Annotated in this window: 55 protein-coding genes (2 of these 55 only partly in view); 28 read left to right on the top strand and 27 right to left on the bottom strand. The window is 66.5% G+C overall.

Going from position 1 to position 56,469, the window contains the following annotated elements:
• The 3 genes in view from xerC to JF515_RS09125 are tightly spaced (at most 5 nt apart) and all read left to right on the top strand, a layout consistent with a single transcriptional unit that may run on beyond the window.
• Positions 1–678 carry the 3' portion of a tyrosine recombinase XerC gene (gene xerC / locus JF515_RS09115; protein WP_203103419.1) on the top strand. 231 nt of this gene lie to the left of the window's left edge, so the window shows 678 of its 909 coding nt (coding positions 232–909); its start codon lies beyond the left edge, outside the window; it ends in the stop codon at positions 676–678.
• 1 nt (position 679) lies between these two features.
• On the top strand, positions 680–1,384 hold the full coding sequence (locus JF515_RS09120; RefSeq protein ID WP_203103421.1) for an HAD family hydrolase: 705 nt from the start codon (positions 680–682) through the stop codon (positions 1,382–1,384).
• A 5-nt stretch (positions 1,385–1,389) separates the two neighbouring features.
• On the top strand, positions 1,390–1,707 hold the full coding sequence (locus JF515_RS09125) for a YqcC family protein (RefSeq protein WP_203103423.1): 318 nt from the start codon (positions 1,390–1,392) through the stop codon (positions 1,705–1,707).
• A gap of 77 nt (positions 1,708–1,784) precedes the next feature.
• Here JF515_RS09125 and JF515_RS09130 read toward each other — a convergent pair whose 3' ends face one another.
• Both JF515_RS09130 and JF515_RS09135 read right to left on the bottom strand, forming a co-directional pair.
• Positions 1,785–2,771: a hypothetical protein gene (locus JF515_RS09130; RefSeq protein WP_338015193.1), complete on the bottom strand. Its 987-nt coding sequence runs from the start codon at positions 2,769–2,771 to the stop codon at positions 1,785–1,787.
• A 75-nt stretch (positions 2,772–2,846) separates the two neighbouring features.
• Positions 2,847–3,050: a hemin uptake protein HemP gene (locus tag JF515_RS09135; protein WP_203103425.1), complete on the bottom strand. Its 204-nt coding sequence runs from the start codon at positions 3,048–3,050 to the stop codon at positions 2,847–2,849.
• 172 nt (positions 3,051–3,222) lie between these two features.
• On the opposite strand from JF515_RS09135, the gene JF515_RS09140 reads away from it, so the two are divergent.
• Positions 3,223–3,741, top strand: a complete 519-nt coding sequence (locus JF515_RS09140; RefSeq protein ID WP_203103427.1) for a DUF6231 family protein — start codon at positions 3,223–3,225, stop codon at positions 3,739–3,741.
• 86 nt (positions 3,742–3,827) lie between these two features.
• The gene (locus tag JF515_RS09145; protein ID WP_203103429.1) at positions 3,828–4,520 is read left to right on the top strand and encodes a hypothetical protein; all 693 of its coding nucleotides are present in this window, start codon (positions 3,828–3,830) and stop codon (positions 4,518–4,520) included.
• 17 nt (positions 4,521–4,537) lie between these two features.
• Here the strand turns inward: JF515_RS09145 and JF515_RS09150 are convergent, their stop codons facing one another.
• Entirely contained in the window at positions 4,538–6,190 is a 1,653-nt protein-coding gene (locus tag JF515_RS09150) for a site-specific DNA-methyltransferase (protein ID WP_203103431.1), read from the bottom strand.
• A 162-nt stretch (positions 6,191–6,352) separates the two neighbouring features.
• Here JF515_RS09150 and JF515_RS09155 point away from each other — a divergent pair, with 162 nt between their 5' ends.
• Positions 6,353–6,694 carry a helix-turn-helix domain-containing protein gene (locus JF515_RS09155; protein ID WP_203103433.1) on the top strand — a complete coding sequence of 114 codons (342 nt, stop codon included), beginning with the start codon at positions 6,353–6,355 and terminating at the stop codon, positions 6,692–6,694.
• 126 nt (positions 6,695–6,820) lie between these two features.
• Positions 6,821–7,174 (top strand): helix-turn-helix domain-containing protein, encoded by a 354-nt coding sequence (locus JF515_RS09160; protein ID WP_203103435.1) that lies wholly within the window; start codon positions 6,821–6,823, stop codon positions 7,172–7,174.
• Between the two features lie 13 nt (positions 7,175–7,187).
• Here the strand turns inward: JF515_RS09160 and JF515_RS09165 are convergent, their stop codons facing one another.
• From JF515_RS09165 to JF515_RS09180, 4 genes are read right to left on the bottom strand one after another with little or no spacing between them, the layout of a single operon-like run.
• The gene (locus JF515_RS09165; protein ID WP_203103437.1) at positions 7,188–7,697 is read right to left on the bottom strand and encodes a dihydrofolate reductase; all 510 of its coding nucleotides are present in this window, start codon (positions 7,695–7,697) and stop codon (positions 7,188–7,190) included.
• 25 nt (positions 7,698–7,722) lie between these two features.
• Positions 7,723–8,556, bottom strand: coding sequence for a thymidylate synthase (locus tag JF515_RS09170; RefSeq protein ID WP_203103439.1), 834 nt, complete (start codon positions 8,554–8,556; stop codon positions 7,723–7,725).
• A 4-nt stretch (positions 8,557–8,560) separates the two neighbouring features.
• Positions 8,561–9,364, bottom strand: coding sequence for a prolipoprotein diacylglyceryl transferase (gene lgt, locus JF515_RS09175; protein WP_203103441.1), 804 nt, complete (start codon positions 9,362–9,364; stop codon positions 8,561–8,563).
• A 29-nt stretch (positions 9,365–9,393) separates the two neighbouring features.
• The gene (locus JF515_RS09180; protein ID WP_203103443.1) at positions 9,394–10,197 is read right to left on the bottom strand and encodes a sulfite exporter TauE/SafE family protein; all 804 of its coding nucleotides are present in this window, start codon (positions 10,195–10,197) and stop codon (positions 9,394–9,396) included.
• 74 nt (positions 10,198–10,271) lie between these two features.
• Here JF515_RS09180 and JF515_RS09185 point away from each other — a divergent pair, with 74 nt between their 5' ends.
• On the top strand, positions 10,272–11,027 hold the full coding sequence (locus tag JF515_RS09185; RefSeq protein ID WP_203103445.1) for an NRDE family protein: 756 nt from the start codon (positions 10,272–10,274) through the stop codon (positions 11,025–11,027).
• 22 nt (positions 11,028–11,049) lie between these two features.
• Here JF515_RS09185 and ptsP read toward each other — a convergent pair whose 3' ends face one another.
• Both ptsP and JF515_RS09195 read right to left on the bottom strand, forming a co-directional pair.
• Complete coding sequence (gene ptsP, locus JF515_RS09190; RefSeq protein WP_203103447.1) at positions 11,050–13,320, bottom strand: phosphoenolpyruvate--protein phosphotransferase; 2,271 nt, start codon at positions 13,318–13,320, stop codon at positions 11,050–11,052.
• A 33-nt stretch (positions 13,321–13,353) separates the two neighbouring features.
• Complete coding sequence (locus tag JF515_RS09195; RefSeq protein WP_238400948.1) at positions 13,354–13,848, bottom strand: RNA pyrophosphohydrolase; 495 nt, start codon at positions 13,846–13,848, stop codon at positions 13,354–13,356.
• Between the two features lie 172 nt (positions 13,849–14,020).
• On the opposite strand from JF515_RS09195, the gene JF515_RS09200 reads away from it, so the two are divergent.
• Together JF515_RS09200 and JF515_RS09205 are read left to right on the top strand one after the other, a co-directional pair.
• A complete protein-coding gene (locus JF515_RS09200; protein WP_203103449.1) occupies positions 14,021–14,701 on the top strand; it encodes an HAD family hydrolase in 681 nt (226 codons plus the stop codon).
• The gene (locus tag JF515_RS09205; protein ID WP_203103451.1) at positions 14,698–15,759 is read left to right on the top strand and encodes a hypothetical protein; all 1,062 of its coding nucleotides are present in this window, start codon (positions 14,698–14,700) and stop codon (positions 15,757–15,759) included. The genes JF515_RS09200 and JF515_RS09205 overlap by 4 nt, the downstream gene beginning before the upstream one ends.
• A gap of 16 nt (positions 15,760–15,775) precedes the next feature.
• On the opposite strand, the gene hldE is transcribed toward JF515_RS09205, so the two are convergent.
• The gene (gene hldE, locus JF515_RS09210) at positions 15,776–17,203 is read right to left on the bottom strand and encodes a bifunctional D-glycero-beta-D-manno-heptose-7-phosphate kinase/D-glycero-beta-D-manno-heptose 1-phosphate adenylyltransferase HldE (RefSeq protein WP_203103453.1); all 1,428 of its coding nucleotides are present in this window, start codon (positions 17,201–17,203) and stop codon (positions 15,776–15,778) included.
• A 144-nt stretch (positions 17,204–17,347) separates the two neighbouring features.
• Between hldE and JF515_RS09215 the strand changes: the two genes are divergently transcribed.
• The 4 genes from JF515_RS09215 to JF515_RS09230 all read left to right on the top strand — a co-directional run bounded on the left by JF515_RS09215 (position 17,348) and on the right by JF515_RS09230 (position 21,899).
• Positions 17,348–18,514, top strand: a complete 1,167-nt coding sequence (locus JF515_RS09215) for a hypothetical protein (RefSeq protein WP_203103455.1) — start codon at positions 17,348–17,350, stop codon at positions 18,512–18,514.
• A gap of 3 nt (positions 18,515–18,517) precedes the next feature.
• The gene (lpxL, locus tag JF515_RS09220) at positions 18,518–19,435 is read left to right on the top strand and encodes an LpxL/LpxP family Kdo(2)-lipid IV(A) lauroyl/palmitoleoyl acyltransferase (protein WP_203103457.1); all 918 of its coding nucleotides are present in this window, start codon (positions 18,518–18,520) and stop codon (positions 19,433–19,435) included.
• Between the two features lie 64 nt (positions 19,436–19,499).
• The gene (locus tag JF515_RS09225) at positions 19,500–20,693 is read left to right on the top strand and encodes an O-antigen ligase family protein (protein ID WP_203103459.1); all 1,194 of its coding nucleotides are present in this window, start codon (positions 19,500–19,502) and stop codon (positions 20,691–20,693) included.
• 27 nt (positions 20,694–20,720) lie between these two features.
• Positions 20,721–21,899: a hypothetical protein gene (locus JF515_RS09230; protein ID WP_203103461.1), complete on the top strand. Its 1,179-nt coding sequence runs from the start codon at positions 20,721–20,723 to the stop codon at positions 21,897–21,899.
• Between the two features lie 6 nt (positions 21,900–21,905).
• Here JF515_RS09230 and JF515_RS09235 read toward each other — a convergent pair whose 3' ends face one another.
• The 9 genes from JF515_RS09235 to JF515_RS09275 form a co-directional block, all read right to left on the bottom strand.
• Complete coding sequence (locus JF515_RS09235) at positions 21,906–23,252, bottom strand: phosphotransferase (RefSeq protein WP_203103463.1); 1,347 nt, start codon at positions 23,250–23,252, stop codon at positions 21,906–21,908.
• Complete coding sequence (locus tag JF515_RS09240; protein ID WP_203103465.1) at positions 23,249–24,166, bottom strand: glycosyltransferase family 2 protein; 918 nt, start codon at positions 24,164–24,166, stop codon at positions 23,249–23,251. Before JF515_RS09240 ends, JF515_RS09235 begins: the two co-directional genes overlap by 4 nt.
• Positions 24,163–25,008 carry a lipopolysaccharide core heptose(I) kinase RfaP gene (gene rfaP / locus JF515_RS09245; RefSeq protein ID WP_203103467.1) on the bottom strand — a complete coding sequence of 282 codons (846 nt, stop codon included), beginning with the start codon at positions 25,006–25,008 and terminating at the stop codon, positions 24,163–24,165. The genes JF515_RS09240 and rfaP overlap by 4 nt, the downstream gene beginning before the upstream one ends.
• Positions 25,005–26,105, bottom strand: coding sequence for a glycosyltransferase family 4 protein (locus JF515_RS09250; RefSeq protein WP_203103469.1), 1,101 nt, complete (start codon positions 26,103–26,105; stop codon positions 25,005–25,007). Before JF515_RS09250 ends, rfaP begins: the two co-directional genes overlap by 4 nt.
• Positions 26,102–27,133, bottom strand: a complete 1,032-nt coding sequence (gene waaC, locus JF515_RS09255) for a lipopolysaccharide heptosyltransferase I (protein ID WP_203103471.1) — start codon at positions 27,131–27,133, stop codon at positions 26,102–26,104. The genes JF515_RS09250 and waaC overlap by 4 nt, the downstream gene beginning before the upstream one ends.
• A 16-nt stretch (positions 27,134–27,149) precedes the next feature.
• A complete protein-coding gene (gene waaF / locus JF515_RS09260; protein WP_203103473.1) occupies positions 27,150–28,196 on the bottom strand; it encodes a lipopolysaccharide heptosyltransferase II in 1,047 nt (348 codons plus the stop codon).
• A gap of 5 nt (positions 28,197–28,201) precedes the next feature.
• Positions 28,202–29,125: a branched-chain amino acid transaminase gene (locus JF515_RS09265; RefSeq protein ID WP_203103475.1), complete on the bottom strand. Its 924-nt coding sequence runs from the start codon at positions 29,123–29,125 to the stop codon at positions 28,202–28,204.
• 28 nt (positions 29,126–29,153) lie between these two features.
• On the bottom strand, positions 29,154–32,018 hold the full coding sequence (gene glnE, locus JF515_RS09270) for a bifunctional [glutamate--ammonia ligase]-adenylyl-L-tyrosine phosphorylase/[glutamate--ammonia-ligase] adenylyltransferase (RefSeq protein ID WP_203103477.1): 2,865 nt from the start codon (positions 32,016–32,018) through the stop codon (positions 29,154–29,156).
• Positions 32,019–32,089: 71 nt separating this feature from the next.
• On the bottom strand, positions 32,090–33,823 hold the full coding sequence (locus tag JF515_RS09275; protein ID WP_203104527.1) for a GspE/PulE family protein: 1,734 nt from the start codon (positions 33,821–33,823) through the stop codon (positions 32,090–32,092).
• Between the two features lie 247 nt (positions 33,824–34,070).
• On the opposite strand from JF515_RS09275, the gene JF515_RS09280 reads away from it, so the two are divergent.
• From JF515_RS09280 to JF515_RS09300, 5 genes are all read left to right on the top strand, one after another.
• Entirely contained in the window at positions 34,071–34,751 is a 681-nt protein-coding gene (locus JF515_RS09280; protein WP_203103479.1) for a TIGR00153 family protein, read from the top strand.
• 33 nt (positions 34,752–34,784) lie between these two features.
• On the top strand, positions 34,785–36,053 hold the full coding sequence (locus tag JF515_RS09285; protein WP_203103481.1) for an inorganic phosphate transporter: 1,269 nt from the start codon (positions 34,785–34,787) through the stop codon (positions 36,051–36,053).
• A 166-nt stretch (positions 36,054–36,219) separates the two neighbouring features.
• Positions 36,220–37,560, top strand: coding sequence for an amino-acid N-acetyltransferase (argA, locus tag JF515_RS09290; protein WP_203103483.1), 1,341 nt, complete (start codon positions 36,220–36,222; stop codon positions 37,558–37,560).
• A gap of 95 nt (positions 37,561–37,655) precedes the next feature.
• Entirely contained in the window at positions 37,656–38,438 is a 783-nt protein-coding gene (locus JF515_RS09295) for a phage Gp37/Gp68 family protein (protein WP_203103485.1), read from the top strand.
• A gap of 15 nt (positions 38,439–38,453) precedes the next feature.
• Complete coding sequence (locus JF515_RS09300) at positions 38,454–39,689, top strand: three-Cys-motif partner protein TcmP (protein ID WP_203103486.1); 1,236 nt, start codon at positions 38,454–38,456, stop codon at positions 39,687–39,689.
• Between the two features lie 46 nt (positions 39,690–39,735).
• Here JF515_RS09300 and vapC read toward each other — a convergent pair whose 3' ends face one another.
• A complete protein-coding gene (gene vapC / locus JF515_RS09305) occupies positions 39,736–40,143 on the bottom strand; it encodes a type II toxin-antitoxin system tRNA(fMet)-specific endonuclease VapC (protein ID WP_203103487.1) in 408 nt (135 codons plus the stop codon).
• Complete coding sequence (gene vapB, locus JF515_RS09310; RefSeq protein WP_425305601.1) at positions 40,143–40,409, bottom strand: type II toxin-antitoxin system VapB family antitoxin; 267 nt, start codon at positions 40,407–40,409, stop codon at positions 40,143–40,145. Before vapB ends, vapC begins: the two co-directional genes overlap by 1 nt.
• 243 nt (positions 40,410–40,652) lie before the next feature.
• Here vapB and ilvD point away from each other — a divergent pair, with 243 nt between their 5' ends.
• From ilvD to JF515_RS09350, 8 genes are all read left to right on the top strand, one after another.
• A complete protein-coding gene (gene ilvD, locus JF515_RS09315) occupies positions 40,653–42,500 on the top strand; it encodes a dihydroxy-acid dehydratase (RefSeq protein ID WP_203103488.1) in 1,848 nt (615 codons plus the stop codon).
• A gap of 17 nt (positions 42,501–42,517) precedes the next feature.
• Positions 42,518–43,819, top strand: coding sequence for a DsbA family protein (locus tag JF515_RS09320; RefSeq protein ID WP_203103489.1), 1,302 nt, complete (start codon positions 42,518–42,520; stop codon positions 43,817–43,819).
• Positions 43,820–43,912: 93 nt separating this feature from the next.
• Positions 43,913–44,299, top strand: coding sequence for an MAPEG family protein (locus tag JF515_RS09325; protein ID WP_203103490.1), 387 nt, complete (start codon positions 43,913–43,915; stop codon positions 44,297–44,299).
• A 2-nt stretch (positions 44,300–44,301) separates the two neighbouring features.
• A complete protein-coding gene (locus JF515_RS09330; RefSeq protein WP_203103491.1) occupies positions 44,302–45,009 on the top strand; it encodes a class I SAM-dependent methyltransferase in 708 nt (235 codons plus the stop codon).
• An 8-nt stretch (positions 45,010–45,017) separates the two neighbouring features.
• A complete protein-coding gene (locus JF515_RS09335) occupies positions 45,018–46,028 on the top strand; it encodes a 2Fe-2S iron-sulfur cluster-binding protein (protein WP_203103492.1) in 1,011 nt (336 codons plus the stop codon).
• 231 nt (positions 46,029–46,259) lie between these two features.
• Positions 46,260–47,582 (top strand): paraquat-inducible protein A, encoded by a 1,323-nt coding sequence (locus JF515_RS09340; RefSeq protein WP_203103494.1) that lies wholly within the window; start codon positions 46,260–46,262, stop codon positions 47,580–47,582.
• Complete coding sequence (gene pqiB / locus JF515_RS09345; RefSeq protein ID WP_203103496.1) at positions 47,551–49,194, top strand: intermembrane transport protein PqiB; 1,644 nt, start codon at positions 47,551–47,553, stop codon at positions 49,192–49,194. Before JF515_RS09340 ends, pqiB begins: the two co-directional genes overlap by 32 nt.
• A gap of 84 nt (positions 49,195–49,278) precedes the next feature.
• On the top strand, positions 49,279–49,836 hold the full coding sequence (locus JF515_RS09350; protein ID WP_203103498.1) for a PqiC family protein: 558 nt from the start codon (positions 49,279–49,281) through the stop codon (positions 49,834–49,836).
• A 4-nt stretch (positions 49,837–49,840) separates the two neighbouring features.
• Here JF515_RS09350 and JF515_RS09355 read toward each other — a convergent pair whose 3' ends face one another.
• The 6 genes from JF515_RS09355 to JF515_RS09380 all read right to left on the bottom strand — a co-directional run bounded on the left by JF515_RS09355 (position 49,841) and on the right by JF515_RS09380 (position 55,644).
• The gene (locus JF515_RS09355) at positions 49,841–51,079 is read right to left on the bottom strand and encodes a heme biosynthesis HemY N-terminal domain-containing protein (protein ID WP_203103500.1); all 1,239 of its coding nucleotides are present in this window, start codon (positions 51,077–51,079) and stop codon (positions 49,841–49,843) included.
• Positions 51,076–52,053, bottom strand: a complete 978-nt coding sequence (locus JF515_RS09360; RefSeq protein ID WP_203103502.1) for a uroporphyrinogen-III C-methyltransferase — start codon at positions 52,051–52,053, stop codon at positions 51,076–51,078. Before JF515_RS09360 ends, JF515_RS09355 begins: the two co-directional genes overlap by 4 nt.
• Positions 52,054–52,124: 71 nt before the next feature.
• A complete protein-coding gene (locus tag JF515_RS09365) occupies positions 52,125–52,823 on the bottom strand; it encodes a uroporphyrinogen-III synthase (protein WP_203103504.1) in 699 nt (232 codons plus the stop codon).
• Positions 52,820–53,755: a hydroxymethylbilane synthase gene (hemC, locus tag JF515_RS09370; protein ID WP_203103506.1), complete on the bottom strand. Its 936-nt coding sequence runs from the start codon at positions 53,753–53,755 to the stop codon at positions 52,820–52,822. Before hemC ends, JF515_RS09365 begins: the two co-directional genes overlap by 4 nt.
• 72 nt (positions 53,756–53,827) lie before the next feature.
• Positions 53,828–54,589, bottom strand: coding sequence for a LytR/AlgR family response regulator transcription factor (locus JF515_RS09375; RefSeq protein ID WP_425305602.1), 762 nt, complete (start codon positions 54,587–54,589; stop codon positions 53,828–53,830).
• A gap of 11 nt (positions 54,590–54,600) precedes the next feature.
• Positions 54,601–55,644, bottom strand: coding sequence for a sensor histidine kinase (locus JF515_RS09380; RefSeq protein WP_203103508.1), 1,044 nt, complete (start codon positions 55,642–55,644; stop codon positions 54,601–54,603).
• Between the two features lie 93 nt (positions 55,645–55,737).
• Between JF515_RS09380 and argH the strand changes: the two genes are divergently transcribed.
• Positions 55,738–56,469, top strand: partial view of an argininosuccinate lyase gene (argH, locus tag JF515_RS09385; RefSeq protein WP_203103510.1) — the 5' portion only. Its footprint extends 660 nt past the window's final position; the window shows 732 of its 1,392 coding nt (coding positions 1–732); it begins with the start codon at positions 55,738–55,740; its stop codon lies off the right edge, out of view.

The raw sequence follows: 56,469 nt of genomic DNA on the forward strand, positions 1-56,469 counted from the left end.
ACCTTCTACACCTGGCTGATCCGCGAACGGCGCGCCACCGATAATCCCGCTTTGGACGTGCGCGCCCCGAAAAGCGGACGCCGCCTGCCCAAGGCCCTGGACGCCGACCAGACCCGCGCCCTGCTCGACCACCCGGACGGCGACGGCCCCCTGGCGCGCCGCGACCAGGCCATGCTGGAGCTGCTGTATGGCTGTGGCCTGCGGCTGGCGGAATTGCTCAGCCTGGACCTGGACAGCGTTTCCGCCGGGTCGGCGGAGCTGGTGGTCACCGGCAAGGGCAACAAGACCCGGGTACTGCCGGTGGGCAAGCCGGCCCTGGCGGCCCTGCGCGCCTGGCTCCAGGCGCGCCCCAGCCTGGCCCACGACCCGGAGGAGCGCGCCCTGTTCGTCAGCCAGCGCGGTCGCCGCCTGTCGCCCTCCGCCGTGCAGCAGCGACTGCGCCGCGCCGCCCGTGCCCGTGGTCTGGGCGATCATCTGCACCCACACAAGCTGCGTCATTCGTTCGCCACCCACGTGCTGGAGAATTCCGGTGACCTGCGCGCCGTCCAGGAATTGCTTGGCCACGCCAACCTGAGCACCACCCAGGTCTATACCCACCTGGACTTCCAGCACCTGGCCAAGGTGTACGACGGCGCCCACCCACGGGCACAACGCAAGAACGAAAAAGAGGATTCCTGACATGGCGCTGCGACTGATCACCTTCGACCTGGACAACACCCTGTGGCCGGTGGACGAGGTGATCCGGCAGGCGGAGCGCGCCACCAGCGAATGGATCGCCGAGTGCCACCCGGACGCCGCCGAGGCGCTCACCGCCGGCCGCATCCGCGCGGTACGCGACCGCCTGGTGCGTGAACACCCGGATTACCTGAACAACCTCACCCGGCTACGCCGCGACGCCATGGCCGAGGCCTTCATCGCCGCCGGCTTCGCCGACCGGGAAGCCCGCCATATCGCCGCCGATGCTTTCCAGGTTTTCCACCAGGCGCGCAACCAGGTGACCTTCTTCCCCGGCGCCCTGGAGGTACTCGAGACCCTGGCGGACAGCTACGCCCTGGGGGCACTCAGCAACGGCAATTCGGATCTGAAGCGAGTCGGCATCGACGACTTGTTCGCCTTCCATCATTCCGCGGAAAGCGTGGGCCGGCGCAAGCCGGAGCCGGACATGTTCCATGCCGCCCTGCGCAGCGCCGGAGTATCAGCGGACCAGGCCCTGCATGTGGGCGACCATCCGCTGGAGGATGTGGATGCGGCCCGCCGGCACGGTTTTCAGGCGGTGTGGGCCAACCTGATCGATCTGGACTGGCCGGCGGACCTGGACCGGCCGGCCCATCACATTCATCATCTGCGGGAACTCACCGACCTGCTGCCGCTACTGGACAACTGATCGCCATGACCGACACCCGCCTCGCCCTGAACGGCCTGCTCGACGACCTGCAGACGGAAATGGAAAGCCTGAACCTTTGGGAAGGCCTGCCGCCGGAGCCGGCGGCGTTCGAAAGCGCCACCCCCTTCTTCGCCGACACCATGGCCTTTACCCAATGGCTGCAATGGGTGTTCATCGCCCGCTTCCGGGCGATCCTGGCCGAGAACCACCCGCTGCCGGCGCAATGCGACGTGGCGCCACTGGCCGAGGAAACCCTGCGCGACCTGCCCGAGGAAACCGACCGGCTGGTGGACCTGCTCCGCGAGTTCGACGACCACTTCTAACCGTGAGATCGCGACTGAAGTCGCTCCTACAGCACGATCCAGACCGCGGTAGGAGCGACTTCAGTCGCGATCACGCCCTACGCCATGCGGCGGCCAGGCGCCCCCTCCTGAATCAGGCTGTCGCCCAACAAAGCCAACCAGCCGTTCTCATCCTCACCACCGGACAGAGTCCACAGCCAGCGGCCCTGGGCATCCAGCCCTTCAAGAGCGGTGACCACCCGGCCGGCGCCGGGCCGGCGCAACCGCCAGACACTGGCCACCCGGCCCATGTCCAGGGACACCAACACGCCGTTATGGGCCAGATGGCAATGCCCCTTTTGCCAGCGTGGCGCCGACCAGGGCGCGGTCATGCACAACCGCACGCCGCTGTTGCCGGTGCACACCGTGAAGCCGTGCTCCCGGCGGCTGGCCAGCGCCAGCAGGGAGGGCACGGTCTCCGCCCGCACCGGGCAGGCGAACTTGTCGCGCACCGCCTGGTACAACACCTGGCGGCGGTCGCCGACCCGCGCCAACAACTCATTGAAGCCGTCGTCGTCGCCGTGGGACCACTGCCGCTCCAGCTCGGCCACCGAGGGCACCGCCGCCGGCGGCACCGGCAGACGTGGCGGCGGCGCGCCCAGTTGGCGCTGATCGGGGTGCAGCATGGCGCACACCAGCTCCTCGAAGGCCAGGCCGCCGGTTTCCGGCGCCACCGCCATTTGCTGCACCGGTTCGCCGAAGCGGTCGAAGAACAGCAGGCTGCGGGCGGGCAGATCCGCCACCGGCGCCAGCACCGCCATCACCGAACGCCACAGGGGCAGGTTCAGGTGCTGGTTGAGGCGGCACTGGCTGCCCCTGGATTCCAGCCCGTCCTCGCCGTTAAGCAGGGCCGGATAGCGCATCGATTGGGATACCCGGCCACCGTCGGCGAAGGTGGTGACCACCAGGGCCCCCAGCCGATAGAGCCCCTTGAGGATGGCCAGGGGCTCGTCCTGGAGCCGCAGTACCCGGTCACCGAGGGCGGCTCGGCAATGATGAAAAGTGGTGGATGCCTGGGTCTTGGGCATCAGGGTTGTCACCGTCACGGCGGGCCTCCTTGCGAAATCAGGGAGTGGGCAGCTGGCGACGGCTGGCTTTCCACAGTCAGGGAGAACTCGGTTTTATTTGGTCAGGATCAGCCGGTCGTTGGCGGTGCGCCGCAGCAGGTAGCGCTCGCCACCGTGCTCGATCCACAGCTTGCCGTCCTGGTTAAGCAGTGCCCGGCTGGCCACGCTGCTGTCGTCGGCGATGGCGATGCGACGACCGGCGGGCCGGCGGCTGGCCAGGGCGGGATTGTGCGCGCGGGTCAGGGTGCCTTGGGACATGACATTTCTCCTTAAATGTATTTGAGAATCATTATCATTAGTTAAATCGATACCGTCAACGCCCTTGTGACCCTCGTGGCAAACAATTTTTAACAGCGTCACAGCCAAAAGGCGGCCTATTCCCGATGGCCGGGCCTGGAGGTCCTTCCTTAACCGCCCTAGACTGAAAGCCATGAATACAGCCATTGCTTCCAACGCCATTGAAACGCCGCAGGAAAAGCTGGCGGCCATTCTCGACAGCCACCAGCCGAAAAGCCTGCTGACCCTCAGCCTCAATCCGGTGCCGGTGGCCGAACACTGGGCCCGGGACCACGATTGCGAACTCATCCATATTCAGGAGTTGAATCCGTTCGACGAACTGGAACGCATCCAGCGGGTGGACATGGCCGTGGTCGCCGATCAGCTTGAGTACATGAGCCGCCGCGATGGCGAGGCCCTGCTGGGCCTGCTGCGCAACCTGCACACCGATTCCATCGTCGCGGTGTATCAGCCGCGTCTGGCGCCGGAGAAACTGCGCTGGGCACACAACGGCTTCCTCGCCCTGGGCTGCCGGGAGGAAGGCCACTTCGCCCAGGAAGGCCGCGAACTGGATATCTACAGCTACGACCTGGACAGCTACAACTTCCGGCGTTCCTGGAACAACCCTCGCTTCTGGGCGAACCCGGAAAACTGGGGCAAGTACTGGTGGTGACCGGGCGGGCCAGCGTCGCGCCGCGGCGCTGGTCAAGGCCCGGCGGCTGACGTATGGTGTCGGCGGTTCGCGCAAGGTACCCCGCCATGATCCTGCAACGTCTCAAGGAATCCCTCTATTTCTGGCGCCGCCATCTGGCCGCCCTGTTTCTGGTCAGTGCCCCGTTCACGCTGCTCGGTGAAGCCCTGCAATGGCTGCTGGGGCCGGTGATCGTCAACGGCGCCGACGGCAAGGTGGTGGGGTTCAACGCGCTGAGCATGGCGTTGCTGCTGCTGATCCGTCCGCTCGCCGAAGGCGCCCTGATCGTGCAACTGGCCAGCATTCAGCATGGCCGCCCGCGCGGGCTGCTCGCCTGTGTGCTACCGGCGCTGGCGCGATTCCCGTTCCTGCTGGCCACCTACTTCATGATGGCCCTGGCGGTATCGGTGGGGTGGATGCTGCTGTTCTTCCCGGCGTTGTGGATCTATGCCCGCCTCTGCTTCTCGCCTTTCCGGCTGTTGCTGCGTAACGAAGGGCCGCTGCAATCCTTGCAGTCAGCCTTCGAGCGGTCATCGGCCTGCCAGTGGCCACTGCTGCTGAACCTGGTACTGTCCGGCCTGCTGGTGTTCGCGCTGGCGGCGGTGGTCAACAGCCTGGTGATCGGGCTGCTCGGCGAAAACGCCGGCACCTTGCTGGTCACCGGCCTGATCACGGGCCTGCTGGCGACCCTGGTGAACGTGGTGGCCTTCCGCTTCTGGACCCTGGCGGACGAGCCGCCGGCGGCGCCGGCCCGGGACTGAGCCGGCGCGCTACCCGCTCAGGCGGGCACGGTCTTGAGCTCCGGACGGCGGGTCTCGGGAAACGCCTCCAGGCGGCGCCGGAAGTCCACCGCCGCCGTCAGCGCCCGCCGCGACAGCACCAGCACGTCCATGTCCCGCGCCAGCAGCGCGTCCTGCTCCGCTTCCTCCAGTGCCTCCGAGGCAACCAACAGCCAGCGCCGGCCCTCATGTTCCAGGGCGTGGGCGGTGATCGCGCCCAGTGGCACCGCGCGCAACCGCGTATCCAGGGGCAGCCCCAGTTCCGGCAACCAGTGCCAGGGGTCCGGACGAGCCGGTCGCGTCGGGGCATGCCGCCAGACTCGAAAGCCCTCCTCGCTACCCAGCGCCACGGCGGCCCGGCGCAGCCGCTCCCGGGTCAGATCGGCGATGGTCGGCCAACGCGAATCACCGGTGGGCTCCGGTAGCTGCACCAGCAGGCAACGACGGCGGCCACCGTCCTCCAGGTTCTGCGCCAGCACCGCCTGCCCGGTGGCGCCACTGCCGGCGAAGAAATCCAGCACCAGATCATCCGGCCCGGTGGCCAGCCGCAACAGGAAACGCAACAACGCCGTGGGCTTGGGATAGGCGAACGGCACCTCGCCGTCGAACAGCGCCTGCAGTTCCCGGGTGCCTCCGGTGGCGGTGCCGAAGGTGACACCATCCAGCCAGGTGGCGGCCACCTCGCCGAAAGCGCGCTTTTCCTCCAGGAACACTTTCAGTTGCGGGCGGGCCCGGCCACTGCGCCCGAACACGATGCGCCCGTCCGCGCGTAATGCTTCAAAGCGCTCGGGCCCGGTGCGCCAGCAGCGGCCCGGAGGTGGCCAGAACTCCTCGCCGGTGTGCGGATTGCGGATCGGGTAGGTCAGCCGTGGCCGGCGATTGGGGGCATCGAAGGGGTCCGCTTTCCAGGGGCCACGCGGGTCGTTGTCCGGGTTGCGGTAGCGATCGCTTTTCACCGGCTCGGGGTAGGCGGCGAAACCCGGCTCACGATACCAGAGGGCCTGGTTATCCGGTTTCAGGCGACGCAGCCGGGCACGGCGCCGGCGGGCATAGGCGAGCACGTATTCGTGCTGCACGCACAGATCGGTATCGTTCTGTCGGGAAGTGCGCGACTGCCAGGGGAACATGGCCACGAAGTTACGCGAACCGAACAGCTCGTCGAGCACCAGACGCAGCACATGGACCTCGTGGTCGTCGATGCTGACGAACAGCACACCGTCCTCGCTCAGCAGCTCCCGGGCCAGGGCCAGGCGCGGGTACATCATGCTCAGCCAGCGCCCGTGGTAACGCCCGTCCGGGTGGGCGCCGGCGCCATCGCGGTAGTTATCCGGGTAGAGAAAATCACGGCCGGTGTTGTAGGGCGGATCGATGTAGATCATCTTCACCCGGCCCTGATAGGCGGCGCGCAGGCTCCTCAGCACCACCAGGTTATCGCCCTCGATCACCGAGTGGGGCGCATCCTCGAAGCGCAGGGAATGCTCCGGCAGCGCGCGCAGCACGCCCCGTGCCGGCGCCCGGATCCCGGCCCGGGCCGCCGCCTTGCCCGGCCAGATGAAGGCGTAATCGCCCTCGTCGTGATCACCGCCCGGGTCCGCCAGCGCCAAAGGCTCCAGCCCCTCCCCCGGGACCGGCCAGAATGTCCGTTCATCCATGGTTTTGTCATTTTCCATTTGCATTGCAAAAATCAAATCATACAATTTGGCACAATAGCAATGGAAAATTCTTGCTATTTTGCAGCCGGAAGACTACAAAAACCCAGAGCGCAGACCGGATTTCCGGTCTCGCCCCTCACCACTCAAGGAAAGGACATAACCATGACCAAGGATCTCGACATCGGCGGCCTTCTGCGCGAACGCCGTCTTCAACAAGGCAAGACCCTCAAACAGGTCGCCTCCCGGGCACACACCGATCCGGGCAATTTGTCACGCATCGAACGCAACGAGCAGCAGCTCAGCGTGCCCCGCATGCTCGCTCTGTGCGATGCCCTGAACTGGAAGCCGGAAGAGTTCGTGCGCCGCCTGGAGCGCCGCCGGGGCCACCATGTCGGCGATGTGGCGGCGGACTACAACGGCGCCTCCGGCGGCGGGCTGGAACTGACCTCCGGCGACCGTCTGCAGGTGTCGTTCACCGCGCGCCTGGCGCCCGGCAAGGAGTAACGGGCGTCCGCCCTTGCACGATTTCAAGGGGCGGCCACGTCATATTGCCTATAAGCACAAACCGTGATTTGCACGGTTGCAATTAACACATTGAGGGCGCCAGAGCGGCTACCGACACTTATCAGCATGGATATAGGTGGCATTCTCAAGGAACGGCGCCAGCGCCGGGAAGAAACCCTCGAAGAGGTGGCGTACCGGGCCGGTACGGACGCGGGCAATCTGTCGCGCATCGAACGCAACCGTCAGGACGTGTCCGTGCAGCGTCTGGGGCGCCTGTGCGCGGCCCTGGAGATGTCGCTCACCGAGCTGTTCGAGGAACTGGAGGGGCGTTCCAGAACGCCCCATCTCCGCGACCCGGCCAGCGCCTTCGACAAGGAAACCCGCGAGCTGATCAGCATCGTTTCCGCGCTGACGCCGTCGCGGCGGCGATTGCTTATGCGCATTGCCGAGGACATTCGCGACAGCAAGGGATTGTCGTGAACGGGCGCGCCGTTCAGGCGCGCTGGTAAATCACGAAGGAATAATCGTAGGGGTTGGGCCCTTCGGCCTGGAAATCATCCCGACCGATTTCCCGCCATTGCGCCGCGTCCAGCACCGGAAAATAGGTGTCGCCGGGCACCTCGGCGTGCACTTCGGTGAGGTAGAGCCGATCCGCCCGGGGCAGCGCCAGGGCGTAAATCTGCGCACCACCGATCACCACTACTTCATCCTGGCCATCGATGTGGGCAACGTGCCCGGCCAGCTCCAACGCCTGGTCCAGAGTCTCCACCACCTTCGCGCCTTCCGCCTGGTAGTCCGGCTGGCGGCTGATCACGATATTGGTACGCCCCGGCAGAGGCCGTTTCAGCGATTCCCAGGTGTTGCGGCCCATGACGATGGGTTTTCCCAGGGTGACCTGCTTGAAGTACTTGAGGTCGTTGGGCAGGTACCAGGGCAGTTTGTTGTCGCGGCCGATGACGTTATTGCTGGCCTTGGCGGCCATCATCGCCAGACGAATGCTCATTGGGTCTCCTCGTGGCCGACAGCGGTCAGACCGCGACCGGCGCCTTGATGTGCGAGTGTGGATCGTAGCCTTCCAGGGTGAAATCCTCATAGCGGAACGCATACAGGTCCTTCACCGCCGGGTTGAGCTTCATGCGTGGCAACGGCCGGGGTTCGCGGGCCAGTTGCCGATCCGCCTGCTCCAGGTGATTGCTGTAGAGATGGGCGTCCCCCAGGGTATGCACGAAATCACCGGGCCGCAGATCGCAAACCTGGGCGATCATCAGCGTCAGCAGTGCGTAGGAGGCGATATTGAAGGGCACGCCGAGAAAGATGTCGCCACTGCGCTGGTAAAGCTGACAACTGAGCTTGCCGTCGGCCACATAGAATTGGAACAGACAGTGACACGGTGGCAGCGCCTGCCGCCCCATGGCCGCGTTCTCCCTGGGCGACAGGCGCGGGTCCGGCAGCACCGCCGGGTTCCAGGCGCTCACCACCAGGCGGCGGGAATCCGGGTTGCGGCGAATCTCGGCGAGTACCTCATCGATCTGGTCGATGACGGCGCCATCGGCGGTGGGCCAGCAACGCCACTGCTCACCGTACACCGGCCCCAGATCACCGTCCTCGGTGGCCCATTCATCCCAGATGCTGACGCCGTTTTCCTTCAGGTAGCCGATATTGGTGTCACCGGACAGGAACCACAGCAGCTCATGGATGATGGATTTCAGATGCACTTTCTTGGTGGTCACCAGCGGGAAACCGTGGGCCAGATTGAAACGCATCTGGTGGCCGAACAGGGCACGGGTGCCGGTGCCGGTGCGATCGCCCTTGATCACGCCCTCATAACGGGCGGTGCGGAGCAGGTCCAGGTATTGCTTCATGCCATTACTTCCTTGCCGGGGCCGCCCGGTCATCGTGCCGGTAGGCCCAGAACATCAGGGCGGCGCCGAGGATGATCATCGGGATGCTGAGCAGCATGCCCATGGTCAGCCAGCCGCCGGCCAGGTAGCCGATGTGCGCGTCGGGCTCGCGGAAAAACTCCACGAAGGTGCGGGCCAGCCCATAGCCCAGGCCAAACAGCCCGGTGACGGCGCCCGCCGCGCGCGGGCGGGCGGAATAGAACCACAGCACCAGGAACAGCACCACACCCTCGAGCAGGAATTCATAGAGCTGCGAAGGGTGGCGCGGCACGCCCATGGGATCGGCGGGAAAGACCATGGCCCAGGGTACATCCGCCGGGTGGCCCCACAACTCGCCGTTGATAAAGTTACCCAGGCGACCGGCGCCCAAACCGATCGGGACCACCGGCACGGCGTAGTCGGCGACGCTGAAATAACGCTTGCCGAATTTGCGCGCCAGCAGCCAGAACGCCACCAGCACGCCCAGGGCGCCGCCGTGGAAACTCATGCCGCCGGTCCAGATCTCGAACAGCCACAGCGGGTCGTCCAGGAACTTGCCGAAATTATAGAACAGCACATAGCCGACCCGACCGCCGAGGATCACCCCCAGCGCCACGTAGAACACCAGGTCGCTGACCTGCTCCCGGGTCCAGCCGCTGTCCGGGCGACCGGCGCGATGGCGCAGCAGCCACCAGCCCCCCACGAAACCCACCAGGTACATCAGGCCATACCAGTGAATCTGCAGGGGGCCGATGGCCAGCGCCACCGGATCGATACGGGGAAACTCCATGCCTTTACTCCGTCAGGGCCGGCGGCCACTCACAATAGCAGCTCCAGACCGATGGCGATCAGGAACAGCGCGAAGATACGTCGCAACAGGGCCGAGGGCAGGCGGTGGCTGAGCCGCGCGCCCACCTTGGCCATCGGAAAACTGGTCACCACGATGGCCAGGGCGGCCGGCAAGTACACATATCCCAGGCTCCAGGGCGGCAATTCCGACCGCCCCCAGCCAGTGATCACGAATCCCAGACTGCCGGCCAGGGCGATGGGCAGCCCGCAGGCGGCGGAGATCGCCACCGCGTTCTGCATCGGCAGGCGGCACCAGGACAAAAACGGCACCGTCAGCGAACCGCCGCCAATGCCGAACAGGCTGGAAATACCACCGATCAGCCCACCGGCGGCGGCCAGCCCGCCGGTGCCGGGCAGCCGTTCCGGCAGGTCCTCGCCCACCGGGGTCGCCGCCGGACGGCGCAGCAGCATCTGCAGCGCGATGACGATGGCGAAAAAGCCGAACAGCCGGGTCAGGGCCACGCCGGACAGGCGGTCGGCGACCACCGCGCCGATCAGTGCCCCTACCACGATGCCCCCGGCCAGCCGCCCGGCCACCGGCCAGCGCACATAGCCGGCTTTATGGTGAGCGCGCACGGAGCTGAGCGCGGTAACGATGATGGTCGCCAGGGAGGTGCCCACCGCCATTTGCGCCACGATCGCCTCGTCGAAGCCACGACCATGGAACAGGTAAATCAGCGGCGGCACGATCACCACGCCGCCGCCCAGGCCCAGGGCGCCGCCCATCAGGCCGGCGGCGAGCCCGATCAGGGCGCAGATCAGCACTAGCGTCATGGATGTCCCCTGCCGGAAATGGCGGTTATGCTAGCAGGCCGTTTTGATCCTGTCCTATCCAGCGAAGTCTCCTTATGTGCATCGTGCTGTTCGAGTGGCGCCCCGGCGCCGACACGCCCCTTACCGTGGCCGCCAACCGGGATGAATTCCACGCCCGTCCCACGGAGCCGGCGCGCTGGCGCGGCCAGGTCTTCCATGGCCTGGACCGCCGGGCCGGCGGCACCTGGCTGGGCATCCACCGGGCCGGGCGTTTCGCGGTGATCACCAATTTCCGGGAGCCGGTGGCCGAGCGTGGCGACGGCGAGCTGTCCCGGGGCCTGCTGCCCAGCGCCTTCCTGGAAAGCGAGGACACCCCGGAAGCGTTCTGCCGGGCCCTGACTGAACACCAGCACCATTACGCCGGCTTCAACCTGCTGGTGGGGGACCGCCAGGCGCTCTGGTATCTGAGCAACCGGGGCGCGCCGCCCCGGGCGGTGGCGCCGGGCGTGCACGGGCTGTCCAACGGTCTGCTGGACGACCCCTGGCCCAAGGTGGAGCGCGGCAAGGCACGGCTGACGGCGGCCATCGCCGGGGGCGCCGACCTGGGTGCGCTGCTCGAGGTGGTGAACGATCGCCACCAGCCGCCGGATTCAGCGTTGCCGGATACCGGCGTGAACCTGGCCCTGGAGCGCCTGGTGGCGCCGGTGTTCATTCAATCCCCGGAGTACGGCACCCGCGCCAGCTCGGCGGTGAAACTGCACGCCCACGGCGAGCCGGAAATGGCGGAACAAAGCTGGCGCCCGGACGGCAATCCCGACGGCCCGCCACGCTACAGCGCCGGTTCTCCGTAGGAGCGGCCGGGCGGCGGTTCTTTCAGGCGGCCTTGCGGTGGCGGATCAGGTCGCCCAGGCCCACCTTGGTGAGCTGCAGGTCCAGGTAGGAAGCGATCACCTCGCCGTTGTCCATGGCCAGCACCTCGTTGAGCAACTGGCGCAGGAAGCCCATGTTCACCTGACGCACCGCCGCCTTCACCCGCAGCAGGTTGGAGGCGTTCATGGACAGGGTGTCGTAGCCCATGGCCAGCAACAGCAGGGCGGTACTCGGGTCGCCGGCCATTTCGCCACACACCGACACCGGCTTGCCCTCCTCGTGGGCCTGCTCGACCACATGCAGCAGGGCGTGCAGCACCGCCGGATGGCAGGAGTTGTAGAGGTCGGACACCTGCCGGTTATTACGATCCACCGCCAGCAGATACTGGGTCAGGTCGTTGGTGCCCACGGACAGAAAATCGACCCGCTGGGCCAGGGCCCGGGCCTGGTACACCGAGGCGGGCACCTCGATCATCACGCCCACCGGGGGCATCGCCACGTCCACCCCTTCCTCGCGCACTTCCAGCCAGGCCCGGTGGATCAGGTGCTGGGCTTCCTCGGCCTCGATCACGCTGGTGATCATGGGCAGCATGATGCGCAGGTTATCCAGCCCCTCGGCGGCCTTGAGCATGGCGCGCACCTGCACGATGAAGATTTCCGGGTGGTCCAGGGTCAGGCGGATGCCGCGCCAGCCGAGGAACGGGTTTTCCTCCTCGATGGGGAAGTAACTGAGCGCCTTGTCGCCGCCCACGTCCAGGGTGCGCATGGTCACCGGGTGCGGGGCGAAGGCGGACAGCTGCTCGCGGTAAATCAAACGCTGCTCTTCCTCCGAAGGAAAGCGGTCGCGCACCATGAAGGGAATCTCGGTGCGGTACAGGCCGACGCCTTCCGCGCCACGCTCGATGGAGCGGTTGATGTCCGTCATCAGACCGGTGTTCACCTGCAAACGAATGCGCTCGCCGTCCTCGGTTTGCGCCGGCAGGTCGCGGAGTTTTTCCAGGCCCGCCTGCAGGTGGCGTTCCTCGGCGATGATTTCCTGGAACTGCTCCTTGAGTTCCGCCGAGGCGTTGGCGATCACGCGGCCGCGAAAGCCATCGACGATCAGTTCCTTGCCATCCAGCTTCTTGAGCGGCAGATTCTGCGCGCCCACCACGGTGGGAATGCCCATGGCCCGCGCCACGATGGCCATGTGCGAGTTGCGCGAGCCGCGCGTGGTGGCGATGCCGACGATGTTCTCCTGGGGCAGCTCCATGAGCATCGGCGCGGACACGTCGTCACCCAGCAGGATGCAGTGCTCCGGGAAGGTGATACGGCGCCGGCTGCGGCTTTGCAGCTGCCCCAGGACCCGCCGCCCCAGGTCGCGCACATCGGCGGCCCGCTCCCGCAGGTAGGGATCGTCCATCATCTCGAAGTTGTGCACATGGGCGTCCACCACCGTGCGCAGGGCGCCCTGGGCCCACTGGCCCTCGCGAATCCTGGCCACCACCTCGGCGGGCAGGGCATGGCGGTCGAGCATGCGCAGGTACACATCGAACAGAGCCTGCTCCTCGGCGCCCAGGGTGGTTTTGGCCCGCTCCGCCAGGTCGCGGATTTCCTGGCGCACCCGCACCAGGGCTTCGTCGAGCAGGGCGATCTCGGCGCTGATGTCCTCCGGTTCCCGGTCCGGCACCGCGGACAGATCCGCCTCCGGAAACAACAGCACGCCGGTGCCGATGGCCGCGCCGGAAGCGCCGGGCTGGCCATCATGGAAACTGGGCAGGTCCTCGTGGGCATCGAGCTGTTCGAACAGTACGCCGGAGGCATGGGCATGGGCGATCACCGCCGACAACTGGGCGGAAATGGTGATCAGGAAAGCTTCCTCGCTCTGGTCGAAGCGGCGGGCGTCGCGCTGCTGCACCACCAGGATGCCCAGCACCTTGCCATGGTGCATCACCGGCACGCCCAGGAAGGCATGGAACGGGTCCTCGCCGGTCTCCGCCAGATAATGGAACTTGGGGTGGGCAAAGGCGTCTTCCAGGTTGATCGGCTCCTCACGCAGCCCTACCTGCCCCACCAGACCTTCGGAAAAACCCAGGCTGACCCGCCCCACCGCCTCGCGCTTGAGGCCTTCGGAGGCCATCAGCACGTAACGCTCCTCGGTGTTGTCACGCAAATAAATGGAACACACCTCGGTGCCCATGGCATCGCGCACCCGCTGGGCCATCAGGTCCAGGGCGGAGCGGATGTCCGGCGCGTTGTTCACTTCCTGCACGATGCGCCGCAGGGTGTCGAGCATGGGCGATATTCTCCTTTGTGATCGGGATGGCCGCTAGCGGCGGCCACGTAAGGCCGGTGCCAACTCGCGCAGCGCCCGGGCATAGACGCCACGCTTGAAGTGCACCACCTTGCGGATCGGGTACCAGTAGTTTACCCACCGCCAGTCCTGAAATTCCGGCGCCGGTGAACGAGCCAGATCAATGGCTTCATCGGCGGCGTCGAGCCGCAACAAAAACCACTTCTGGCGCTGTCCGATGCACACCGGGCGGTTACGCGGCGGGCGCAGGAAGCGGCGCGGCAAACGGTAGGTGAGCCAGCCCTCGGTGGTGGCGAGCACACTGACGTGCTCGCGCAACAGGCCGGTTTCCTCTTCCAGTTCCCTGAACAGGGTGTCCTCGGGGCTTTCGCCGGGCATCATGCCGCCCTGGGGAAACTGCCAGGCATCCCGGTTGCCGATGCGGCGGCCCCAGAACACCCGGCCATCCGGGCCGGCGATCACGATGCCAACGTTAAGCCGATATCCTTTCTCGTCGATGATGCCTGTCATTGCCTTCAATCCCATGGCGCGGCACGGGGCGGGCGAGAAATCGCCAAGCCCAGCCGTACAGGCGCGCAATGCTCCCATTAAACCTTGTCGGCCCGGCGCCGATCAATCGACTGCCAACCACGGGCCGCTCTGGTAAGCTACGGCGCGCACGCGAATACCGGGAGTTGCTGCGATGACACTGGCCATTTTTGACCTCGACAATACGCTGATCGCCGGCGATTCCGACCACCAGTGGGGGGATTTTCTGGTCCGCCGCGGCGAGGTGGACGCCGAGCGCTACCAGGCGGCCAACGACCGCTTCTATCAGGACTACCTGGACGGCAGTCTGGACATCCTGGCCTATCAGGAGTTCGTGCTCTCGGAACTCAAGAAGCGCCCGCTGGAAGAGCTGGATGCTCTGCGCCAGGCCTTCATGGAGGAGGTTATCGACGCCCTCTGGCTGCCTCGCGCCGAAGCGCTGGTGGCCGACCATCGCGAACGCGGTCACACCCTGATGATCATCACCGCCACCAATGATTTCATCACCGCGCCAATCGCCGAGCGCCTGGGCGTGCCACACCTGATCGCCACCCGGGCGGAGCGGGACGGCGACGGCCTCTACACCGGCCGGGTGGCCGGCGTGCCCAGCTACCGCGAAGGCAAGGTGGAGCGCCTCGGCCACTGGCTCGACGCCCACGGCGAAAGCCTGGCGGGCAGCTGGTTCTACAGTGACTCGCACAACGATCTGCCCCTGCTCGGCAAAGTGGACCACCCGGTGGCGGTGGACCCGGACCCGACCCTGGCGCGGGCCGCCCGGGAACGCGGCTGGCCGATTCTGTCGCTGCGCGACGAAACCGCCGGAGCCCTGTCGTGAAACGGTGGCTGGGCCTGACCCTGGCGCTGGCCCTGGCGGCCTGCGACGCCCCGCAGCAGGAACCGGCGGCACCGGACACCCCGGACCAGGGTAGCCGCCAGGACCTCGCCGCGCCGGCCACCGCCACCCTGAGTGACGCGACCGGCGCCCGCGCCCTGGACGAACAGCACCAGGCCTGGCGGGAGGCCCTGGCCGCCCTGCTGGAACAACCGGACGAGGACACCCTGGCCACCGCCCAGGGCGCCTGGGAGGGCCTGTACCGCGCCTTCAACCGCCACTGGCTGATGCTGGCCGCCGGTGCCTGCCAGCACGGCGAGCTGGACCGTCTGAACCGCCTCGATGCCTGGCCTTTCTACCCGGCCTACGTGGACGGCCTGCCCGCCTGGCCGGATTCCGGCATCGTCAACGACCCGGCCCTGGAACTGACCGCCGCCAGCCTGCGCCGGCAGCAGGGCGCCACCGCCGACGGCGAGGTGGCGCTGGGCTTTCAGCCGCTGCGCTTGCTGCTGGCCGGGGTGCCCGACGCGCCGCGTCAGGCGATGGACTTCCAGGCCGGCGCCGCCACCCCGACACCCACCACGGACGGAGGCGAAAGCGTCCCGGCGGTGGACGCCCCGGCACGCCGGCGTGACTACCTGCGGCTGGCCGGCGCGCAGCTTTCAAGGGATCTGAACGCGCTGGCCAAGGACGCACCGGTGGGGGCGGTCGCGCTGCGCTGCGCCCTGGGCCGGCTGGACCAACGCCTGGCGGCGCTGCAAGAGCAGCATGGCGCCACCGACCCGGAAGCGGGCCTCTATCTGCCGGCGCGCAGCATCGAGATTATCGACGCCGCCCAACCCGACGCGGCGCTGGCACAACTGGCCGCCGAGGCCAACGGTCCGCTCCGCCAGGCCCTGGAGGCCAGCCGGCCCGGTTTCCAGGCCGCCCTTGGGAAGGCCGTGGAACAGGGGGACTGGGCCCCGATGCACGCCTGGCTCAGCCAGGACGGCGACCAGGGTGGGAACGGCGAGGAAGAAGCGGGCGGCGGCATCAGCCCCGCCGCCGCGGTTCGCGGCTAGCCCACGACGCGAGCGGTCACTCGCCCCGGATGCGCTGCACGATGTGGGTGGTGGAGATATTCTCGGCGAAATCGAGCACCTCGACGCGCCCGCCGTAGGCCTGCACGATGGGCGCGCCCACCACCTGGTCCACGGTGTAATCGCCGCCTTTGACCAGCACGTCCGGCTTGATCTTCTCCAGCAGCGGCTCCGGGGTGTCGGTATCGAACGCCACCACGTAGTCCACCGCTTCAAGCGCCGCCAGCACCGCCATGCGGCGGTCCAGGGGATTAATCGGCCGGCCCGGCCCTTTCAGCCGCTTCACCGACTCGTCGCTGTTGACCGCCAGCACCAGCCGGTCGCCCAGGCGGCGGGCGGAATCCAGGTAGCCCACATGGCCAGCGTGGATGATGTCGAAGCAGCCGTTGGTGAACACGATGGTCTCGCCCTGGGCGCGGGCGTCCTCGATGGCCAGCAGCAACTGCTCCTCGGTCATCGCGCCGCGACCCGGGCCACCGGCCTGGTGCACCGCCCGGCGCAGTTCCGGGGCGCTGACCACGGCGGTGCCCAGCTTGCCGACCACGATGCCGGCGGCGATGTTGGCCAGAGCCACGGCGTCCTCCAGGGGCGCGCCGGCGGCCAGGGCCACCGCCAGGGTGGAGATCACCGTATCGCCGGCGCCGGTGACGTCGAACACCTCGCGGGCGTGGGTGGGCAGATGGCGCTCCGGCTGGCCAGCGCGCAGCAACGTCATGCCGCGCTCACTGCGGGTCACCAGCAGCGCCTCCAGGTCCAGCTCCGCCATCAGCGCCTGGCCTTTCTCCGCCAGGGTCTTCTCATCGGGAACCGGGCCCACCACCGCCTCGAACTCGGATAGATTCGGGGTCAGCAGGGTGGCGCCGCGATAGCGCTCGAAATCGCTGCCCTTGGGGTCCACCAGCACCGGCACGCCGGCCTCCCGGGCCAGCCGGATCAGCCCCGGGCAATCACGCAGGGCGCCCTTGGCGTAATCGGAAAGCACCAGGGCGCCGCAGCCGGCCAACCGGGCGTGCACCTTGTCCGCGAACGGCGCCGGGTCCTGGTCCAGGAAGGATTCCTCGAAGTCCAGACGCAGCAGTTGCTGCTGGCGGCTCACCACCCTTAATTTGGTGATGGTGGGCAGCCCGGGCACTTTCTGGAAATCGCAGGTGACGTCGGCGGCGGCCAGGCGCTCCCGCAGGATGCCGGCGGCCTCGTCGTCGCCGGTGATGCCCACCAACTCGGCGCGGGCGCCCAGGGCCGCCATGTTCAGGGCCACGTTGGCGGCGCCGCCGGGGCGATCCTCCAGCTCGGTGACACGTACCACCGGCACCGGTGCTTCCGGTGAGATGCGACCGGTGGGGCCGTGCCAGTAGCGGTCGAGCATGACGTCACCGGCCACCAGGACCCGGGCCTGGCCGAACGGAGGGATCTCCAGGTTGGGCATCGCCCTACTCCATCTAGGCTCATGATAGCCGCGAAGTGTAGCATAGCGGTGGATGCGGGCAGCCGGGCTGAGTACACTTTCCCGCTCGCCGCCGCGGGCACGCCGCGCCGGCCGGTTGTTGCATATCGAACGGGACGGAACTCTATGACGGCATTGCGCCACAACGCGCAGCAGGGCAGATGGTTAAGACTGTGGCTGACGGTCTCCTTCGCGGTGATGTTCACCGGCCCCTTTCTGTTCCACTCCCGGGTGGCTCTGCTCAACGTCGTCGATGTGCTGTTCTTCGTGCCTTCCCTGACGCTGCTCACCCGCGCCCTGGTGAGCGGCGACCGTAAGCTGCTGCTCGACCCCTGGCTGGTGCCTTTATACGCCTTCCTGGGCTGGACCATGCTGAGCATGCTGTGGGCCGAGGACGTGAATGCCTCGCGCACGGTGCGCGCGGTGGTCCAGGTGGTGATCCTGGTGGGCATGCTGCGCTGGCTGCATCTGTATTACCGCAACACCCTGAAGCTGTCCCTGGCCAACGGCGCCATGACCGCCATGGTGGTACTGGCGGTGATCATGGTCAGCTATTACACCATCCAGCCCCTGGATAGCCCCCTGTTCAGCGAGCCGGCCAGCCTGATCTTCAATCTGCCCCAGCCCGGCCCGCTGATCAGCACCATGGGCCTGGTGGCGCCCTCGTTCATCCTGCTCGCCCAGGCCCTGGATGAAGGCCTGACTCCCAAGGGCGCGCGCCGTGGCGCCGGCGCTCTGGTGGGCTTCACCTTCCTGGTGGCGGTGCAGGCCCACACCGGCATCATGCTGCTGGTGATGGCCCTGGGCTGGATACTGCTGCGTTACGGCCAGCGGGTACTGGCCGCCCTGGCCGGCGCCGTGGCGCTGTACCTGGCACTGGACTTCGAGGTGCTGCGCCAGGCGCAAATGTATTTCAGCCACCCGATTTTCGGCAACGGCTTTAGCCAGGAGGGCGGTGATTCGCTGCTCGAGGGCATCCCCGATGGCCTGCGCGTGCTGCCGCACCCCAACAACATTCTGCTGGCGGTGATCCACAGCACCGGCCTGATCGGTCTGGTGCTGTTCCTGGCGGCCTGGGCGGTGCCCGCCTGGAACCTGCCCGACAGCGACCAGAAGCACCGCGAAGGCGCCGTGTTTCTGGTCAGCCTGCTGCCCGGCCTGCTGACCATGCTCAGCGCCGGTGCCTACCTGCTGGTGCCCTTCCATCCCAGTTGGATGTGCCTGTGGCTGCCCCTGGGTCTGATGCTGGCCAGCCTCAGCCACCGCGACTCCCGGCTTCCGCCGCTCCGCTAACGCATGGGTAAGCGCCGCCAACGCCCCGCGCATCCCGCCGACCCGCGCCTGTGGCCCACACGCCTGGGGCTGGCTCTGTTCTGGCTGATCGGGCAGTTGCCCTGGGATCTGCTGCTGGCCACCGGACGCGGCGTGGGCCGGCTGGCCTGGTATCTGGCCCGGGACCGTCGCCGGGTCGCCCTGATCAACCTGAAGCTGTGCTTCCCGGAACTGTCCGAGGCGGAACGCGAGCGCCTGGCGCGCCAGGTGATGGTCAGCACCGGCGAGGCGATCCTGGAGATGGCGGGCAGCTTCCACAACCGGCGCATCGACCTGGGCGAGCGCCTGAACGTCACCGGCCTGGAGCACCTGGAAGCGGCCCGCGCGGAAGGTCGTGGCGTGCTGCTGCTGGGCATGCACTTCAACTCGATTGACGTGGGCAGCCGCCTGCTGGGGAAATTCTTTCGCTTCAGCGTGGTCTATCGTCCCAACGACAACCCCCTGCTGGATAAGCTGATCTCCGAGGGACGGGGCGCCTGGGTGAACCATTCCGTGGACCGCAACGACCTGCGCCAGACAGTGCGACTGCTGCGCCAGGGCGAAGTGGTCTGGTATGCGCCGGACCAGGACTACGGCACCCGGCACGCGGTGTTCGTGCCCTTTTTCGGCGTGCCGGCGGCCACCATCACCGCCACCAGCCGCATCGCCAGAATGGGCAAGGCGGTGGTCATCCCGTGCGCTCATTACCGGCTGCCCGGGGGACGCTACGAAATCGAGTTCGGCGCGCCCCTGGAGGATTTCCCGGGCGGCGACGACGAGGCGGATACCGCGCGCATCAACCGCACCATCGAACACTATGTGCGCAAGCACCCGGAGCAGTACCTGTGGGTGCACAAGCGCTTCAAGCACCAACCGGACGGGCGCTCACCGTATCGTCCCTGACAACAAGAGTGCGGCCGTGACGAGCGCTTTCCCGAACGAGCTCCCCACCCCATGGAGTGCCTGAATGACTAGAAAAGAAAAGCTGCTGCTGGTGTGGATGACGGTGTCATTCTGCCTGTTTTTCGGCGGTCTGCTGATGTTCGACCGCCGCCCGCGGCTGCTTAACGTACTCGATGTGTTGTTTTTCGTGCCCGCCTTCGTGTACGCCGTCCGGGTGCATCTGAGCGATGTGCGCGGCTTCCTGAAGCAGAACCTGTGGTTGCTGGTGTTCCTGGTGTTCGCCACCGCCTCCACCTTCTTCGCCGAACAACCCAACGTGACCCGCTTCACCCGCGCCTTCTTCCAGATTTTCACCCTGTTCGCCTTTACCCAGGCGATTCTGCGCACCCATGCCACCCTGTTCTGGCGCGCCCTGCTGGGCGGCATTCTGTTCGGCGCCCTGGTGGCGATGGTGGATTTCTACTGCTACTACTTCGTCGTCGGGCGGCCGTTCTCGGATCAGTTGTACGGCAATTTCGAAGTGTTCCATATCAACCGCTTCATCACCCTCTCCACCAACCAACTGCATGCCAGCATGTACTTCGTGACGCTGCCGTTCTTCGCCTTCCTGGCCGCGTCCCGGTTACCCCAGAGCCTGATGGTGCGGCTCGCCCCTTACGCCGCCACCCTGATGATCGTGGTCTATCTGATCGCCAACCAGCGACGCTCGACCCTGGTGGCGCTGGTGGCGGGCTGCCTGATCCTGCCGCTGGTGACGCTGAAGAAGAAACTGATCGTGCCGTTACTTCTGGTCGGCGTGATCATCGGTTCGATCTTCGTGATCAAACCGGACATCATCGTCGAGCGCGGCGCCAGCAACCGCTTCGCGATCTGGACCGAAACCTGGAACGCCATCTCCGAGCGGCCCCTGTTTGGCCACGCCATGGCCGGCCAGATGCCGGACCTTCACATCATCCGGCCGGATAACGGCAGGCCGGATGTGTACAGCCACCCGCATAATTATTACCTGTCGGTGCTTTATTATCTGGGGTTCGTGGGGCTGGCGCTGTGGATCATGATCTGGCTGCCCTCGGCGTGGCGCTCTCTGTACCCCGGGTATAAAGCCCATCTCGCCCTGGCGGCCCTGGCCACCGGGCTGACCGCGGTACTGTTCGACGGCGTCCATCCGTACACACCCTTTATGTACAATTGGCCCAGCGTATGGATTCCCATGGCGCTGCTGGCGGCCTGCACGCAACGCCAGCGGCGGCCCGCCTGACCGACACTCCCGGGGGACCGGCTACGGATGCGCGACGACCCGCACTTCAAGGCACTGCAACGCCATCTGACCGCCCACCGCCCAGCGCCGGACCGGGCGATCTGGTGGCTACGCGAGAGCCTGCGCGGCCTGTGGGCACGCGGGCTTTCACGCAACCCGCCGGTGACGCCCCATGCTTGCGATGTGCTGTTGGTCCACCCCTCGGAAAAATCCCGCCGCCTGGGCCGCAAAGCAGCCCTGCTGGACGCACTGCGCCAAGCCGGTCTGAGCGTCGCGGAAACCGTGGCTGGCGACGATCGCCGGGCGCTGCGCCCACCTCCCCGGCCGGTCCCGGCGCCGCTATACGCCGCCGCCGCCCATGCCTGCGATTTGCTGGCGCGCCACCGGGCCCGGGTGATTCTTACCGAGCGCAACGGTTCGCCAGTAAGCACCTTCCTGCGCGCCTTCCGGCCACCGCAAACGCGGATTCTCCATCTCGCCCACGGCATCCTTAGCGATCAGTCCAGCAAGCTGCGCTTCCACGACTTCGATTACTACGCGGTGTTCGGCAACAGCTCACTGGAATACCTGCGCCAGGGCGAGCCCGGGTTTGGCGACACCCAAGTACTTTTCGCGGGGCCCTATTTTCCGCTGCCCGCGCCGCGCGACCCGGCCACCGCGCCTTCAAAGGCGCTGCTGTTTCTCGGCGCCGGCCCCGATGAGGAAGACGGTGACGCCTACCGGCAGAGCTGTGAGTTGGCCCGCCAGTGGCTGGCGGCGCATCCGGACTGGACCCTGTGGGTGCGCCCGCACCCGCGTGGCAGCGGCCGTCCCTGGCGCGACTGGGCCGGCAGCGACCTGGCGATCCGCATGCGCCCGGAAGGGGAAACCCTGGAACAGGCGATGGCCGCGATCACGGCGGTGTGGAGCGGCTATACCAACGCCATCATCGACTGCGCCATCGCCGGCGTGCCGGTGATGGTGCTGGGCCAGCACCCGGATTATTTCCAATGCGAACGGTTCGGACTGCCCCGGGTAACGACCCCGCAAGGGCTGGAACAGGCCATGGCCAGCCTGAACGGGGACGGGCGGGACTGGGCAGCGCGCCTGGATGCCTTCGCCCGCCATCACATCGAACACCGGGAGCGCCCCGTGGCCAGCCTGGCGGACACCATCGTGGCGCTGGCCCGGGGCAAGGCGCCAACCCCGGTCGCCAGCCTGCCCTGAGCAACCTTACTGCTCGGAGAACTGCGACCAGTTCGCCTCGAAGCGCCGGTTTTCCCGGGCGCCCTTACCCATGGCACGGTGCCGCCAGGGGCTGAAACCGGCGCCGTCCAGATCGATGAAAGACGGGTTGTCGGCATCATCCACCAGCATATTCTGAGCCTTGGTGTCGCCGTGCCAGAAGCCAGTGCGGTGCAACCGGTCCAGCCAGGACAAAACGGTGGGCGCCACCCGCAGCGCCCGTTCGCGCTGCTCTTCCATCAGCCGGCTGAGCGGCTCGCCGGGCAGGCGAGGGAAAGCGATCACCGCCTGGCCGTCCGGGCAGCGGCGCAGCATCACCGGGCGCGGCGTGGGCACGCCGAGCAGCGCCCAGGTCCAACCCATCACCCAGGACACGTCACCACGCCCCCGGAACAAACGGCGCCGCAGGCGCGCCTTCCAGCCGGTTTCCCGGTAATGCTTGATGATCCAGCGGTCGTCGCCGTACACGCTGATACGGCTGCCCTGCTTGATGCTCGGCAACGACGCCGGCTCGCGGAGCGCGTCGGCCAGGGCATCGCGCTCGTCGTCGGCCAGTGCGCGGCGGTACAACCAGTCCTCGTCGTTTTCGCTCCACACACCGATGGCGGAGGATTCACGGCGCCACTTTCTCATCGCGCTGCTCAGCCGGCGGTTGCTGCGCCGCCGCACCATGGCGGCCAGCGGCGCCGGGCTGATGCCGGTGCGGCGCAGGCGCTCGACGACCTTCTCCATCAGAGCGTCGCGAAGATCCAGGGGCAGTTGGGCACAGAACAGCGCCAGGTTGTCGAGGATCGCCGGCTCGGCGCGCAGGCCGCCGGGCAGGGGCGCCATCTCGCCAGCGTCGATGACCAGGAAGCGTTCTCCATCGTACAGGAAGTTGTCCAGGTGCAGATCGAGCTGGCGCAGACCGGCCTGGTAAAGGCTGAACAAACTGTCCAGCAGGTCCTCGCCGAGCGCCACACCCTGCTCGCCGCGCAGGGCCGCCTGACCGGACTGGCCGGCTACCCAGTCGGTGACCAGCACCGCCCCATGGCTGTCAAAGCCTTCATAGAGCAGTGCCGGCACCGCCAGACCGGCCTCGATCAGTTCCCGGTGACGAGCCACTTCCCGGCGCGCTTCGTCCTGGTGGCCAGCAAAGAAAAGTTTGGCGAACACGGTCTCGCCGCGCCATTGGGCGCGCACCGCCAGGCGCCGCCCGGGCAGGTGGCGCAGGATCGCCTCGGCGCGCAGCGGCCGGCTGCCCACGGAAACCGTGAACAGACCGGCGCTGCGCCAGTCGCGACGGGCCAGATCGTGCCAATCGTCGTAGGTGGGAGTGCTGTCGTCGCCGCTCAAGTCCGGTCCCCGGTCCCTCGGATCAAGCTGGCAAGATAGCGGCGCAGATAGCGTGGATGCAATGCCTGGCGCCAGTCGGCGCGCAACGCGATGCGGAAAAAGCGCCGCACCAGCTCCGGGCGCCGATGACGGTCCGCCAGCTTGAGCAGGGAGATCGCCCGGCGGGCACGGTAACGGCGCCGGTCCCCGGCGGCCCATTCCGGCAGGCCATTGTTGTCGAAGATTATCGCCTCCAGGTCCATGCCCACCGCCAGGGCGGCATCCAGATCATGGCGCATACTGTCCGAGTGCTTATGGATCACGGCCACCGGCTCCGGACAAACCGCCACCGGGTAATTCGCCAGCACATGGGCGAACACCGGCAGGTCCTCCGTGTGACGCAGGGCCGGATCGTAGGCAGTGCGCGTGAACAGCTCCCGGTGCATGGCGCAAGCGCCGTTGGACAGCGTCAGGGTCTTGTCCAGGTAGGCCTGGAAGTTACCGCGCGGATCGTCGCTCACCGGCGGCGGCGTGATGCGGTCCCGGCGCCGGCCATCGTCGGCCAGGTGACCACCGATAATCATGCGCGCAGCCGGCCTGGCGATGATGGTGTCCGCCAGCCGGCGGAGGGCACCGGCGCACAATTCATCGTCGGCGTCCAGAAACAGCAGCCAGTCGTGGCCGGCCTCGCGAACGCCCCGGTTACGCACCGCCGCCAGGCCGGCGTTGTCCTGGTCGATGACACGGAACGGCACGGGCAGCCGCCGGGCCAGCTCCGCCAGCACCTCGGCGGTGTCATCGGTGGAGCCGTCGTTGATCACCATCACCTCGAAGGGCGCGTACTCCTGCGCCACGGCGGAGGCCAGCGCCCGCTCGATGACGTGGGCGTAGTTGTAGGCCGGAATGACGATCGAGAAACCGGGAGCGCCGCTCATATATCCTTGCCCGGGTGTTCGCTGAATGGCAGCGGGAAACCCGGCTCCTTCTCGAAGTAGCGACGATAGATGCGTTCACCTTCATGGCGGCTGGCCGCCAGCAAACGAGCCTTGTCCGGCAGGGCATCGCGCAGCGGCATGTCGGTGTAGGCGCGCACGAAGCGCAGCAGGTCACGGCGGGTCAGCCCGAGCCGGGCGGTGGAAAAATACAGGCCACCGATGTCCTTGACCCGCCACCGGCGCGGCACCCGGCCACGGACCTGGGAGCGGTGCAGGTCGATCAGATGGAGCGGCGCGCTGGCGTCGTGGCGTTCCACCGCCGAGCGCGCGATCAGAAAATGCCCCAGGTAGAAATCCCGGTGATTGACGCCGGCGTCGTGCATCGCCTTGGCGATCTCGCCGACCCGGTGTATCAGGGCCCACTTGAACGGCGCCGGGCCCGGGTCGGTGCGCCAGCGTTCGCCGAGCTCTTCCAGGCTGATGGTGTGCATCAGTTCGTCGGTGACCAGGAACGACCGGCGCCGCGCCGGGTTGCCGCCACGCTGGCCGTAACCGGCGATGCTCAAGGTGGCCACGCCGGCGTTTTCCAGGGCGCGAATGGCGCGCACCTCGGACAGGGCCCCCAGAATCGGCAGCTTGGCCTGGCTCAGATTCTTGAAGATTTCCTTCCAGCCGATGCCGGCGTGGTACTTGAGGAAATAGTGCCGGCCGCCGGCCTCGAAGCGCAGGGTGCGCCGCCCTTCGCGGGCGCGGAACACATCGCCGCGCTGGCGCGCCGCCTGCTCGAAGGGGTCCTGGCCGTCCCAGGCCCGGGCCAGGTCGTCGCGCAGGTAAAGGGTCATCGCGGTTCCTTTTGTTCAGTGGCGTCCTGTTCGATGGCGTCCACGGCGCGCTCCACCAGGCCGTATATGTCGGCGTCGGCGGCGAAGCGCCGGCCCTGTTCCCGCCAGTAATCCCGGGGGCGCGCCAGCAGGTCGGTGGCGGCCGCGGCCAGTTCCTCGCCGTCCGGGTCGCCCAGCACCCGGCCCAGGCCGCCGTCACGGATATAGCCGGCGTAGCCGCAGGCGCGGGTGGTCAGCACCGGCAGGCCGGCCACGGCGGCTTCCAGCAGCACCGTACCGGTATTCTCGGCGTAGGCCGGGTGGATCAGCAAATCCGCCGACCACAGCCACTCGGGCACGTTGTCCTGACCGCCCATGAAGCGTACCCGGCTGTCCACGTTCAGGCGCCGGGCCAGGCGCCGGTAGGGTCCGGCGTTGTCGTCACCCACCACGAACAGGCGGGTTTCCTCCGGCAGCCGGGCCAGGGCGCGGATCGCCCGGTCCAGCCCCTTGGTGCGGAACCCGGAGCCCACGAACAACAGTATCGGCGTGGTTTCACCAATGCCCAGCTCGGTGCGCAGGCGGGCGCGGCGCAGGGCGTAATCTTCCGGCAGGGCGCGATCGTGGCGGATGCCCGGCGGCAGGTCCACGAAACGGGCGTCCGGGGTGCCGTAGTGACGCTGGTAGAGGGCCCGTTGCAGCGGTGAGATGGACAGCACGCCGGTGGCCGCGGCCGGGTCGAACACCGCCGCCTCCATGGCCAGCTTGCTGCGATAACGTGGCAGCCAGCGACGCGGTCCCCGGTAACGGGCCGCCAGGCAACCGTCGGCGGCGTAGTACCAGTCCAGCCCGGGCATCTTGTTAAACCCCACCACCCGGTCGAAACCGGCCAGCCGGCCCCGCACCGCCGCCACGAAGGCGGCGTCACGGCCGTGATTGCTGCGCGCGGCCACCGCCACGGTTTCCACCCGGGGCATCGCGGGCCGTTCGGCGTGCCAGGCGCGGGTGAATACCGTCACCTGGTGGCCACGCGCCTCGGCGGCCTCGGCGATGGCCAGCATGTCGCGCTGCAGCCCACCGTAGGGGAAATACTCGAACAACAGGAACGCCAGCTTCATGGCCCGCTCACCTCGATCAGCCGTTGCCACACCCGGTGCGGTTTCAAACTGCTGAAACAGGGCGGCTCCACCCCCTGGCCCAGGCTGCCCCGGTAAGTGCATTTCTCCTGCACACAGGGGGCGCAGGGAAACTCCGCCGCCAGGGATCGGGCGCGCGGGCCCCACACGCCGGTGAGACGAGGATCGGTGGGCCCGTACAGGCCGACCCCGGGCAAGCCGGCGGCGGCGGCCAGATGGGCCAGGCCGGTGTCCACGGCGACGAAGGCGTCCCAGTGCAGCAACCTGTCGGTGAGCGCCGACAGCGACAGGCGCGGCAGCACGGCAACGCCGTCCAGGTCCCGGGCCAGCCGCTCCGCGCGCGCCCGTTCCACGTCATTGCCCCAGGGGAGATGCACCCGGTGGCCGGCGCCGGCGGCCTTTTCCGCCAGGGCCCGCCAATAGGCTTCCGGGTAATGCTTGGTGGGCCAGGTGGTGCCGTGGCAGAACACCAGCTCGGCGCCGGGCTCGGTGAGCGGACGCGGCGTGTGCTCGCGCACCAACCCATAATCCGGATCGTCGTCGGGCAGCGGGTAACCCAGCGCCAGGGCGAACAGGGTGCGCACCCGGGTCACCGCGTGGCCGCCCCGGGGCACCGGCAACGGGTGATCAAGCACCCGGGCGGACAACCCTTCGCGGGCGGAAATACGGTCCAGGCCATACTTGGGCCCTTTGGCCAAGCGGGTCACGAAGGCGCTCTTGATCAAACCCTGTGCATCAATGACCGTGTCATAGTTGTGTTCGCGCAGGGCCTCCTTGAAGCCGCCCCATTCACCGCTACGGCGGGCCCGCAGCGGGTGCCGGCGCCATTCGCGCAGCCGGCTGGGCAACACCCGGTCCACGGCGGGGTGGCGCCCGGCCAGGTCGGCGAACGGCGCTTCCACCACCCAGTCCAGACGCAGCCCGGGCAATGCCCGGGCCGCGTCGGTGATGGCCGGAAGCGTATGGATGACGTCGCCCATCGACGACGTCTTGATCAGAAGGACGCGCATAACGGTGTAGCGTCCCCTATGCGGCGTCGTCGGACAAGCCGGCCAACGCCCGGATCACCCGGTCCGGCTCCAGCTGACGCAGGCAGTTGAGGTGGCCCAGGGGGCACTCGCGCTGAAAACAGGGGCTGCAATCCAGCCCCAGGCGTTCCATCGCCACCCGGTCGCCGAGCGGCGGCGTGAAGCCCGGCGAGGTGGAGCCGTACACCGCCACCAGGGGCCGGTTCAGGGCGGCGGCGATGTGCATCAGCCCGGAATCGTTACTGACCACGGCATCGGTGGCGGACAGCAGATCCACCGCCTGCTCCAGGCTGGTGGCGCCGGCCAGGATGCGGGTTTCACCGCGCTGGGCCTCGGGCAGATCGGCGATGATGGCGTCCGCCACCGGCCGGTCCTTGCCGGAGCCGAACAGCCACACCCGCCCGCCTTTCTCGATCCAGTCCCGGGCCACGGCGGCGTAGTGATATTCCGGCCAGCGCTTGGCGGGGCCGAACTCGGCGCCGGGGCACAGTCCCAGTACCGGACGGTCAGCGGCCAGATCGTGCTGCTCCCGGGCGGCGTCCACGGCCAGTGGGTCCACCTCCAGGTGCGGCGGGCGAATCTCGTCCAGGGTCGGCACCGGGGCATCCGGCGCCCGGGCCAGGGCCACGAAACGCTGCACCATCAGCGGGTAGCGTTCCTTGTCCAGGGTACGCACGTCGTTGAGCAGGCCGTAGCGCATTTCACCCCGCCAACCGGTGCGCCGGGGCACCCGGGCCCAGAACGGCAGCAGCGCTGATTTCAGGGAGTTGGGCAACACATAGGCGCGGTCATAGCGGCCACGCAGAGCGCGGCCCTCGGCGCGGCGCTGGCGCAGCTTGAGCTCACCATGGCCGAACGGCAGATCCAGAGGCCGGCGCACCTCGGGCATGCGCGACAGCAGCGGCCGGCACCAGGCCGGCGCCAACACGTCGATGTCGCAGTCACCCTGGCGCTTGAGATCGGCGAACAGGGTCTGCGCCATCACCATGTCGCCCACCCAGGATGGGCCGACCACCAGAATGCGCGGGCGCGCCGGTTCCGTCACTCGGTTCAGGACGCGAAGGTGAGCCAGTCCCGGTGCTGGTCGGACTTGCCGCGCACCAGATCGAAGTACACCGACTGCAGTTCCTCGGTGATCGGCCCGCGCTTGCCTTCACCGATGATACGACCATCCAGCTCGCGGATCGGGGTCACCTCGGCGGCGGTGCCGGTGAAGAACGCCTCGTCGGCGATGTACAGCTCATCGCGGGTGATGCGCCGCTCACGCACCTTGTAGCCGCGCTCCTCGGCCAACTCGATGATGGTCTTGCGGGTGATGCCGTCCAGGCAGGAGGTCAACTCCGGGGTGTGCAGCACGCCATCCCGGATCACGAACACGTTCTCGCCGGAGCCTTCCGCCACGTAGCCTTCGTTGTCCAGCAGCAGGGCCTCGTCGGCACCGCCGGACAGGGCTTCGTTGAGCGCCAGCATGGAGTTCATGTAGCTGCCGGAGGACTTGGCCTTGCACATGGTGATGTTGACGTGGTGACGAGTGTAGCTGGAGGTGCGCACCTTGATGCCCAGTTCCAGCGCTTCCGGCGACATGTAGGACGGCCATTCCCAGCCGGCCACCGCGACGTGCACGGACAGGCCGTTGGCGCGCAGGCCCATGGCCTCGCTGCCGTAGAACACCAGCGGACGCAGGTAGGCGTGGGGCAGCTTGTTTTCACGGATCACGGTGGTCTGGGCGTCGTTGATCTGCTCCTTGGTGAAGGGCACCTTCATGGACAGGATCTTGGCGCTGTTGAACAACCGGTCGGTGTGTTCCTTGAGACGGAAGATCGCCGGACCACGGTCGGTTTCGTAGGCCCGCACCCCTTCGAACGCGCCCATGCCGTAATGCAGGGTGTGGGTCAGCACGTGGATCTTGGCATCGCGCCACGGAACCAGCTCGCCATCCAACCAGATAACACCGTCTCGATCAGCCATGGACATGGCGGTTTTTCTCCTCATTCAAATAGGGTTAGGCGTCCGCAAACCATTGTTCCCATGTCGCCCGCACCCCCTCCCGCAGATCGCGGAACTGGGAGTCGTCGACGATGGATTTTTCCTTGCGCAGTGAAGCGCGATGAGCCGCGGACCGGTAAGCCAGGTAGGCTTCCCGCAGCAGGCCGGCATCCTGAGCCGGCATCAATTCCAGGGCGGCGAGGGTTTCAAGAAGCCGCACGTTGTCGGTGAACCGGGTCAGTTCACCGTGGGAGGAGGCCCATCTAAGTACACCATATTGCACCATAAATTCGATATCGACGATACCTCCCGGATCCTGCTTGAGATGGAACCGGCCCGGCTGACTCGCGGCCAGGTGGTCGACCATCTTCTCGCGCATGGCCAGCACATCGCGGCGCAGGCTGCCGGCGTCCCGGCTCTGGCACAGAACGTCGTGGCGGATGGCATCGAACCGCTCCCGGGCGCGGCTGCAGCCGGCCACCACCCGGGCACGCACCAGGGCCTGGTGTTCCCAGGTCCAGGCATCGTTGAGCTGGTATTTGCGGAAAGCGTCCATGGACGACACCAACAGGCCGGCGCTGCCGCTGGGCCGCAATCGGGTATCCACCTCGTAGAGCTGGCCGCTCATGGTGCGGGTGGAAAGGATATGCACGATACGCTGGCCCAGGCGGGCATAGAACTGCTCGTTGGAGACCGGCTTGTCGCCGTCGGTGCCGCCGCCGGAGGCGGCGTCGTGCAGGAACACCAGATCCAGGTCGGAATTGTGACCCAGCTCGATGCCGCCCAGCTTGCCGTAGCCCACCACCACGAAATCCGGGTTGCAGGGTTGACCGTCGGTGCGCTCGGGGCGGCCATGGCGCTCCACCAGGGGCTCCCAGGCAAGCAGCACCACCTGGTTGAGAATCGCCTCGGCCAGCCAGGTAAGGTAGTCGCTGACCTTCATCAGCGGCAGCACCTCGGTGACCTCGGAGGCGGCCACGCGCAGCAGGTGGGCCTGCTTGAAGTTACGCAGCACCTCCATCTGCTGTTCCAGGTCGTCCTCGGCCACGCGCAGCAATTGCTGGCGCAGTTCGTCGTCGAGCTGGGCGCGGTTGGGTGGCGAGTAGAGGGTGCTGACGTCCAGCAGTTCATCGAGCAACACCGGGTGACGGGCCAGGCGTTCGGCGATCCAGGGGCTCGCCCCGGACAGCTTGACCAGTTGCGTGAGCGCTCCCGGGTTCTCCACCAGCAGCGCGATGTAGGCGCTGCGCCGCGCCACCGCCTCGATAAAGGCCACCAGCCGCTCGGCGGTGACCTTGCCGTGGCCCTGGTAGCCCAGGGCTTCCAGCAGCAACGGCATGAGCCGGTCGAGACGTTCACGGCCGATGCGCTGCATGTTCATCACCGCCCGCGATTCGCGCAGGCCTTCCAGGGCCGCCAGCACCTCCTCGGGTTCCTGGACGCCCACCCCGGCCAGGCGCGCCACCGCGTCGTCGCGATCAAGCTGCCCCAGCCACAGGTCAAGCAGCTCCTGGTCGCCCTCGGACACCTCGGTTTCTTCCTGGGGGTCGGCGATCACCTGGCTGAAGTGGAAGCGCACCTGCTCGCGATGACGGCGTAAAGCACGCTCGAAGGCCGGGCGGGCGGAAAAATCCATGGCGAAGGTGAGGCGCTGCCAGCCCAGTTCGTCGTCCGGCAGGCGCTGGGTCTGGCGGTCGGCCACCGCCTGCAAACGGTGCTCCACGTCGCGCAGGAATACATAGGCGTCACCCAGCTCGGCGACCACGTCCTCGGGCAGCATGCCCTCCTCGGCCAGGCGCGGCAGCATCCTGATCAGGTTGGGCTCGCGCAGGGCCGGGAGCTGACCACCCCGGATCAACTGGAACGCCTGCACGATGAACTCCACCTCGCGGATGCCACCGGCGCCCAGCTTGACGTCCGCCTGCATGCCCTTGCGGTTCACCTCCCGCTCGATCAGCGCTTTCATCTCGCGCAGGGATTCAAACGCGCCGTAATCGATGTAGCGACGGTACACGAACGGATTGAGCCGCTCGATCAGGCGGGCGCCAGCGCCCAGATCGCCGGCCACCGGGCGCATCTTGATCAGCGCGTAGCGCTCCCATTCGCGACCCTGGTTTTCGTAGTAGTGCTCCATGGCGTCGAAGCCGATCGCCAGGGCGCCGCTCTTGCCCCAGGGGCGGAGCCTCATGTCCACGCGGAACACGAAGCCGTCGGCGGTGTTCTGGTCGAGCACCTTGATCAACTGCTGACCCAGACGCAGGAAGAACTGATGGTGGGTGAGGTTGCGACGCTCGCCGGGGATCTCCCCCTCGTGCTCGTAGGCGAAAATCAGGTCGATGTCCGAGGACAGGTTGAGCTCCCGGGCGCCCAGCTTGCCCATGGCCAGCACCACCAGCCGGACCGGGTCGCCATGCTCGTCACGGGGCGTGCCGTTGCGCTCGCAGGCCCAACCGTGCAGCCGCTCCAGGGCGGTGTCGATCAGGGTGTCGGCCAGCAAGGACAGGTCGGCCACGGTGGCATGGTAGTCCGCCAGGCCGGCCAGATCGCGCCAGATCAACCGCACCATGTGGCGATGACGCAGGCGCCGCAGGGTCGCCTTGAGAGCGTCCTCGTCGTCACACGCCATCACCGCCTCGCGCACCTGCCCGCCCAGCTCGCTGCCGTCCAGCCGTCGTCGCAACGGGCTGGCGGCGAGCCATTCGCCCAGCTCCGGGTCGCGGATGAATTGCTCGGCCACGTAGTCGGAGCCGGCCCACACACGGGGCAGGTCGTTCAACAGGTCGTCGGGGAGAGCGTGGCCCACCTCCTGAAAACGCTGCCAGTGCCGGGTCACCAGCACGGAGAGTTCGTCGGGCAGGCTCGAATAGTCAGGATCCGTCATGGTGGGCTATTGTCCACGGCCTTGAGGGGAAAGCCAATCCAAGAAGCGGCCGCTCCTGCATTCTCCAAGGATCACAGCAGCACGTCCTGGGACGGGGTCACCCGCATCACTTCCTCGATGGTGGTGAGGCCCTGGGCCACCTTGCGGGCGCCGCTGATGCGCAGCGGCCTCATGCCATTCTTGACCGCCTGGCGGGTCAGGGTCTCCAGGTCCTCGCCGCGCCCCACCATGCCCTTGAGGGCGCCGTTGAAGGGCATCGTCTCGTACACGCCCATGCGGCCCAAATAGCCGGTGCCCCGGCATTCCAGGCAACCCACCGGCTGATGGACGGTGTCCGGCATGGCCATCTTGAACGGGCGCACCAGCTCCTGCCAGGCCGCCGGGTCCGGCTTCGCCGGCGCCTTGCAGTGCGGGCACAGGGTCCGCACCAGACGCTGGGCCATGACGCCGATCACCGTGGCCGAAATCAGATAGGGAGGCACGCCCAGATCCGCCAGCCGGGTAATGGACGACGGCGCGTCGTTGGTGTGCAGGGTGGACAGCACCAGGTGGCCGGTGAGCGCCGCCTGGATCGCCATGTCGGCGGTGGCCAGGTCGCGGATCTCGCCGATCATTATGATGTCCGGGTCCTGGCGCAGCATGGCCTTCACGCCCTGGGCGAAATCCACTTCGATATTGGCCTGCACCTGCATCTGGTTGAAGCTGGGCTCCACCATCTCGATGGGGTCCTCGATGGTGCAGACATTGACCTCGCTGGTGGCCAGTTGCTTGAGGGTGGAGTACAGGGTGGTGGTCTTGCCGGAACCGGTGGGGCCGGTGACGAACACGATGCCATGGGTGTGGCCGGTCATGGCCCGCCAGTGCTCGTGGTCCTCGCGGCTGAAGCCGAGCTGGGCGAAGCTGCGCACCAGCACGTCCGGGTCGAAGATGCGCATCACCATCTTCTCGCCGAAGGCGGTGGGCAGAGTGGAAATACGCAACTCCACCTCGTCGCCATCCGGGGATTTGGTCTTCAGGCGACCGTCCTGGGGCTTGCGTTTCTCCGCCACGTTAAGCCGGGAGAGAATCTTCAGGCGGCTGGTCACCGCCGCCATGATCGCCGCCGGCAATTCGTAGACGTCATGAAGCACGCCGTCGATGCGAAAGCGCATGCGCCCCTGGTCCCGGCGGGGCTCCAGATGGATATCGCTGGCGCGCTGCGAGAAGGCGTACTGCAGAATCCAGTCGACGATGTTGACGATGTGCTGATCGTCGGCGTCGTGGTGCCCCTTGCCCACCTCCAGCAACTGCTCGAAGTTGGTGATATTGGAGAGTTCCTGGCCTCCGGCGCGGGCGGCGCCGGCGATGGAACGACTCAGGTTGTAGAACTCGATGCGGTAGCGGCGCAGTTGCTCCGGGTTGGCGAACACCGTTTCCAGCTCGCGATCACCGAGCACCTGGCGCAGGTGTTCCCGCCAATCCAGCTTGAACGGCTGGTCGCAGGCCACCACCACCCGGTCGCGAAGGCTCTCCAGGGCAACGATGCCGTGGCGCTCGGCGAAGGCGTAGCTCATCACCCGGGTCACCTGGTCCACATCCACCTTGAGAGGGTCGATGTGATACAGCGGCAGGCCGCTTTTTTCCGCCAGCCATCGCGACAGGAACTCCATGTCCAGCACCCGCTGGCCATGGCTCAGGTCCACCAGCCGGTATTTGGCCACCACTTCCAGCGGATGCCAGTTGAGTTCCTTGTTCTCCCGCGGCGTGGTGGAAATGACATTGAAGTCCTCGCGGCTGACGCGCTGCTCCTCGAGCAGCTCGCGCATCACCCAGCGGACGTCCACTTCCTGGCCCTGGCGGTGCGCGGGCACGGCGGTGACGGACACGATGTTCCCCCTGCTTGGTTCGGTTTCAGGCCACTGTAGTCCGCGCCGGGGCTTGCCGCCATCCCCGATTCATCGGAATCTGAACCGGTCCCGGCCAGGCCCTGGCCGGGGTCCCGTGGACGGGTCGCGGCATCCCCTCTATACTCGCGCCCCATAAATATGACCTTTCCGTTACAGGGTGACCCCCATGTCCTTCGGAAGCTCGATCGCCGGCCTGTTCGGCCGCTCCCCCATCAAACCCCTGCAACAGCACTACGACACGGTGCATGAATGCGCAGTGGGGCTGGGTGATTTCTTCGCCGCCATCAGCGCCAGTGACTGGGAGCGCGCCAAGGCCGCGCGCCAGCGCGTCGCCGACCTGGAAAACCAGGCCGACGAAATGAAGAAGCAGTTTCGCCTCAACCTGCCCAAGAGCCTGTTCCTGCCGGTGCCACGCTCCGATTTGCTGGAGTTGGTCAGCGTTCAGGACAAGGTGGCCAACAAGGCCAAGGACATCGCCGGGCTGATGTTGGGCCGGCAGATGACCATCCCCGCCTCCCTGGCCACCGCCATGAACGACTATCTGCAGGGCGCCATCGACACCTCCGCCCAGGCCCGCAAGGCGATCAACGAGCTGGATGAGCTGGTGGAAACCGGCTTCAGCGGTCGTGAGATCCGGCTGGTGGAGGACCTCATCGAAGAGCTCGACCGCCTGGAACGGGCCAATGATGAGCAACAGATCATCATCCGCTCGCAGCTGTTCAAGCTGGAAGCCGAGCTGCCGCCGGTGGACGTGATCTTTCTCTACAAAATCATCGACTGGATCGGCGACCTGGCCGACCGGGCCCAGAAGGTGGGCGGCCGTCTGCAACTGCTGCTCGCCCGGTAAAAACCACTCAGCACCAAGACCAGGGGTTCCTCAATGGAGTGGATGCTCGAACACAGCATGCTGATGCTGCTTATCGCCGGCGCGTTCGGCTTCCTGATGGCCTGGGGCGTGGGGGCCAATGATGTCGCCAACGCCATGGGAACCTCGGTGGGCGCCGGCGCGCTGACCGTGAAGCAGGCGGTTCTGATCGCCATCATCTTCGAATTCGCCGGCGCCTACCTGGCCGGTGGCGAGGTCACCGCCACGGTGCGCAAGGGCATCGTCGACGCCGGCGTGTTCAGCGAGACACCGCATTATCTGATCTACGGCATGCTGGCCGCGCTGCTGGCGGCGGGGATCTGGCTGGTGGTGGCATCCTGGGCCGGCTGGCCGGTGTCCACCACCCACTCCATCGTCGGCGCCATCGTCGGGTTCGCCGCCGTTGGCGTGGGCATGGACGCGGTGCACTGGGAGAAAGTGGGCTCCATCGTCGCCAGTTGGATCACTTCTCCACTGCTGGCCGGCTTTATTTCCTTCTTCCTGATCAAAAGCGTGCACCGCCTGGTGCTCAATCACGACGACCCCTTCCAGCGCGCCAAACGAGTGGTGCCCTTCTACATGTTCCTGGTCGGCTACGTGCTCACCGCCGTGACGCTGGTGAAAGGCCTCAAACACATCGGTCTGGACGTGAGCTTCGGCGCCAGCCTGGCCTGGGCACTGATCGGCGGTGTGGCGGTGGCGCTGCTGGGCGGCGCCATCCTGTCGCGCATCAAGCCGGACCCGGAAGCCGACAAGGACTTCCGCTACAGCTCCGTGGAACGCATCTTCGCGGTACTGATGATCTTCACCGCCTGCGCCATGGCCTTCGCCCATGGCTCCAACGACGTGGCGAACGCGGTGGGGCCGCTGGCCGCCATCAACAGCGTCATTGTCAACGAGGGCGCCATCGGCGAGGCCGCTGAAATGCCCAGCTGGATTCTGCTGGTGGGCGCCATGGGCATCGTCTTCGGCCTGGCCCTTCTCGGCGCCCGGGTGATGGCCACCGTGGGCACCAAGATCACCGCCCTGACCCCCAGCCGCGGCTTCGCCGCCGAGCTGGGCGCCGCCACCACCGTGGTGCTGGCCTCCGGCACCGGCCTGCCGATCTCCACCACCCACACCCTGGTGGGCGCGGTGCTGGGCGTTGGCATGGCGCGCGGCATCGGTTCGCTGAACCTGCGCGTGATCGGCACCATCTTCACCTCCTGGGTGGTGACGCTCCCGGCCGGAGCGCTGCTGTCGATTCTGTTTTTCTACTTCTTCAAGGGGCTGTTCGGGGCTTAAGGGGCAACACGAACACGCAGCACGCACGCGCTACACGCAAGCACGCTTGCACGCGAAGTCAAAACCCTCGCCCAAAGGCTTGGCGTGTTTGCGTGTAGCGCGAAGCGCGTGCGTGTAGCGTGTTGCGTGTTGCGTGCAAACCTCTCTTTCTCGCTATACTCCCACCATGACCACCCACACCGAGAGCCCCGTGTCCGACACCGACAACCAGGTCGCCTGGTTCCGCAATTCATCGCCGTACATCAACGCTCACCGCGATCGCACCTTCGTGGTGCTGATCAGCGGCGAGGTGCTGGATTCACCGCGCCTGCCGGCGCTGGTTCATGACCTGGCCATGCTCAACGCCCTGGGCGCGCGGCTGGTGCTGGTGCACGGCGCCCGGCCGCAAATCGGCCGGCGGGTGGACGCCGCCGGGCTGGAGAGCCGCTTCGAGAACCACACCCGCATCACCGACGCCGCCGCCCTGGAAGAGGTGACCGCCGCGGTGGGCGCCCTGCGCCTCAAGCTGGAAGGGCTGTTCTCCATGGGGCTGTCCAACTCGCCCATGCATAACGCCGCCATCCAACTGATCAGCGGCAACTTCGTGATCGCCAAACCGGTGGGCGTGCGCAACGGCTTCGATTACCAGCACACCGGCGAGGTGCGGCGCATCCAGGTGGACGCCATCCGCCGCCAGCTGGACGCCGGCAACGTGGTCATGCTCTCACCCCTGGGCGCCTCGCCCACCGGTGAACTGTTCAATCTGAACGCCGAGGAAGTGGTCTCCAACACCGCCATCGCCCTGGCCGCCGACAAGCTCATCGTGCTTGGCGAGGGCCTGCGCGTGGACGACGATGAAGGCCGCCTGCTGCGCGAACTCACCCCCCAGGAGGCCGGCCGCCTGCTCGCCCAGGAGCGCTTCAGCACCGACCCGGTGGACCGCCAGCTCACCGCCGCCTGCCACGCCGCCAGCAACGGCGTGGCCCGCGCCCACCTGCTTGATGCCCGCGAGGACGGCGCCCTGATCCGCGAGCTGTTCACCCGCGATGGCTGCGGCACCATGGTCACCCGGGAAACCTACGAGACCCTGCGCGGCGCGCGCATCGACGACGTCGGCGGCATCCTGGAACTGCTCGCCCCCCTGGAAGAGGACGGCACCCTGGTGCGCCGCTCCCGGGAACGGCTGGAAAACGAGATTCATCGCTTCGCCATCATCGAACGCGACGGCATGGTGATCGGCTGCGCCGCCCTCTACCCGTTCCCGGAAGAGAAAATCGGCGAGCTGGCCTGCGTGGCGGTGCACCCGCACTACCGCAACAGCGAGCGCGGCCTGCAACTGCTGCGCTACCTGGAACGGCGCGCCCGCGAGCAGAGCCTGCAAAAGCTGTTCGTGCTCACCACCCGCACCGCCCACTGGTTCCGGGAACAGGGCTTCGAGCCGGCCAGCGTGGACGCGCTTCCGGCCCAGCGCCAGGCGCTCTACAACTGGCAGCGCAACTCCAAGGTGTTCGTAAAAAATCTGGGATAAATATTAAATTAAATTATATCTACGATCTTCCAGGCTTATACGCGATTAGATATGCTTTTTCCTATAGAAATACGAAAAAGTAGCAGGATGCACTCATGGCAGAAACACAAATAGAATGGACCGACGCCACCTGGAATCCTGTAGCTGGCTGCTCGTTAGCAAGTGCCGGCTGCACAAATTGCTATGCTATGAAAATGGCTCACCGCCTTGAAGCGATGGGCACACCCAAATACCAAGGGCTAACGCAAACAAAAGGGGGAAGCGTCACCTGGAATGGAGTGGTTAGAGAAGACCACAAATCACTATCAATACCGTATGGATGGAAAAAGCCTAGAAATATTTTTGTCAATTCAATGAGTGATCTTTTCCACCAAGACGTTTCTGATGAATTCATCATCTCTGTCTGGGAGGTGATGCAGGCAACCCCCCAACATAACTACCAAATCTTAACCAAGCGCCCAGAGAGGATGAAAGAAATCCTTTCCAAAGAAATAAAGAAGACCCTTCCAAACGTCTGGGTGGGAACCAGCATAGAAAACAGCGACGTCAAACATCGTATTTCCCATCTCAAACAGACCCCCGCATCGATAAGATTTGTTTCTTTCGAGCCACTAATCGGGCCAGTCGGAGACATTTGTTTGGATGGCATTCACTGGGCCATAGTCGGCGGCGAAAGCGGCAGCAAAGCTCGCCCAATAAAAGAATCCTGGATAGACGAAATTCACAGCCATTGCATAAAAAGCGATACAGCCTTCTTTTTTAAACAATGGGGAACCTGGGGAAGAGACGAACAAAAACGTTCCAAAAAAGCCAACGGTCGCACCTATAAAGGAAAAACGTGGGACCAGATGCCGAACATCTCAATAATAAATATATGACAAGGAAGTTCCAAAATGGTTACAAAAGTTTATGACTGGGAAAACGGAGCACCGCTAGCACCACACACCAAAAAGAAGCATCAGATACTGAAAAATTATTTTCTTAAATACCTCGAAACAAGATGTCAAATCCCGAGACAAGAAAAATTTAGGCTCGCTATTGTCGACGGATTTTCAGGCGCAGGCCTATATGAAAATAACGAACCCGGCTCCCCCATTATATTCATCGAAACGCTCACCAAGGCAGCCAATGACATAAACATCCATCGGGCATCTCAAGGCATGAGGCCGATAAAAATAGAGTGCCTGATAATAATCAACGACAAAGACCCAGAGGTCGCAAGGGCCGTCAAGAAAAACACCACCCCAGCCCTAATAATGGCCAAAGAAGAATGCAAGAACCTACAAATAACCCCCACCTACCTAAATCAAGACTTCGAACAAGCCTTTCCCAGTATAAAAAAAACTCTAAAAGAAAAAAAATGTTTCAACGTATTCTTCAACCTAGACCAATGCGGCTACTCAAAAGTAACTTCTGAAATAATAAAAGACATCATGAATTCATGGAGGTCAGCCGAAATATTGCTAACCTTTATGATTCAAAGCATGCTGACATTCCTCTCCCCACAAAGAATTCAAAAGAACAGCTCAATAGAAACCGAACTAAGAGAAATCCTTACCACCATAGAAGATGGCCAACCCATTGGAAAAAGAGAGTGGTTAGGGAACGCAGAGAAAGCGGCATACCTTTATTTGCAGGATTGCGCAGCATTTGTCAGCCCTTTCTCAATAAACAATCCCGAAGGCTGGCAGTATTGGCTAATGCACTTTGCCGGATCATATAGAGCAAGACAAGTTTATAACGACATATTGCACCAAAGCGACGCCCAGGCCCATTTTGGCCGCCCCGGCTTAAACATGCTCTCTTATGATCCAAAATCAGAAGGGCAATTATACCTTTTCGACGTTGACTCAAGACAGGCTGCAAAAAACTCTCTCTATGATGATATTCCCAGATTCCTAGAGCGCCACGGCGGGAAAATCAAGATGGAAAATTTTTATTCAGATGCATATAACCAAACACCCGCGCACAGCCAGGACATCCATGAAATGATTATCGAAAACGTCGACATGGAAGTAACAACAGAATCAGGAGGGAAGCGCCGCAGCCCAAACTCTATAAAGCCCACCGACACCTTAAACCTAAAGACGCAAAGAAGCTTTTTCTTTATTCCGAGCCGAAACAAATAGACCGGACTGCACACTGATTTTTTTATCAGTCATCGCATAAAGTGCATCATGTAGAGTAAGACCAGTCCTCGATGCGCAGCCCCGGCACGCGGTCGAACTCACGGGTGTTGTGGGTGACCAGCACCAGTGCCCGGCTGCGGGCGTGGCCGGCGATCATCTGATCCCAGGGGCCGATGGGCGTGCCCGCGGCGGCCAGTTCGGCGCGCAGCTGGCCGGTGTGCGCGGCGGCCTCGGCTTCGTAATCCAGTACCTCCAGGCGGGCGGCGAAGCCTTCCACTACTTCCAGATTGTCCCGGCGCCGCGCGGACCGCTCGGCGCCGTAGATCAATTCCATCAGCGTGACGCTGCTGATGCACAGCGAACCCTGCCGCTCCCGAAAGGCCTCGCGCACCGCCGCCGGCCGGTTCTTGATGGTGAAGATGCAGATATTGGTATCCAGCATGTACTTCAGCATCAGAACCCCTCGCGCTCCTGCCCGTCGGGCTGTTCGCGGTCGCTCATGAAATCCGCGCTCACGGCGGGGCCGTCGAACCAGGAGTCCCACGCCTCCCCGGCGGGCACGATGAGGCGCGCCCGGCCCAGGGCCACGATCTCCACCTGTTTGACGTCATCCGGGAAGGCGACCGCCTTGGGCAGGCGCACCGCCTGGGTGCGGTTGCTCTTGAATACAGTGGTCTTTTCCATGGCGCCTTCCTCCGGATTACGGATCAACGCCGCCATGCTCGCTCTTCGTGTTGTATATGTCAACGGGATATACGCCACTTCCTCAATTCGACTTTCCATGTCCTGCCTCCTTTTTGTTCCGTTCACGGCGAACGCTAACTCTCCCGCACAGGCTGGTATGTAGGACATCCCGGATAGTGTGTGCGCCCTGGCCCACACCGGGACAAGCGATATTCCCCCTTGCCCGCCGCGCTGCGCTACAATGCCCGGTCCCGAACACCCGGCAGCAGCGAGGATCCCATGCCCCAGTACCGCTCCCGCACCACCACCCATGGCCGCAACATGGCCGGCGCCCGTGCCCTGTGGCGCGCCACCGGCATGAAGGACGACGATTTCGGCAAGCCGATCATCGCCATCGCCAACTCCTTCACCCAGTTCGTGCCGGGCCATGTGCATCTGAAGGACATGGGCCAACTGGTGGCCGGCGAGGTGGAACGCGCGGGCGGCATCGCCAAGGAATTCAACACCATCGCGGTCGACGACGGCATCGCCATGGGCCACGACGGCATGCTCTATTCGCTGCCCAGCCGCGACATCATCGCCGACTCCGTGGAATACATGGTCAACGCCCACTGCGCCGACGCCCTGGTGTGCATCTCCAACTGCGACAAGATCACCCCAGGGATGCTGATGGCCGCCATGCGCCTGAACATCCCGGTGATTTTTGTCTCCGGCGGCCCCATGGAAGCGGGCAAGACCAAACTGGGCGAGCAGAAACTGGACCTGGTGGACGCCATGGTGATGGCCGCCGACGACAAGGTGGACGACGCCACCGTGGCCGAGGTGGAACGCTCCGCCTGCCCCACCTGCGGCTCGTGCTCCGGCATGTTCACCGCCAACTCCATGAACTGCCTCACCGAGGCCCTGGGCCTGTCGCTGCCGGGCAATGGCTCGCTGCTGGCCACCCACGCCGACCGCCGCGAACTGTTCCTGGAAGCCGGCCGCCGCATCGTCGACCTGGCGCGGCTCTATTACGAACAGGACATGGAGAACGTGCTGCCGCGCAACATTGCCTCCTTCAAGGCGTTCGAGAACGCCATGAGCCTGGACATCGCCATGGGCGGCTCCACCAACACCGTGCTGCACCTGCTGGCCGCCGCCCAGGAAGGCGGGGTGGACTTCACCATGGAGCACATCGACCGGCTCAGCCGCAAGGTGCCGTGCCTGTCCAAGGTGGCGCCGGCGACCCAGAAGTACCACATGGAAGACGTGCACCGCGCCGGCGGCGTGATGGGCATTCTCGGCGAGCTGGACCGGGCCGGCCTGCTGCACCGGGACCTGCCCATGGTGCATTCCGCCACCGTGGCCGAGGCGCTGGAGCACTATGACGTGGTGCGCACCAGCGACGAGGGGGTGAAGAAGATGTACACCGCCGGGCCGGCGGGCATCCCCACCCAGACCGCGTTCAGCCAGGACACCCGCTGGGACAGCCTGGACACCGACCGCGCCAACGGCTGCATCCGTGACTACGAGCATGCCTACAGCAAGGACGGCGGGCTCGCGGTGCTGTACGGCAACATCGCCGAACGGGGCTGCATCGTAAAGACCGCCGGCGTGGACGACTCCATCCTCACCTTCACCGGTCGGGCGCGGGTGTTCGAATCCCAGGACTCCGCGGTACGCGCCATCCTCGGCGATCAGATCGTGGCCGGCGACGTGGTGGTGATCCGCTACGAGGGTCCGAAAGGCGGCCCCGGCATGCAGGAAATGCTCTACCCCACCAGCTATCTGAAATCCAAGGGCCTGGGTAAAAGCTGCGCGCTGCTCACCGATGGCCGCTTCTCCGGCGGCACCTCCGGGCTGTCGATCGGCCACGCCTCGCCGGAAGCGGCGGAGGGCGGCGCCATCGCCCTGGTGGAGGAAGGCGACACCATCGAGATCGACATCCCCAACCGCACCATCCGTCTGGCGGTAAGCGACGAGGAACTGGCCCACCGCCGGGAAAAAATGGAGAAACGCGGCAAGCTGGCCTGGCGGCCCAAGGAGATCCGGCAGCGCAACGTATCCACCGCCTTGCGCGCCTATGCCGCCCTGGCCACCAGCGCCGACCGCGGGGCGGTACGCGACCTCGGCCAGATCGGCGAGTAACGGCGGGAGGGTCACGGATGAGCCAGCAACGCCGACTGATGCCCCACCTGGCCCGGCTGCTCACCAGCCCGGGCCGGGAGCGCTGGCGCCGCCGGCTTCTGGAATGGCGCCGGCGGCTGGCCCGCCGCCCCCACGAAGCCACCTTCCATTTCCGCGTCGACGACCCCTATTCCCTGCTCATGGCCCAGGCTCTGCCGGCCTTCGGCGAGCACTTCGGGCTGCGCATCATTCCCCGGGTGATGCTCTACCTGGACGCCAATCTGTACCCGGCGCCGGATATGCTGCGCGACCTGGCGCCCCAGGACGCCGCCGCCCTGGCCGAATTGCACGGCCTGGAATTCCCCACCGGGGCAACGCCACCGGACCCGGAACGCGCCCTGGCGGCAACCCGCTGCCTGCTCAAGCATGAAGGCGACGAACGCTTCTGGAGCCTGGCCCATGCTCTGGGCCAGGCGCTCTGGGCCGGCGACGACGAACGCCTGGAGCAACTGCTCGCCAGCCATGGCCAACAGCCCGAGGACCAGGCGCGGCTCGCCATGGAGGCCCGCCGCGACCAGTTCCTCGCCGACGGCCACTACCTGACGGCCACGCTGCATTACCAGGGTGAGTGGTACTGGAGCCTGGAACGGCTCGACCATCTGGCCCGGCGCCTGGAAGCACTGGGCCTGGGTGGGGGGCCCTGGCCGCTGGACTACGGGGCCGCCAAGCACGCCCGTCTGGACGGCCCGGCGGCACCGGAAGGCACACGTCTGGCATTCTATTTCTCGTTTCGCAGCCCCTATTCCTACCTGGCCCTGGAGCGCGCCTACGCCCTGGCCGACCACTACGGCGTGGAGCTGGAGGTACGGCCGGTACTGCCCATGGTGATGCGCGGCCTGACCGTGCCCCGGGCCAAGCGTCTCTACATCGTCACCGACGCGGCCCGGGAAGCGCGGCTGCACGGCGTGCCGTTCGGCAAGATCCAGGACCCGGTGGGCCCGGGCGTGGAACGCTGCATGGCGCTGTGGCCGTTCGCGGAAAAGGAGGGCCGCCTGCGCGAGTGGCTGCTCACCGCCGCCCGGGGCATCTGGAGCCAGGGCGTGGACATGGCCGGCGACGCCGGCCTGTCGCGGCTGGCCCGGCAGGCCGGCCTGGACTGGAACCGGGCCCGCCGCTGGCTGGGCGACGACCAGTGGCAGGCCCGCGCCGAGGCCAACCGGGCGGCGATGATGGACGCCGGCGGCTGGGGCGTGCCGAGCTTCCAGAACGGCGACACCCTGATCTGGGGCCAGGACCGGTTGGCCCTGGTGGAGCGGGTCCTGTTACGCAACGGTCATTGATCCCGGCGGCCCGCCGGGCCACCGTAGGAGCGGCCGGGCGGCTCGCCTGTTCAGCCGCTCCACAACACAACAAATACAGCGAGGACCTGATTCATGACGTTAGCCTTCTGGTGTGTACTGGTCGCTTTTCTGCTTCCCTTCGCCTTCACCGGGTTCGCCAAGTTCCAGGGCGGCTTCGGCCTCCGCGAGAACCATAACCCCCGGGAATTCCTGGAGACCCTGAGCGGCGCCCGCAAACGCGCCCACTGGGCCCAGCAGAACAGCTTCGAGATCAACCCGGCATTTGCCGCGGCGGTGATCATCGCCCAGCTGGCGCACACCGCGCCCCAGGGCACCATCGACGGCATCGCCGTGGCCTTCGTGCTCAGCCGGGTGCTCTATGGCGTCTGTTACATCGCCGACTGGGCCAGCGCTCGCTCCCTGGTGTGGTTTTTCGGCATGGGCTGTATCATTGCTCTTTTCGTCGGCACCGCGGGTTAAAGATGGCAGCAACTGAATCGACCAACGCCTTTCTGGAAAAAGCCTGGACCGAGAAAGGCCCGAAACTGATCAGCGGCTTTTCGCGGCCGGTCTATCACAACGTGATGGGCCTGCTGCGTGGCCGCAAGTATGACAAACGCGCCTACGGCGGCATGATCCGCCACACCGAGGCGGCCATGCTCACCCAGTGGTCAAGCCAGGTGCCCAAGGGCGGCGTGGTGGTGGAGATCGGCTGCTACGGCGGTCTGTCCACCAGTTACCTGCTGCGCGGCCTGAAGAAGAAAGGCGGACACATCTACGCCATCGACCCGTTCAACTCCGACCTGGACAAGCAGGAGGAGCTCACCGACAACCTGGTGCCGCTGGAAAACAAGCCCACCAAGGCGCTGGTGGCCGAGCGGCTGCGCCGCAACGGCTTCGAAGGCATGTTCGACCTGATCGAGGGCTATTCCCAGGAAGCCGCCGCCCAGTGGGACCCGTCGGTGAAGATCGACTTCCTGTGGATCGACGGCAACCATGAACAGGCTTACCGGGACTTCAAGGATTTCGAGCCACACCTCAACCCCGGCGCCCGGGTGGCGGTGCACGACGCCCATCCCCGTTATGGCTATCAGGCGGTGGTGGACGACGTGAAGAAAATCTTCGCCGAAGGGGCCTGGGCGGACCTGGAGCATGTGAAGAGCATCATCACCGGCCGCAAGGTGGGCTGAAGCCCGCCGTGGCCCACCGTGTCCTGATCAACGGGCGCCATGCCTTGATCTGCCCGGACGGCGTCCCCATCCTGAGCGCCGGTCGGGAGGCCGGATTCGGCTTTCCCCATGCCTGCCGCAACGGCGTCTGCGAGCGCTGCCAGGGCCGGCTCGGCGCCGGCTCGGTACGCCACACTCGCGGTGGCGGCGCCCACGAAGACACGATCATCCACGCCGGCGAGCCCCGGGCGGACCGGGTGCTATACTGCGTGGCCATTCCGATCAGCGATTGCGAGATCGACGTGCCAGAGATCACCGCGCCGGGCGAATTGCCCGTGCACCGACTGCAATGCCAGATTGTCCAGCGAGAACCGCTCAACCACGATGTCACCCGGGTGTGGCTGCGTCTGCCCGCCGGCAAGGCGGTACGCTGGCACGCCGGCCAGTACCTGATTCTGGAGCTGGAGCATGGCAGCTACCCGTTCTCGATCGCCAACGCCCCCGGCGGTCGCGATCTGGAGTTGCATGTGCGCCATGCCACCGACAATAGTGCCGCCCACGCCATCATGGCGGATCTGAGCGAACGCGCCACGGTGGCGGTGACCCTGCCGGACGGCCAGCGTTTCATCGATGGCGCCCCCGACCGGCCACTGTGGTTTATCTGCGGCTCCACCGGCTTCGCCCCGGTGAAGGCGATGATCGAACGTCTGATCGAGCTGGACTATCCGCTGCCGGTACGCCTGTTCTGGGGCGCGCGCACCGAGGATGACCTTTATCTGCCCGACCTGCCCGCCCGCTGGAGCGCGCAACTGCGCGACTTCCACGCCGTCACCGCCCTGTCGGACATGAGCAAGCCCGGCCACGCCGTGGGTCTGGTCCACGAAGCGGCCCTGGAAGCCCTGGCCGAACCCCGCGAACCGCTGTTCTACGTGGGCGGCTCCCCGGCCATGGCCTGGGCGGTGTTCGACGCTCTGGTGGAGGAAGGGGTGCCGGCGGAGAACATCCACTCCGACGTGTTCGATTACGCGCCTCGGGAATAACGCCAGACGCCAGACGCTGGACGCCGGACGCTGGACGCTGGACGCTGGACGCCGGACGCTAAAACCCTGAGCTGGAAGGAATGGTGTGTTTCCTGCCCGGCCTCACCTTCCTGGCCGTGGCGCGCCATGGATTTCAGGCCCGGGTTAAAGCGTCCGGCGTCCAGCGTCCGGCGTCTGGCGTCCACACCCCCAGCCCGGCACAATAAGCCATCCCCAGTCTACGGTCGCCCCATGGACGATACCCGCCCCCCGAGCACCGATCCCCACGCCACCCTGTTGCCCTGCCCGCAGTGCGACCTGGTGCTGTCGGTGACCGATCCGGCGCCGGGGGAATGGGTGCGCTGCCCGCGCTGCCGGCACCCGCTGGCCCGCCATACGGTCCATGACCAGACCAGCCCGGCCCTGGCGGTGACCGCCCTGATCCTGCTCGCGGTGGCGCTGGCGTTTCCCTATATCCGCTTCGAGAAAAATGGCGTCGGCGACCAGATGGGGCTGCTGGATGCCGCCACCCAGCTGGCCGCCTTCCACCACCCCGCCCTGGCGGTGGTGGTGTTCGCCACCATCGTGGTGCTGCCAGCCTGTTTCCTGGGCGCTTTGCTGTGGGTGCACGCCAGCCTGCGCCGGCGCGCCGGGCCACTGCCCGGCACCGCCGCCCTGGTGCGCGCCCTGCCCCGCTGGCAACCCTGGATGATGGCCGACGTGTTCGCCATCGCCGCCCTGGTCAGCCTGATCAAGATCGTGGGCATGGCGGAGGTGTCCCTGGAACCGGGCTTCTGGGCCTTCACCGGCTTCGCCCTGGCGCTGCTGATCACGGTTCAGCGCCTTCACCCGCTGGCGCTGTGGGCGCGCCTGGCCGGCCCGCCACAGGTTCCCGCCGGGGCCCGGCCCGGTATGACCGCCGCCGCCCAGGGCCTGGTGGGCTGCGAGCAGTGTGGCCAGCTCCAGGCCCTGGATGGCCACCGGCATTGCGTGCGCTGCGGCGGTCGCCTGCATCGGCGCCACCCGGGCAGCCTGCAGCGCACCTGGGCGCTACTGGTGGCGGCCACCCTGTTCTGCTTTCCGGCGCACCTGTATCCGATCATGATCACCACCAGCCTGGGCCACACCCAGCCGGCCACCATCATTTCCGGCGTGCTGCAGTTTCTCCAGCACGGCGACTGGCCGATCGCCCTGATCATCTTTACCGCCAGTGTTCTGGTACCCTTCGGCAAGATCATGGCCCTCGCCTGGCTGTGCCTGGCGGCACGCCGGGACGCGCCCCTCGACATGGCCGCCCAGATGCGCCTGTATCGGATTACCGAATGGGTCGGTCGCTGGTCGATGATCGATGTGTTCGTGGTGGCCATCGTGGTGGCCCTGGTGCGACTGGGCAATCTGCTGTCCATCGACCCGGGTCCCGGTGGCCTGGCCTTCGCGGCGGTGGTGGTGCTGACCATGCTGGCCGCTTTCAGTTTCGATCCGCGTTTGATCTGGGACCGGCAGGGGCCGGCCCCGGAACCGGACGCCCAACCCCGGGATGACAATGAGCTCGACTCCCTCGCGCGCCGTTCATGAGCGCCTGCCCCGTCTCTCGCCGGTCTGGCTGATCCCGCTGGCGGCGTTGTTGATCGGCCTGTGGCTGGCGTTCGATCATCTCGCCGGCCAGGGCCCGATGATCACCCTGAAGCTGCAGGACGCGGAAGGCATCGAGGCCGGCAAGACGCCGATCAAGACTCGCAGCGTGCAGGTCGGCACGGTGGAGACCGTGACCCTGTCCGAGGACCTGCGCCATACCCTGGTCACCGCGCGCATGCAGGACGGCGCCGACCGCATGCTCAACGAGGACACCCGCTTCTGGGTGGTCAAACCCCGTATTGGCCGGGAAGGGATCAGCGGCCTGGGCACGGTGCTGTCCGGCGCCTACATCGAGCTGCTGCCCGGCGATGGTAACGAGAAGAAGCGCCGCTTCACCGTGGAGGAGCAACCACCGGTTACCGAGGCCGGTGCCCGGGGTCTGTACCTGACCCTGCACAGTGAACCGGGCAACAGCGTCACCACTGGCGATCCGGTAACGTTCCGCAACCTCACCGTAGGCCGGGTGGTGGACACCGAATTCATCGCCGAGGACCGCAGCATCGAGCACCGCATTTTCATCGAGAAGCCCTACGACGTGCTGGTCTCCGATACCACGCGCTTCTGGAGTGTGTCCGGGGTCGGCTTTCAGCTCGATTCCCAGGGCTTCCGGGTCAATCTGCAATCGTTGGAGACCCTGCTCGGCGGCGGCATCGCCTTCGGCGTGCCCGACGACACCATGCCCGCCGGCAGCCCCGCCAAGGAGGGCGATGAGTACACCCTCTACGCCGACCAGGAGGCGGCCCGCCGGGGGCTGTTCGATCAGTACCTGGAATATGTCCTGCTGGTGGAAGACACGGTGCGCGGCCTGAGCCGGGGGGCGCCGGTGGAATACCGGGGCGTGCGCATGGGCACCGTGGAGCAGGTGCCCTGGAAATTCACCGGTGAACAGCCGGATTCGCTGAGCCGCTTCTCGATACCGGTCTTGATCCGCGTCGAACCGCAACGCATCACCCAGGGCAGCGAGGTATTGCTGGACGACTGGCGCGAACGCCTGGAGCGCATGTTCGGCAACGGCCTGCGCGCCTCGCTGAAATCCGGCAACCTGCTTACCGGCGCCCTGTTCGTGGACCTCAACTTCCACCGTGACGTGCCCGCCTACGAGCCGACCCGGTTCGAGAGCGTGCCGGTGTTCCCGACCACCTCCAATGGCCTGGCGCAGATCGAGAATCAGATCAGCGGCCTGCTGGACACCCTCAATAGCCTGCCGCTGCGGGACATCGCCGAGGGGCTGGACCGCAACCTGGCCGCCTCCGAGGCCACCCTCAAGGAAATCAGCGCCACCGCGCAGCGCCTGGAAGCCCTGCTCGGCGACCCGCGCACCCGGCAGCTTCCGGGGCAGCTCAACGACACCCTGGCCTCCCTGGAGCGAACCCTGGACGGCCTGTCCGGCGCCGATGGCCAGCAGCTCTCCGATACCCTGGAGCGCCTGGAGCAGGTGCTGCGCGACGCCGAGCCGCTGCTGCGCACCCTGCGCGAAAAGCCCAACGCCCTGATCTTCTCCCGCGAACCGCCGGAGGATCCCCTGCCCAGAGCGCGGGATGAACAGCCCTGAGCGCGAGATGAACAGCCCTGAGCGCGGGATGGACAGCCTTGAGCGCATGACAATGACCAACCAAACAACCGCCCGGAGCCAAAGATGGCAATCAGACTTCCTCTCCTGCTACTGATGCTGCTGGCCCTGACCGCCTGCGCCCAGGCACCCGTTACCGGCGAACGGCATTACCTGCTGCCCTCGGCCCGCCTGGCGGCGCAACAGCAGCCCCTGGCGCTGCGCCTTCAGGTGGCCGGCTACCTGGATCAGGCCGGCCTGGTGCTGGAAACCGGCCCCGCCACCCTGACCAGTGCCCGCTCGCACCGCTGGGCCGAGCCCCTGGAGGAGCAGTTGAAACGATCACTCGCGGCGGCACTGCCGAAAACGGACGGCGAATTGCGGGTCACGGTGAGCCGCTTCCAGGGCACCACCGACGGCGATGCCCGGGTCAGCGGCGAATGGCGCTTCCAGGGCACGGGCGGGCCCCCGGTCGGCGGCACCTTCGACAAGCGCCAGGCGCTGGAGCGGGACGGTTACGAGGAACTGGTGCTGCGCCTGGACGCCGCCTGGATGGAAGCAGCCGGGGATATCGCCCGGCGGCTGGCGGCGTTGAAGCACGACGCCAGAGTGGAGAATTCCGGTGATCGGGATGATCGCGACTGAAGCCTCAAGAATGCTGAGTCGCATTCTCCGGCAATGGCAAAGCCGGCAGCGATCCGCCCAGCTCCGCCACCCGCCGTTCCAGCACCCAGGCCGCCTTGGTGCGATCCCCCAGGGCCAGGTACAGCCGTGACAGCTCCGCCAGGGCGGTGGCGCTCTGGCTGGAGTTAGCGGCGGCTTCGAAGAAATTCTGCGCCTTGCCCCACAGCCGCGCCTTCAGCGCCACCCGCCCGGCGGTAACCAGCACGGCGGCGTTGCCGGGGCGCTCCACCAGCCATTTTTCCAGGGTCTGCAGCAGATCATCCGGCGACAAATCGTCGATGGCTTCCAGCACCGGCGGCAGACGGTCATCCCAGTCCCGCTCCAACTGATCACGGACCAGTTGCAGAGCGCGGCGGCCTTCCCCCAATTGCGCCAGGAAACCGGCATAGCGAGCCACCATGGCCGGATCGTGCTTGAGGGCGGTAGGCACCGCCTTCCACAGCTCGCGCAGTTCCCTGGCGCGGCTTTCCGCGTCATTGAAGCCGGGCTTCTGGCCCAGGTGCTGCAACCGCGCCAGCCAGGCGCGCCGTTCCCGACGCGCCGCCTGCTGCTCGCCGAGAGCGCGGCGCAGGCGCGGCAACAGGGCGCACAGCGCCTCCCAGTCCCGCTCGCGTTCCAGCACGTCGGCGTACAATACCTGCACGCGGCGGTTGCCCGGCGCCCGTTCCGCCAGCCCCTGCAACTCCCGCCGGGCCTGGTCCGGGCGACCTTCGTCCAGGGCGAAACGGGCACGCATCAGACCGGCCACGGCGTCGCCCCGGCGGCAGCGAGCGGCCGCATCCAGATATCGCTCCAGCGCCTCGGCGTCACCGCGCTGGCGGGCGCACTCGGCGGCCAGCAGCCAGGCCGCCAGGGGCCAGTCGCCATCACGACCGGCGGCGCTGAGCAACCGCTCCGCCTTTTCCGGTTCGCCATCCATAAGCAGGATGAAACCGCTGCGCAACCGCCGGCGCGCCACCCGCAGGCGGAAACGACGGGTGGCGCGCAGCGGTTCGGCGGCATTCCACAGCAGGTTCAGGAACAGAGTCAGCACCACCAGGGCCACCGCGCCCAGAATCAGCGCCAGCACCGCGAAGCCGAGGGTGCTTTCCAGACGCCAGTGGTCACGGATCACCAGCAGGTAGCCGGAATCCGCCGCCATCCAGCGCCCCAGCAAAGTGGCGGCCACCAGGGCCGCCACGATCAGCAGCAGGGCTTTCTTCATTGGCCGCCCTCCTCGCGCTTGAGCAGGTCACGCTTGAGCTGGCGGATGGCATCCAGACCGGCGCCGATGTCCGGCAACGCCTGGCTCACCGCCTGACCGTCCAGCTCGTCCAGGGCGGCACGGATCTGACGCACCCGGCCCTGATCGTCGCGGAACCACTGGTCAAGCGTGGCGCGGGCGCTGTCCAGGGCCTGGCGATAGGCTTCTTCACGGCCCTGCATCAACGCCAGCCGGGCCTGTTGCAGGCTGGCATCCAGGGTCAGGCGCACGGTGGCGGCCTGGGTTTCGGTAAGCGGCAGGGGCACCTCACCTTCGTGGCGGCGCACCGTCACCGGAAGTTGCGAGAGCAACCGGGCCCACCAGCCCTGGTCCTGGTCCGGCGCCGGCGCCTCCGGCGGCGCGTCCCGCTCCGGCATCGCCAGCTCCGGCACCAGCGCCTGCAGGGCGCCCAGGCGCAGCACCATGGCCTGAATGTCCACCTGCAATGCGCCGTTGAGCTTCTCCATGTCCACCGCCAGGGCCTGGCGGGCCGGCAGCGCGTCAGGATCGTCGAGCCGTGCCAGGGTCTGGTCGGCGGCCTCCAGCAAGCGCCGGGCGGCGGCGGCGTCACCGGTGAGCAGCAGCCGCTGCCCGGCCAGGCTGGCCAGCGCCTCCGCCTCGTTGGCCAGCCACAGGGTCTGGCCGCCCTGGCGCACATCCGCCAACGCTTCACGATCCCGGGCCAGGCGCGCCTGCAGGCGTTCCTGCTGATCGCGCAGCGCCTGCTCCGCCTGGCGCCGCTCGCGGCTCTGTTGATCGAGCTCCGCGCGCAGTTCGGCGATGCGGCCGTCCAGGCTCTGGCGATCGTTTTCCAGCACCCGCCATTGCTGCCAGCCCCACCAGCCGGCGGCGCCCAGGGCGGCCAGAATCACGATCACGATGAGCAGCGGCCACAGGCTCAGGCCCTGTTGGCGGCGGAGGGGGCGGTGCGTCATGGGGTCTCCCTTTATTGGTGTGTTCCCTTTCCCGGCAATCAACTCAAGATAATGAGCGCGACCCGGCGCGTCTAGCCGGGCAAGGCCGCCAGCATGTCCGAGTCGTGGGCACTGGCGGCGGTGATCACCGGCCCGGCGTGGCTGGCGGCCACGGCGGCGGCCACTCGATCGCCGGCGGCGATCACCGTGATGTCCGCCGCGATCCGGTCGGCCAGGGCCCGCCAGCCTTCGACGCTGGTGATCATCACCGTATCGATGCCGTCGGGACAGTGCCGGCGCGGGTCGGGAAGGCGCCGGTAGAACGGTATCACGTCCACGGTGGCACCCCGTTCGCGCAGGCGCGCGGCCAGCCAGTCGCGGCCGCCATCACCACGGCAAATCAGAATGCGCCGGTCCCTCACCTCCGCCAGGCACGGCAACGCCAGCACCGCCTCGGAGTTGAACCCGCTACGCGGGTATTCCGGTGTCAGGCCGGCCTGGCGGATGACCGCCGCGGTGGATTCACCCACCGCCAGCCAGTGCAGCCTCACCGGCCACTGCGGCCAGAGGTCCGCCATCGCCGCGAGGGCGTGGTGGGCGGCGTTGGCGCTGACGAAGAAGACCGCGTGGTAAAGGTCGAGATCCAGCAGCCGGCGCCGGTGCTCGTCGGCCAGCGGCAGCGGCTCGATGCGCAGCGCCGGCACCAGCTCGACGTCATGGCCGGCGGCGCGCAGCCGCGCCGCGAGCACCTCGCCCTGGCCGGCGGGACGGGTGATCAGAACCCGGCTCATGCCCGGTCGTAGAGATCCTGGAGAATGCGGTCGGCACCCTGCTCCAGCAGGGCCTCGGCGATGCTTCGGCCGAGCTCGACGGCCTGTTCCCGGGGGGCGCGATCCTCGGCGCGCAGCACCGTCTTGCCGTCCTCGCTGGCCACCAGGCCGCGCAGCCACAGGCGGTCGTCATCCTCGAGCAGGGCAAAGCCGGCGATGGGCACCTGACAGCCGCCTTCCAGCCGCCGGTTCATGGCGCGCTCGGCGGTGACCCGGTCCCAGGTCCGCGGATCACTGAGCGGAGTCAGCAGCTCGATGGTACGCGCGTCACCATCACGGCACTCGATGCCCACGGCGCCTTGCCCCACCGCCGGCAGGGACTCCTCCGGCGGCATGTCGTAGCGAATGCGCTCATGCATTTCCAGCCGCTTGAGGCCGGCGGAAGCCAGGATGATGGCGTCGAACTGGCCGTCGTCGAGCTTGCCCAGGCGGGTCTGCACATTGCCGCGCAGACTGGACACACGCAGGTCCGGCCGGTTGGCCAGCACCTGGGCCTGACGGCGCAGGCTGGAGGTACCCAGACGAGCGCCTTCCGGCAACGCCATCAGCGATTCATGGTGGTTGGAAACGAAAGCGTCGCGGGGGTCCTCACGCTCACAGATCACCGGCAGCGCCATGCCCTCGGGCAGTTCCATGGGCACGTCCTTCATGGAATGCACGGCGATGTCGGCGCGGCCGTCCATCATCGCCTCTTCCAGCTCCTTCACGAACAGGCCCTTGCCACCGATCTTGGCCAAGGGGGTATCGAGAATCTTGTCGCCCTGGGTCTTGATGCGCACCAGTTCCACGCGCAAACCCGGGTGCAGGGCTTCCAGCCGTTTTTGCACGTATTCCGCCTGCCAGACGGCAAGGGGACTGGAACGGGTGGCGATGCGCAGGATCTCGGCGGACATGGAAGCTCCGGAACGACGAATGGAAGCCGGATTGTAATGGAAAAGGCGATGCTTCGCCGAACGCCGGCGCGGCTATTTTTTCTTGCCGGTAAGGGCCTTGCGCAAACCGGCCATGTGCCGCCGGCTCACCGGCAGCGGCTCCTCGACACCACGCAGGTGCACCTCGAAGTGCCCCTGGGGCGAGCACTCCAGGCTCTCGATGTAGTGCATCGAGGCCAGGGTGCTGCGGTGAATGCGCACGAACAGATCCTCGAATTCCTCTTCCAGCGCCTTGAGCGGCTCGTCGATGAGCACATAACCGCCACCGAAATGCACCGCCACGTATTTCTGGTCGGCCTGGAAATAGCGCACCTCCTCGATCGGCACCACCTCCAGACCGCGGTGGGTACGGGCGCTCAGATGACGGCGGCGGCGTGGCCGGTTGACCAGCAGCTTGTGGCTCATCTCCGCCACCTGCACCCGGTTCAGGGAGCGGGTCTTGCGCAGGGCCCGGTTGAGATCGTCGGCGTTGACCGGCTTGAGCAGGTAATCCACCGCGTGCACACGGAACGCCTGCAAGGCGTGCTCGTCGTAGGCGGTGCAGAAAATCACCGCCGGCGGGTGCTCCATCTTCTGCAGATGGGCGGCCGCTTCCAGGCCATCCATGTCCGGCATGCGGATATCCATGAGCACCACGTCCGGGCGCGTGCGACCGGCGCATTCCACCGCTTCACGGCCGCTGGCGGCTTCTCCGGTGACCTCCATGTGGGCCAGTTCCACCAGCCGTTTAAGTCGCAGGCGGGCGAGCGCTTCATCGTCGCACACCAGCACCTTCATCTTGGCTACGTCCTCCATCGCCTTCCCCTCTAGCCGGGCCGTTCGCCGGACGGATAACTGATCCGGACCTCGTAGTATTGTTGTTCGTCCATCGCCTCCACCCGCACGGCGGCGCCGTACAGCGCCTCGAGCCGGTGCCGGATGTTGTCCAGCGCCATGCGGTTGCCCCGGTGGTCGCTGCCGTGATCGGGGCGCGGATTACGCACCCCGATCATCACCCGGGCCCCCTCCTGGCGGGCGTGAACGGTAACCACGCCCCCCTCGGCCAGGGGTTGGATACCGTGATAGATCGCATTTTCCAGCAAGGGCTGCAACGTCAAAAGCGGCAGAAACACGTTTTCGGGGTCCAGTTCCACCCGCCATTCGACTCGCAGCCGGTCCCCCAGGCGCAGGCTTTCGATGCGCGCGTAACGCTCGCACAGCGACAGTTCCTCGGCCAGGGTCACCTGGTGGTCGGAGGAGTCCCTGAGGCTGGCGCGGAACAGCCTCGACAGGTCCTCCACGGCCTGTTCGGCGGCGTCCGGATCGACCCGCACCAGGCTGGCGATGATGTTCATGGAATTGAACAGAAAATGGGGACGAATGCGCGACTGCAGCGCCTGAATGCGCGAGCGCAGCTCGGCGCGCTCCTTGAGGCGCAACTGCTCCTGCACGTAGAAGTAACGCATGATCAGGCCGGCGACGATGGCCGCGATCAGCACGTTGGAGAGGATGTCCCAGTGCCACAGTGCCCCCACCGCCGCGCCGTCGGAGGCCCAGCCCAGCAACCCACGCGCCAGCAGGCTGAACACCAGGGTGTCGAGCACCACCAGGCCCACCACCGCCAGCGCCGACCAGGCCGAGGGCAAGCGATTGAGACGGTCGCGCAGGTGGCACACCAACCCCGCCGAGGTCAGCCCCACCCACTGGATAAACAGGGAAGTGAGCGCCAGCCGCTCGATCCCGAACGGCTCGAAGTAGCCCGCCACCAGGGTGATGACGATGGCCATCAGCTCGGAGACCACCACCACCACCAGCACGGCGCGGGTGGTGCACAGGTTGGGCAGGAAAACGTTGGCTCGCGGTTCGGTCATGGCGTCACTTATCGTTTTACCGCCTACGATACCACCGTCCGGCGGTGCTATACTGCGCGCCCCGTCAATTCAGCGCCGGACGCGAGCAACGAGATGAGTGATCAGCAGCAAAACCAACTCTGGGGCGGCCGCTTCAGTGAATCCACCGATGCCTTCGTGCAGGAATTCACCGCCAGCGTCGGTTTCGACCAGCGCATGTACCGGCAGGATATCCAGGGTTCCCAGGCCCACGCCACCATGCTCGCCGAGGCCGGCGTGCTCACCAACGACGAGCGCGACGCCATTATCCAGGGGCTGGACGAGATCCGCGCCGAGATCGAGGCCGGGGACTTCCAGTGGTCCGTGGCCCTGGAAGACGTGCACATGAACATCGAGGCACGGCTCACCGACAAGATCGGCATCACCGGCAAAAAGCTGCACACCGGCCGTTCCCGCAACGACCAGGTGGCCACCGACATCCGCCTGTGGCTGCGCGACGAGATCGACCTGATCGACGGCGAGATGACCCGCCTGATGACCGGCCTGCTGGATCTGGCGGAGCGCGAAGCGGCCACCATCATGCCCGGCTTCACCCATTTACAGACCGCCCAGCCGGTGACCTTCGGCCACCACCTGCTGGCCTGGTTCGAAATGCTCAAGCGCGACCGCGAGCGCCTGCGCGATTGCCGCAAACGGGTCAACCGCATGCCCCTGGGCGCCGCTGCCCTGGCCGGCACCACCTACCCGATCCTGCGCGAACGCACCTGTGAGCTGCTCGGTTTCGACGGCGTCTGCGAGAACTCCCTGGACGCGGTCAGCGACCGGGACTTCGCCATCGAATTCTGC

It is taken from the genome of Alloalcanivorax marinus (genome assembly GCF_016785095.1).
Classification (GTDB): domain Bacteria; phylum Pseudomonadota; class Gammaproteobacteria; order Pseudomonadales; family Alcanivoracaceae; genus Alloalcanivorax; species Alloalcanivorax marinus_A.

Coding starts and splice junctions, on each gene's coding strand:
- JF515_RS09170 (WP_203103439.1), bottom strand. CDS start 8,556: ATGAAGCAATACCTGGACCTGCTCCGCACCGCCCGTTATGAGGGCGTG.
- lgt (WP_203103441.1), bottom strand. CDS start 9,364: ATGGAGTTTCCCCGTATCGATCCGGTGGCGCTGGCCATCGGCCCCCTG.
- JF515_RS09275 (WP_203104527.1), bottom strand. CDS start 33,823: ATGCGCGAGCTGCTCGAGGAGCAGCGCGTCAGCCGCGAGGACTTCAAT.
- JF515_RS09195 (WP_238400948.1), bottom strand. CDS start 13,848: ATGACAGGCATCATCGACGAGAAAGGATATCGGCTTAACGTTGGCATC.
- JF515_RS09375 (WP_425305602.1), bottom strand. CDS start 54,589: ATGGAGGACGTAGCCAAGATGAAGGTGCTGGTGTGCGACGATGAAGCG.
- JF515_RS09160 (WP_203103435.1), top strand. CDS start 6,821: ATGGATATAGGTGGCATTCTCAAGGAACGGCGCCAGCGCCGGGAAGAA.
- JF515_RS09265 (WP_203103475.1), bottom strand. CDS start 29,125: ATGTCCATGGCTGATCGAGACGGTGTTATCTGGTTGGATGGCGAGCTG.
- JF515_RS09340 (WP_203103494.1), top strand. CDS start 46,260: ATGGACGATACCCGCCCCCCGAGCACCGATCCCCACGCCACCCTGTTG.
- lpxL (WP_203103457.1), top strand. CDS start 18,518: ATGGGTAAGCGCCGCCAACGCCCCGCGCATCCCGCCGACCCGCGCCTG.
- JF515_RS09240 (WP_203103465.1), bottom strand. CDS start 24,166: ATGAGCGGCGCTCCCGGTTTCTCGATCGTCATTCCGGCCTACAACTAC.
- JF515_RS09215 (WP_203103455.1), top strand. CDS start 17,348: ATGACGGCATTGCGCCACAACGCGCAGCAGGGCAGATGGTTAAGACTG.
- hldE (WP_203103453.1), bottom strand. CDS start 17,203: ATGCCCAACCTGGAGATCCCTCCGTTCGGCCAGGCCCGGGTCCTGGTG.
- JF515_RS09145 (WP_203103429.1), top strand. CDS start 3,828: ATGATCCTGCAACGTCTCAAGGAATCCCTCTATTTCTGGCGCCGCCAT.
- JF515_RS09365 (WP_203103504.1), bottom strand. CDS start 52,823: ATGAGCCGGGTTCTGATCACCCGTCCCGCCGGCCAGGGCGAGGTGCTC.
- ilvD (WP_203103488.1), top strand. CDS start 40,653: ATGCCCCAGTACCGCTCCCGCACCACCACCCATGGCCGCAACATGGCC.
- JF515_RS09280 (WP_203103479.1), top strand. CDS start 34,071: ATGTCCTTCGGAAGCTCGATCGCCGGCCTGTTCGGCCGCTCCCCCATC.
- JF515_RS09285 (WP_203103481.1), top strand. CDS start 34,785: ATGGAGTGGATGCTCGAACACAGCATGCTGATGCTGCTTATCGCCGGC.
- pqiB (WP_203103496.1), top strand. CDS start 47,551: ATGAGCTCGACTCCCTCGCGCGCCGTTCATGAGCGCCTGCCCCGTCTC.
- JF515_RS09250 (WP_203103469.1), bottom strand. CDS start 26,105: ATGAAGCTGGCGTTCCTGTTGTTCGAGTATTTCCCCTACGGTGGGCTG.
- JF515_RS09355 (WP_203103500.1), bottom strand. CDS start 51,079: ATGAAGAAAGCCCTGCTGCTGATCGTGGCGGCCCTGGTGGCCGCCACT.
- JF515_RS09180 (WP_203103443.1), bottom strand. CDS start 10,197: ATGACGCTAGTGCTGATCTGCGCCCTGATCGGGCTCGCCGCCGGCCTG.
- vapC (WP_203103487.1), bottom strand. CDS start 40,143: ATGCTGAAGTACATGCTGGATACCAATATCTGCATCTTCACCATCAAG.
- JF515_RS09325 (WP_203103490.1), top strand. CDS start 43,913: ATGACGTTAGCCTTCTGGTGTGTACTGGTCGCTTTTCTGCTTCCCTTC.
- JF515_RS09135 (WP_203103425.1), bottom strand. CDS start 3,050: ATGTCCCAAGGCACCCTGACCCGCGCGCACAATCCCGCCCTGGCCAGC.
- vapB (WP_425305601.1), bottom strand. CDS start 40,409: ATGGCGGCGTTGATCCGTAATCCGGAGGAAGGCGCCATGGAAAAGACC.
- JF515_RS09330 (WP_203103491.1), top strand. CDS start 44,302: ATGGCAGCAACTGAATCGACCAACGCCTTTCTGGAAAAAGCCTGGACC.
- JF515_RS09185 (WP_203103445.1), top strand. CDS start 10,272: ATGTGCATCGTGCTGTTCGAGTGGCGCCCCGGCGCCGACACGCCCCTT.
- JF515_RS09165 (WP_203103437.1), bottom strand. CDS start 7,697: ATGAGCATTCGTCTGGCGATGATGGCCGCCAAGGCCAGCAATAACGTC.
- JF515_RS09225 (WP_203103459.1), top strand. CDS start 19,500: ATGACTAGAAAAGAAAAGCTGCTGCTGGTGTGGATGACGGTGTCATTC.
- rfaP (WP_203103467.1), bottom strand. CDS start 25,008: ATGACCCTTTACCTGCGCGACGACCTGGCCCGGGCCTGGGACGGCCAG.
- JF515_RS09155 (WP_203103433.1), top strand. CDS start 6,353: ATGACCAAGGATCTCGACATCGGCGGCCTTCTGCGCGAACGCCGTCTT.
- JF515_RS09125 (WP_203103423.1), top strand. CDS start 1,390: ATGACCGACACCCGCCTCGCCCTGAACGGCCTGCTCGACGACCTGCAG.
- JF515_RS09230 (WP_203103461.1), top strand. CDS start 20,721: ATGCGCGACGACCCGCACTTCAAGGCACTGCAACGCCATCTGACCGCC.
- JF515_RS09140 (WP_203103427.1), top strand. CDS start 3,223: ATGAATACAGCCATTGCTTCCAACGCCATTGAAACGCCGCAGGAAAAG.
- JF515_RS09295 (WP_203103485.1), top strand. CDS start 37,656: ATGGCAGAAACACAAATAGAATGGACCGACGCCACCTGGAATCCTGTA.
- ptsP (WP_203103447.1), bottom strand. CDS start 13,320: ATGCTCGACACCCTGCGGCGCATCGTGCAGGAAGTGAACAACGCGCCG.
- waaC (WP_203103471.1), bottom strand. CDS start 27,133: ATGCGCGTCCTTCTGATCAAGACGTCGTCGATGGGCGACGTCATCCAT.
- JF515_RS09380 (WP_203103508.1), bottom strand. CDS start 55,644: ATGACCGAACCGCGAGCCAACGTTTTCCTGCCCAACCTGTGCACCACC.
- JF515_RS09200 (WP_203103449.1), top strand. CDS start 14,021: ATGACACTGGCCATTTTTGACCTCGACAATACGCTGATCGCCGGCGAT.
- JF515_RS09360 (WP_203103502.1), bottom strand. CDS start 52,053: ATGACGCACCGCCCCCTCCGCCGCCAACAGGGCCTGAGCCTGTGGCCG.
- glnE (WP_203103477.1), bottom strand. CDS start 32,018: ATGACGGATCCTGACTATTCGAGCCTGCCCGACGAACTCTCCGTGCTG.
- hemC (WP_203103506.1), bottom strand. CDS start 53,755: ATGTCCGCCGAGATCCTGCGCATCGCCACCCGTTCCAGTCCCCTTGCC.
- JF515_RS09320 (WP_203103489.1), top strand. CDS start 42,518: ATGAGCCAGCAACGCCGACTGATGCCCCACCTGGCCCGGCTGCTCACC.
- argA (WP_203103483.1), top strand. CDS start 36,220: ATGACCACCCACACCGAGAGCCCCGTGTCCGACACCGACAACCAGGTC.
- JF515_RS09120 (WP_203103421.1), top strand. CDS start 680: ATGGCGCTGCGACTGATCACCTTCGACCTGGACAACACCCTGTGGCCG.
- JF515_RS09350 (WP_203103498.1), top strand. CDS start 49,279: ATGGCAATCAGACTTCCTCTCCTGCTACTGATGCTGCTGGCCCTGACC.
- JF515_RS09150 (WP_203103431.1), bottom strand. CDS start 6,190: ATGGATGAACGGACATTCTGGCCGGTCCCGGGGGAGGGGCTGGAGCCT.
- JF515_RS09300 (WP_203103486.1), top strand. CDS start 38,454: ATGGTTACAAAAGTTTATGACTGGGAAAACGGAGCACCGCTAGCACCA.